Below are 57,365 nucleotides of genomic sequence, written 5' to 3' on the forward strand. Positions count from 1 at the left end.
GGTGCCAGAAGCGGGAGTAGAGCAGGTGACCGGTGGCGTGCTCTGCGCCACCCAGGTACAGGTCTACATTTTGCCAGTACTGCTCGGGCTCCTGGCCTACGAAACGCTCCTGGTTTTCGGGGTCCATGTAGCGCAGGAAGTACCACGAAGAACCCGCCCAGCCGGGCATGGTGCTCAGTTCGTAATCATACTGGCCCTTGTACTTCCAGTCCTTGGCGCGGGCTAGGGGCGGCTCACCCGTTTCGGTGGGCTTGTACTCGTCAATTTCAGGTAGCACCAGTGGCAAGTCGGCCTCTGCTACACCGTAGGCTACGCCGTCCTTATAGTAAATCGGGATGGGCTCGCCCCAGTACCGCTGGCGGCCGAAGATGGCGTCGCGAATACGGAAGTTGACTTTGCCCTTACCGATACCCCGCTCTTCCAACTGCTGAATGAGGATTTGGGTAGCTTCCTTATAGCCCAAGCCAGTAATAAGGCCGTGCAGGTAGCTGCCTTCCTTAGTGGGGTCAGCCTGCTCCTCAATCTGCTGCTGATCAACAACCTGCACGATGGGCAGGTTGAAGTGCTTGGCAAATACGTAGTCGCGCTGGTCGCCGGAAGGTACGGCCATAACGGCGCCAGTACCGTAGCCCGCCAGGACGTAGTCAGCAATCCAGATTTGGATGGGTTCGTTGTTGAAAGGATTCAGGGCGTAAGCGCCCGTGAAAGCGCCCGACACCGTTTTGGTATCGGCCATCCGGTCGCGCTCTGAGCGGCGCTTGGTGGCGTCAATGTAGGCCTGTACGGCTTCCTGCTGCTCGGGCGTTGTCAGGGTTTTAACCAACTCATGCTCGGGAGCAAGCACGAGGAAGGTAGCCCCGTAGATGGTATCTACGCGGGTGGTATACACCTTGATTTGCGCCTGCTCGTGGCCTTGTACCGCAAAGGTCACCTCGGCGCCGATGCTCTTACCAATCCAGTTGCGCTGCATCTCCTTCACGGCCTCGGGCCAGTCAATGGTGTCGAGGCCTTGCAGGAGGCGGTCGGCGTAAGCCGTGATGCGTAGGTTCCACTGTGGCATCAACCGACGCTCCACGGGGAACCCTCCGCGCTCCGATACGCCGTCTTTCACTTCATCGTTGGAAAGCACCGTGCCCAAGCCAGCGCACCAGTTTACGTAGGTATCTGACTGATAAGCCAATCGGTAGGGGTGCACCGCTTGCAGCTTCTGCTTCTCACTCCACATCTGCCACTGGCCCGCCGTGAAATCATGACGCTCTTCGTCGTCCCCGGCGGCGCGTATGCCCTGGCTGCCATTCTCGGCAAACTTATCAAGCAGGGTCTTTAGCGGCTCGGCACGGTCGGTATCGAGGTTGTACCAGCTATTGAACAGCTTCAGGAAGATCCACTGAGTCCACTTGTAGTAATTGGGGTCGGAGGTGCGTACCTCGCGGCTCCAATCGTAGCTGAATCCCAGGGAGTTAAGCTGACGAATGTAGGTATCAATGTTTTGCTCCGTTGTGATGGCTGGGTGCTGCCCCGTTTGAATGGCGTACTGCTCGGCAGGAAGACCAAAGGAGTCGAAGCCCATGGGGTGCAGCACGTTAAAGCCCTGCAGGCGCTTGTAGCGCGACACAATATCGGAGGCAATGTAGCCAAGCGGGTGGCCTACGTGCAACCCAGCCCCGGAGGGGTAGGGGAACATATCTAGCACATAGTACTTGGGCTTCTCAGAAGCGTTGTCAGCCTTGAAGGTATTATGCTCTTTCCAGTGGGCTTGCCACTTCTTTTCAATTTCCTGGGGACTATAGCCGGGCATGGGCTTCCTATTAGGTGGTTACTTGCTGAACTGGCGAAATTAAGTGGAAATGCCGGGAAAGGATAATCATAGGCAAGATTAGGGTCCTAATGGGTAGGAGCATTCCGTGTTCTTGGCGAGGAGTTTTTTCCTGGGCGAATACCGGTTTTAGATAGTCAGGAGAGCACAACCACGAAACCCTACAAGCAAACATGCTACAGCCTAGGCTACCATGCACAGCCCCAGGCCGCTGCTATTGGCCCCAACACTCGGATTGGTAGCGCATGGTGCGGCTCGGCCGTGCACTTACGATGCCCAGCTGGATATCCGCTCCGACGCCAGTGGGCGGAAGCCGCGAGCCTCAGCCACTTAAGCCACGCCGATCTTTTACCAACGGATGCTTATCATCAAGCAGCATAAATCAGGTAAACAAGCTATGCAAAAAGAAGAGACAGGGTACGCGCTACCACGCTTAGAAGACGGTGCTAAGCAGTAGCGTTAACGTTGAGCTAGCTCCACCGTACGCATATAGTGAGTCTACCATGACAACAGCTCATTTTGAACTATCTCTCCGTTGTATTCCGGTTTCTGCGCCAGCGCTTCGACTTGCTTGATGACACCGCCGATCCGGCCGTGATTGAGGAAAGCGTAAAATCTAACACCTCCTTTCGGGGTACTAATTTATGGGTGCTCATCTTCGCCATTCTTATCGCCTCCGTGGGGCTGAATGTTAATTCCACAGCCGTCATCATCGGCGCCATGCTGATTTCACCCCTGATGGGCCCACTGGTGACCATGGGCTATAGCGCGGCCACGAATAACCCAGACTTGCTGCGACAAGCTTTGCGCAACTTAGCGCTGGCCATTGGTATCAGCCTGCTTACGTCCACCGTGTATTTCATGCTCACGCCCTTACGGGAGGCCCAGTCGGAACTGTTAGCGCGTACGGAGCCCACTATCTGGGACGTGCTGATAGCCTTATTTGGGGGGCTGGCTGGTGCCGTAGGGCTTACGCGCCGCGAGAAAAGCAATGTCATCCCCGGCGTGGCCATTGCCACTGCCCTTATGCCACCCTTGTGTACCGTCGGCTATGGTCTTGCCTCCGGGCAGTGGCACTATGCTCTGGGAGCGTTCTACCTGTTCGCAATCAACTGCGTATTCATCACGCTGGCTTCTTTCCTGGTAATGCGCTTTCTGCGTCTGCCCGCGCATGAGTTTCAGGATGAGAAGCATGCCAAGCGCGTACGCCGCCTGATGCTAGCGGCGGCCGTGGTAGTAGCAGGACCCAGCGTGTGGTTGGGTTACCGCATCGTGCAACGCTCCGTGTATGAGCACGCGGCTGAAGATTTTGTGAGAAAGGAGTTGGATTTTCCTGGCACCTACGTAGTTACCCGCCAGATTGACGCCCGAAAGCGACGCATCAATGTGTTGTTATTAGGGCCTACCATTGATGCGGCTCGCTTGGGTGCCGCCCGCCGTCAATTAATTGAATATCATTTGCTGCCTACCCAGCTTATTGTACGCCAGGGCTTACAGGCCTACGACTCGTTGGATGCAAAAGCCTTGAGCCAAAACTCAGCCGAGGATGTACGTGCCCGCCAGAACAAGTTGCCGGCCCGGCCCGAAGCGGAGCTAACGCAACTTCACCAGCTAGTGGCAGCCTCCCGCTCGTCGTTGCCGGCCCCTGGTGACTTGCTACGCGAGGTGCAGGTAGAACATCCCACGGTGCGCCGTTTGGCTCTAGCTCAACTGGTGCGTCCGGCCGTGTTACGCGACTCTCTTCCGGCGGACACTGTGCTACTAGCCAGCGTTGAAACCCAGGCCGATGTGCCAGAGCCAGAGCAACACCGGCTAGTGCAGTGGCTGCAAGCCCGTACCAACTATCAACGGGTGCAATTGGTGGTAGCAGCCGTGCCCTCCTCAGCAGTTGCCTTAGATTCCGTACCTCCGACTCCCGCCAACCCTCCGCGCAGAGCTACCCGATTAGACCAGAAGCGGGGGCGTTAAGTTAGAAATGGGGTCTTGGCCGTCCCAAGTGCCTTCCGTGCGTAGCACCTGAAATCGGGCAAACAGCTCTTCCCCGTACCACTTCTCCTGGCGAGTTAGCCTGATAACTTCTTTGTGCTTTTCACTGCGGTAGGCGTAGTCCTGCATGGCCTGGGCCGATTCCCAGAGGCTGAACGTGGCCTGGCGCACTACTGGCAATTCGCCGAGCCCAATGGCGGCCCGCACGCCGGGTGCCTGGGCTACGGTGGCGCTGGTAGGAGCCACATAACGCCAAAAGCGGGGTGTTTTCTGCCAGCGGATAGAAGCGCGGGTGAGTACGGCCACGGGGCCGCCGGGTGCTACGTCCGTCGGGTAGTCGAAGGGATTGACTCCGCTCCAAAGCCCGTGAGACTTCAGGGGGGCTAGCTCAGCCGTCCAGATTTCGGTGGTGCGCTGCCGGTACTCCCGCCACAGCGGATGCTCGGCAAAGAATGTTGCGGCGGCAGCGGCTGATTCCCACACGGCCATAAACCCATAGCGGTGCAAGTTAGGCAGGGCCCCAAACCCGCCGGCGCCGCTGCCCAGCAACTTCTGAAACGACAGGCCGGCTACCCGTTGCAGGGGCCGTTGGGCAGTGCCCATCTGCGCAAATGCCCACCGCTTTTGGTCGGGCTGCAGGGTGAGGATGGAAAGTGTAGTGAGCAAGGAAAGGCAGAGTAGGTACGGCAGACAGTTCGGTATGGGCTGCCAGCGAAATGCCTGGGCAGGAGGGCCAAAAGCGGGGTGGTACGCGAAACAACAAAAAAGGACCGGAAAAGCTTCCGGTCCTCTTCAAACTACTAGGGCTAACGTTAAAGCCTAGAGTGGGTTCACCTTGGTGTGTTCGTCGCCGGTGGGCTGGTACCGCTCGCCGGTAGCCACCGCTTTCACGTAGCCAAAGGCGCGTACAAGCACGTTGCTCGGCTGGTCCCAGTACTCACCCCGGTCAATGCTGATTTTTAGCAGGGCGATGTTGGGGTCCTCTGGGCCCTTGGGGAACCAGGCGCGCAAGCCTTCCGTCCACAGTTCTTTTACTTTCTGCTGATCGGTAAGTACCGTGGCAGTACCCGAAATTGAAACGTAGAGGTTGTCGTCGGGCTTGGAATAGCCCAGGTTTACGTGCTGGTCTTTGCGGACCTCGTAAATCTTGGCCGAATCTTTCTCAGTGAAAAACCATAGCGTACCATCTTCATCGGGCTTCTGGGTGTACATCGGCCGGCTATGAAGACCACCTTCCGCATCGGCAGAGGTCAGCATGGCAATCTTAATATCTTTAATTCTGTCAATCAGCTTGGTCACATCGTGACTTTCGGCAACTTGCTCAGCCATTATCTTCGGGTTTTGGTGGTGTAAGGATCGTAGCACAGGATACGATAGGGACGCTTGAAGGTTCAGCTGCCCGATTTTGCCGTACTTCCCCTTACTCATGAATTTCCTTGCGCACTTACTCCTTTCTGGCACGCCTACTGCCACGCCCCAGTATGCCGATATTGTTGTCGGTAATTTTGCGGCCGAGGCCGTGCGCGGCCGCGCGGGCTTACTGGCCTACCCCCACGCGGTGCAACAAGGCATCCGCCTACACCGCTTCATCGACTCCTTTACCGACACGCATCCCGTGGTGCGCCGTACTACCGCCCGCCTACGTCAGGCGGGGCTAGGCAAGTGGGCCGGGGTAGTGTCCGATGTGGGCTACGACCACCTGCTCGCCCGCAACTTTGCTGATTTCCATGTAGCTGCCGAGCCGCTACCCGCCTTTGCCCAGCGCCTGTACGCCCTTCTGCACCGCCGCCGCCAGGAGTTGCCTCCGCCGTTGCAACAGGTGCTGTACTACATGCGTCGTGACGATTGGCTTACCAACTATGCCCAGCCGGCGGGCCTGGAAAGGGCCTTGCTAGGCCTGAGCCGCCGCGTGCCTGCCGCCGCCGTACTCACGACGGGAGCCGCCGCCTTCCTGGCCGAGCTGCCCGCGTACCAAGCCGATTTCCGCGAGTTCTGGCCGGAGCTACGAGCTGCGGTGGAGGCGGAAGAATGGCGTGGGAACACGGCCTAGCAACGCACGCTCAACGCGTACGAGCAGCACGACTCGCTAAGGCTGATCTGTTACTTTTTCCAGCACGAAGGAGATGATGGTTCCGTCATAAAACCGATACTTCATTTCGGTAAAACCGTATTGGGGGTGGAAGTAAAAGTCTAGGTAGCTGGTGCCGAGTTTACTGTGTCTGCCCACTGCATGCACCAGCCAGCAGTCAGCCAGGGTTAGGTTGCCATACTGCCGGGGTACTTGCTTTTCTACCTCGTAGTGGCTCTTTACTGTTCCCTTGAAGGCTCCCCAGCCGGTCATAATCACGGTCATGCTGTTCCAGTTGCCCCCCACTTGCAACGAGGGGATCTTAATCTGGGGGAAAGGGGCTACCTCCGAATGCTCGTACTGGTTGTTTCGGATAGGATGAATCAGAATTTCCTTTCTATTCTCAATGGCCCCGGTAACTATCGACCTAGACCAGGTATACACCTCCGGCTTTTCCTTGGGCTTCGATTTAGGATTAGGGTAGGCCAGGAAAGTCAGCGAATCCTGCGGGGTATAATGGAACTGAAGCGAGAAGGCGGTTTGCTTGCTTGGTTGGCCAATCCAGGGTGTGCCACTGGGCGTTAAGGTGATGCTTTCTCTGGATAGCGTGTCGCCGGCCGGGCTGACAAACAGCGCCCGATAGTGGTAGTGGCGGCCGGCTTTAAAAATAACAAGGCTGTCGGTTGAGAGTGGTTGCTGCTGAAAAAGAGGCAAGCTGACCAGGCCTATTAAGGCGGCGAGAGATAAGGACATTCACCAAAGGATAAGGGATAGAAGCGGCGGCAAGTATACCATAAGATGCTGCCGTAAGAAGTCCGCAAACTAAAAACGGGGCCCAGAGGCCCCGTTTTTACTGCTACCTAGTGTAGGGAAAGCTTAGTGATGGTGGCCGCCCTCGCCGTGTACGTGGCCGTGGTCGAGCTCCTCGCGGGTAGCCTCGCGTACCTCGGCTACTTTGCCGTCGAAGTGCATAACCATGCCAGCAAGAGGGTGGTTGAAGTCCATTTTCACGGAGTCGTTGCCGATTTCAACCACTTTGCCTTGCATATGGTGGCCCTGGTTGTCGGCCATGGGGAGGAAGTTGCCCACTTGCAGCATTTCGCTGTCAATCTGGCCGTCGATTTCGAATACGTTTTTAGGAATGTCAACGACGGCCTGCTGGTCGTAGTCGCCGTAGGCTTGCTCCGGGGTGAGGGAGAAGCTGAACTCATCACCGGCTTGCTTACCATCGAGCTGGCGCTCAAACTCTTCGGGCAAGCCGCTTTGGCCAAATAAAAAGACCATGGGAGCATCTTCCTCGGCCGACTCGACGAGGACTTTCTCCTGGTTTTCGTCGGTAACGCTCAGGTCGTAGGTGATGGTTACGACTTTGTTTTCGCTGATTTGAGCCATGTGTTGGGGTGGACGCGAATGTCCGGTGCTGGAGGTGGAGGATTGGGTTTCATAAGCTAGTTACGGAAATACCCCGGATTTGTCGGTGCATTATCTATGGGTAGTGGGCGGAAGGAATCGGAAAAGGGCTTTGTAAAATTTTGGCATCAGCTAACTGCCCACCGGGCGTACCGTTAAGCTGCCTACGTGAACAGCTTTCTACCCTGGGCGTTGCGCCCCTATGCTGACCTATGAAATCTCCCCTTGCTTCGCTGCTGCTGGGCGGCACCCTGCTGGCTGGCTGCCAGTCCAATTCATCTCACCCCGAGCAGGCGGCCACCGCGCCGGGCACATCCCCTGATACGGCGGCTGCGCACGTGCCCCCCGCCGCCGACACGGTAGCCGCCATTGGGCGCCCCCAACTGCTCTACACGCTGGACGAGGCCCACAATACGCCCGATGGCCTGGCGCTGGCCCCCAATGGTAGCATCATTCTATCCGTGCCCAACTTGGCGGATAATACCTACCCGGCCGTGCTTATGGAGCTGACCGACGCGGGCCTTACACCCTACCTTACCAACTTGCCCGTGGAGCCTACCACCCAGAAGGCTGCCCCCATGGACCTGGCCTTTGGACCCGACGGCAACCTGTACTACGCCGAAAATCAGTACGAAAACAGCAAGGATTTCAAATCTCGCCTCATGCGCGTTCGGGTAGAAAATGGCAAGCCCGGCAAGGTGGAAACCGTAGTGGATAAGTTTGGACTGGCTAATGCGGTAGTGTGGAAAGGCAACACTATTTATGTAACCGACAGCCAGTGGGATATGCCTGGCAACGACAAGGGTAGCGCTATTTTGCATTTCACCCTTGCCGAACTCAACAAGGCGCCTATTCACCTCAAGCCCAAAACCAAGGACCCCCACGTACTGGCCATGTTTACGACAACCGTAAACGAAACTAATGTAGACAACGGCGCCGATGGATTAGATTACGATAGTCAGGGCCGCCTGTATACCGGCTCCTTCGGCGACGGTAAGCTCTACCGCGTGACGCTAAAGCCTGATGGCAGCCTAGCTCAGCAAGAAACCCTCACGCTCACGGGCAAGCAGATACCGTGCATCGACGGCCTGATAATCGACCGGAAAACCGACAAAGCTTACGTGTGCAACTCCCGCCAGAACGCCATCGAAGTCATCAACCTGAAGGATAATTCCGTCACGACCCTGGCCCAAAATGGCGACACCAATGGTGCGGGTGGTTTGCTAGACCAGCCCGCCGAGGTTCTGCTGAAAGGGAACCGCCTGTACGTGTCCGACTTCGACAAGCCCGAAAAGAACTTTGTCAATACGCGCTCGGATGCCCCGCATACAATGTCGGTGATTGACTTGAAGTAGGGCGGAGAACCGCAAAAGACCAACGTAGTAAACGGCCCGCAGCTTACCGGCCAGCTCTGATAGGGTGTTTATGCCTTTTTCGGAACCGGCCGGTAAGCTGCGGGCCATTTTGACGGTATTTCAACTGGCGAATGCGCGGGTCTGACCTAGTACCTACCGCCGCGTTGCTTTATCGGGAAGAAGCAAGCGGCTAGGTTACGGTAGTTCCTCGCGCCACACGGCCACGAAGGGTTGTTCGTCGCCGATGCGGTAGGCGCACCGCATGATGTTGGTGTTGCTCTCCACGGCTACGTTTCCATCTTTATCGATGGCAATGAAGCCTTTGTCGCCTTTCAGGTCTTCTGCGCGCAAGTGGAGGGCTTCGCGGCAGGCTTCGGACGCGGTTAGGCCTTTGTACTTCACCAAGGCATATACTTCATGGGCTAGGGCACCCCGTAGAATAACTTCCCCGTCGCCGGTGCACGATACGGCGCAGGCTTCATTGGCGGCGTAGGTGCCGCCGCCCAATACCGGGCTGTCGCCTACGCGGCCCTTCTGCTGGCCCTCAATGCCTCCGGTGCTGGTAGCTACGGCTAGGTTGCCCTCCTGGTCGAGGGCCACGGCTCCCACGGTATCGTGCTCCTGGGGCTGTTTTTCTTCTTCCTGAATGATTTCCAGCCACTCTTTACGAGCTTTTTCCGTCTCGAAGTAGTGCACAGCTTCCATCGTCAGGCCGTGCTGCAGGGCAAATTCGGTAGCTCCGTCGCCGGCTATGTACACGTGCTCAGACTTCTCCATCACCATCCGGGCCAGGCTGACGGGGTTCTTGACGTATCGGACGCTGTTTACGGCGCCGGCATTGAGGGTACGCCCGTCCATGATGGCGGCATCCATTTGTACTTCGCCCTGCATGTTGAGGCTACTGCCCCGGCCAGCATTGAAGTGCTCGTTGTTTTCCAGGCTTTGCACAGCCGCCTCCACCGCATCGAGGGCACTACCGCCCCGGTGTAAGATTTCCCAGCCTGCTTGCAGGGACTCTTGCAGCCCGTGGCGCTGCGCGGCTTCCTCTTCGGGACTGAGCTTGCTGGGGTCCATCGTGACGGCCCCGCCGTGGATGACAATGGCGTAAGTTTTCATAGGTAGTAAATCGGGGAGGTGGTAAGGCAGGTACGCACAAAAAAAGCCCTCGTTTTTAGCAACGGGGCTTTTCCGTGTTAGTACGGGCTTCTGTATTAATACGGAAGATGCGGTGGTAAACCAGGAGTAGGGCCTACCGTAGCAGGAATTCTCTGACTACTTCACTCAGCACTCGATAGTAGCAACACTACCTGCGCCTTGGTAGGCAGATGAGGATCATCTGCCTTTTTAACACAAGAGCCCGCACTAGCTAGTGCGGGCTCTTGTCTGGTGTTGGTTTCATCTTCTTGGAGCGGAAGCTACTGCATTTCCCAGGCCGTGCGGTAGGCCCCAATGCTTTCCACGTAGTCGAGAAATGCTTTGTAGAACGGGTGGGAGCCCAGCGTGCTAGAGTCGCCCACAATCAGCAGCTTGCGGCGGGCACGGGTCATGCCCACGTTCATGCGACGGATGTCGGAGAGGAAGCCAATTTCCCCCTGGGGGTTACTACGGGTGAGAGTAATGGCAATGATGTCGCGCTCTTGGCCTTGGAAGGAGTCAACGGTGCCAATGCTCAGCATGCGGTGCTCCATCAGGCCTACTAGCTCGTCGTTGTCTTCCACCGCGTCTTTAAGGTAGTTGATCTGGGCGCGGTAGGGAGCAATGACGCCAATAGTCAGCAGGTCCTCGGTGTGGTCAGCCTGGTCGTAGGGCTCCAGCAGCTGCGAAAGGCGCTTCAGAAGCAAATCGGCTTCCTCTGGGTTGGCAATGGAGCGACTTTCCTCAATGCCTAGCTCCTGGAAGCCAAAGCCAGCCGTATCCAAAAACTCAACCGGCATATCAGGGGCGAAGCGCAGGTCGTAGTCGGGTAGGTCGGCGTGGGCCACGCTGGGCGCTGCCTTAAGCCGACCGCCGTAGAACTGCTCCGAGCTAAATTCCATAATCTGCTCGTGCATACGGTACTGGGTTTCCAGCATGCGGGCCGTGTCGGGCTGGCGCTTAATGCACTTCTCAAATAAGGTTTCGCGCAAGCCCTCACTAGCGGCTTTTTCGCTCTTGACGGTAGGCGGCAGCTGCTGGTGGTCGCCAGCCAGCACCACACGGTTGGCCTTAGTAATCGGAATCCAGCACCCCGGCTCCAGGGCTTGCGCGGCCTCGTCAATGAACACTGTTTCGTAGGTGAGGTGACGAATGGCGCGGTTGCCGGCCCCCACCAAGGTGCACGTAATCACCTGCACCTGCTCCAGCAGATCCTCCGTGATGTAGCGCTCCAGCTGGTCTGATTCCTGCAGCAGCAAGTGAGCCTGCTCTTTTAAATGGCGGCGCTGCTCCCGCTCCTCCCAGCCAAAGTGACGCTTGAATTTGCCCGCTTGCTCGCGGTACTGCTCCGCCGTCTGGCGCATGCTTTTCAGCTCGGCGTAGCTCTTGTGGTTCATGATTTGCGCGTCCAGCGTATGCTGAAGCAGCAAATCCGACACCCGCGAGGGGTTGCCCATGCGAATGACGTTGACGCCGCGCTCGGCCAGCTTTTCGGTGAGCAAATCTACGGCCGTATTGCTGGGGGCGCACACCAATACCCGCCGTTCGCGCCGGATGGTTTCCAGAATGGCCTGCACCAGGGTAGTAGTTTTGCCGGTGCCGGGCGGGCCGTGAATGATGGCTACGTCCTGGGCGGCTAGCACGTGGCGCACCGCCGCCAGCTGAGAGTCGTTCAGGGGCGAGGGGTAGTACAGGGTGGCTTCGTTTTCGGGCTTGAAGCGGGCCGGCTTGGCCCCCAGCAGTACGTCGCGCAGCTCGGCCAGGCGGGAGTCGTAGGCGCCCATTACCTTACCCAGTGCATACTCCATCTCGCGGTAGCTCACCTCATCGAAGGTCAGGTCCACGCCCAGCTTGCCCTCGTCAATCCAATCGGGGAGGTCCTCCTTGGTCGTGGCTAGCAGGATCTTGTTGCGCTTTACGCTGGTGATGACACCGCTAAGTGTGGGGCGGTCGGAGCCCGAGCGGCCGGGTATATTGCCAAACAAGGCGGCATTCTTGCCCACCTGAAACAGGTGGAGCCCGCCCGCGCCTACCGGTCGTTCCAGCTCAATGACAAGCTTACCGCCGAAGCCAATGTCTTCCTTCGTGATTTTGACCGGGTACCAGGTCAGGCCCCGCTTTTGGCGCTCAGCAATGGTCGATTGGGCGCTCTTAATTTTGAATTGCTCCAGGTCCTCCTGCTGCTCGAGCTTCATGAGGGCCTGCACCTTGCGCAGCTCTTTTTCCAGGGCGTAAGGATCAGTATAGGTAGGTTGTTCAGCCAACAGATTTGGGTGTTTGGGATTCGTTGATAACAACGAAAACAGCAATAAGGTGGCCGAAGGTCGGGGAGAAATTTAACTTTGGCAGCTTACATCCTATTTGCCAGGAGCTACCTGAGAAAACATGCCTAATCCTCCAAAATCAGGCACTCTACTCAAGAAACTTATTTCGGCGTCTCGCTCAATTATCACCAATCAAGTAGGGTTGCCCTTGGGCATACTGCGTCTGCATACCAGTTTGTATTGGTTGAAACAGCACGGGATTAAGCCTCTGACAGCTGACGAGTTGGGGATAGTAGAAGCATATCACTCCCAAATCATGGACTTCCCGTTGGGAGAGGAGCGTCAGCAGTGGGAGGCCAGCGCTTTGCAGAAGGAGGATGAAGAGCTTGATGCCTTAACTGCAGCGTACCGCCCCCAACTGTTTCCTATTCTGCAAAGGATTCTGACTGAAGCTAGCAGGGGAGCCAGCAGCAAAGCAAAAATAAAAAACAGCTTCTATAAGCAACATACTACGCTGTCGGTGGCGGCAGGAAGGAACGTTACTACTGTTTATTGAACTCCCCGATGTGCCAGAGAATCCCGGAGGGGTCGTTCACGAAGCCTTCCTTGCCCCAGGCCTCCTGCCGGATAGGTAGCACCCGCACACCCTCGTACTGACCGGGTAAATCCAGCGCCGTCAGCGCCTGCCAGTACTGTTCCACATCCTCCACTTCCAGGAAGAGCATGGTGTTGTCAATCCAGTCCGGTACGTAGAAATCCTGCAGGTAAAAGCCCACGCCCTGCCGCACAAAATAACACATGGCCGGCGACAGCACGGTTTCCGTGAAGCCGAGGGTGCGGTAGAAGCTGCGCGACACGGCAAAATCTTTGGCCCCGATGAAAGGCCTCATGGAGCGGGGTTGCAGGGACATATGGTTGGAAGAGGGCTTGGCGGAAGATAAGAGGTAGTAGCGGAGGGCAATATGGCGGTTATCAGCCAAACCGGCTACCAACCAACCACACGAAAGCCCGACCGTATAGCCGGGCTTTCGGGCAGTGAAACACCCGATTATACTTTGAAAATTTCCTTTATTCCCTCCCGTAGTGGGGTAGGCGGGCGGCCCAGCCAGTCGGCCAGTTCGGCAGTGACGGTGGATTCCTGGTCGTTTTTGATGTCGGTGAGGAAGCCGGTGATGCGCTCTACGGCTACCGCCGGCAGACCCTGGGCACGTAGGCGGGACATAAACTCTTGCTCTTCAATGGGCGTGTACTCCACGGGCCGGCCGGACAGCTCGCTAAGGGCCTGGGCCACGTCGGTGAAGGAATACGTAGCGGCGCCGGTGAAGGTGAAAATGCGGTTCTGGCAGGAGTCGTCGGCGAGGACGTTGGCAATGGCCTCGCCCATGTCGCGGCGGAGGGCGAAGGCCACGCGGCCCTGGCCGGCCGGGAGCTGAATGCCCTTTTCAAACACCTGCGGGCCCACAAACTGCGGCAGTGTGTCCATGTACAAGATGTTGCGGAATAGCAGGTAGGAGAGGCCACTGGCTCGGATGTAGTCTTCCGTCTGGAAGTGGCGCACCATGAGCTGGTTGGTGAGGGTGGCCGGGTTCTGGAGGGCGCGACTGGTGTAGGCCAGGCACCGCACGCCGGCTTTTTTGGCGGCATCCACTACGTTGTAGTGCTGCTGCAGGCCGTCTTCATCGCCCCCGCCGGATACGAGCAGCACTTTGCTAATGCCCTGCATGGCCCGCTCCAGGGAGGCCGGGTCGCGGTAGTCGCCTACCCGGATGGTGATGCCCTGGGCTTGCAAATGAGCGGCTTTTATTTCGTCGCGCACCAGGGCGGCGAGCTGGTGGGCGGGGAGCTTGCGCAGAAGCTGCTCCAGAACAACGGAGCCGATGTGGCCGGTAGCGCCGGTTATCAGAATCATAGGAAACGAGAAAATGGGTTACGGATACACCACAAAGGTGCTCCGTGGGCAGGCCGCCAGAAAGAGCGAAAAGGCGGGAAGGTTGGGCTAAAAGGCGGAAAACGGGCGCCTCCTGAGCCCTAGACGCTTTATGTACAAGCTAGAAAGCTAGTTCCGCTCCTGCAATGATGTTGCGCATCAAGTAAGGAGGAGAACTAGCTCTCTAGCGATGATTTGCAGTGTATACTCACACTACTCAGCTAGCCTGCTTATACGCTGTGGGGGAGAGGCCGAGGCTGTTGCGGAAAAATCGGCTGAAGGCCGAATGATCGGCGAAGTGCAGCAGATCGGCTACCTGGGCGACGGTGAGCTGCCGATTTTGCAGCAGGGCCTTGGCTTCCAGCATTACAGCTTCCTCAATCCACTCACCGGCGGTTTTGCCGGTGGTTTGCTTTACGGTTTCGGTGAGGTGCTTGGGCGTGATGCACAAGTGGTCAGCGTAGAATTTCACGCTACGCTCGGCGGTGCTGTGGGCATTTACTAGGTGCTTGAACTCGGCCGTGAGCAGTTGGCTACGCGTTTGCGTGGTCTGGAGTGCCGCCTGCTGCTGATTGTAGAGGCCGACTACCTCAAAGAGTAGACTGTTAATCAGGCTTTTGATGACCTGGTTGCGGTAGGCGGCCGGGGCTTGAAACTTCTGCTGTAGCAGGCGCAACGACGCCGTAATGCTGGCGGCCTCAATGACCGTGAGCGGCAACACATGCCGGGTGGCATTCTCCAGAAACTGAAAATGGTCAATGGGAATGTGGTTGCGGGTGGTGATGAATTCCGGGGTAAAGAAAACCGACAGGCTGTCGTGGTCAGCGGAAAAAGATGTCCACTCTTTGATGATGTGGGGCGTAATCAGCATAAGGCTGCCGGGTCCGATGGCGTAGGTTTCCAGGTTGGCCTTCAGCTCCGCGGTGCCACGCAGGCAGATTCCAATCTTGTAGTAATTGCCCCGGTACGGCACCCCTAGGGGTGGGCCGCCGGTATGGGTGTGCTCATCAAGGAAAAACACGTCCGCCGTATCCTCGTCGGGGCGGGCGAAGTATTGCAGCCGGTAGGTCGGAATCAGGGTGCTCATCGGGCGGGTGAGGCGAAAGGAGGGGGGGTAGGAGCCCGACGCCGGGCGGGTAGCCGGACAAAAGGTCGGGAAAAGTTAGCATGGCCGGCGCAAAAACCGCGGACACCGTACGGAGTATATCTGGGTTCCTGCGTACTTGCTGCCCTAACACTATCTACTCCTTCCAACCATGCCCTACCAACCAAATCCTACCCGCTATACCGATATGGTCTACCGCCGCTGCGGCCGGAGTGGCTTAAAGCTCCCAGCCGTGTCGCTGGGGCTCTGGCACAACTTCGGCGACGTGGACGTACTCAGTAACTTCCGCGCTATCCTGCACCGGGCCTTCGACAGCGGCGTGACGCACTTCGACTTGGCCAACAACTACGGCCCGCCGCCCGGCTCGGCCGAAACTAACTTCGGGCGCATCCTGAAGGAGGATTTCCGCGGCTACCGCGACGAGCTTATCATCTCCACCAAAGCTGGCTACCATATGTGGGAAGGGCCCTACGGCGAGTGGGGCTCCCGCAAATATCTCATTTCCAGCCTCGACCAGAGCCTGAAGCGTATGAAGTTGGACTACGTGGACATCTTCTACTCCCACCGCCCCGACCCCGACACGCCCCTAGAAGAAACCATGAGTGCCCTCGACCAGGTAGTGCGGCAGGGCAAGGCCTTGTACGTGGGCATTAGCAACTACCAGCCCACCGAGGCCGCCGAAGCCCTGCGCATTCTGCGGGAGCTGGGCACACCTTGCCTTATTCACCAGCCCAAATACTCGATGTTTGAGCGGTGGGTGGAAGGCGGTTTGCTGGACTTGCTGGGCGAGGAAGGGGTAGGGTGCATACCCTTTTCGCCCCTGGCTCAGGGCCTCCTCACCAATAAATACCTGCACGGCATTCCTGAGGACTCCCGCGTGGCCAAAGGGGTAGGCTTCCTCACCGAAAACCAGCTTACGCCGGAGCGCCTTACCCAGGTGCAGCAACTCAACAGCCTGGCACAGGAGCGCGGCCAGAGCCTCGCCCAGATGGCCCTGTCCTGGATTCTGCGCGATGAGCGCATCACCTCTGTGCTCATCGGCGCCAGCAAGCCCGATCAGCTTTCGGATTCCTTGCGTTGTCTGGATAACCTGCACTTCGGCGAGGACGAGCTGAGCCAAATTGAACAAGTATTACAGGGTTAGCCAGCAGCTCATCTTGCCGCTACAATCACCTGTTTCACTATGCCTCGGCTTAGTTGAGCAGGTGGTTGTGGCGGTGAGATGAGCTGCCGGTCCTCCTTACAACAGCTACGCCGGGCAAGCTATACTACTCCAAGCTATATTACTCTAAGAGTCCGGTTTCATCCTTGAGCTTCACGCCCGACAGTTGTCGCCGTAGAGATTCCTGGATTAGTAGAAACAGCTTTTCGGCCGCGGCGGGGTAGGATAAGCCTTCCGGGCGGATGTTGGAAACGCAGTTGCGTGCATCATCGGTGAGGCCGGGCCGGGGACCATAGGTGAAGTAGGCACCCAGGCTGTCGGGAGAGCTGAGGCCGGGCCGCTCGCCAATCAGGATTAGGACTAGTTGGGCGTGCAGGGCAACGCCAATCTCATCGCTCAGCGCTACCCGAGCCTGCTCGGCTACCGTAAGCGGGGCCAGCTGAAAGCTCGCCTGCTGCAACCGGGGCACTAGCAGGCGCAGCAGGGGCAGGGCGTGCTGGTTGAGCGCCGTAGCCGACAACCCATCGGCCAAAACAAGGGCTACATCCGAGGAGGCGGGGGCACTGTCTTGCAGGGCGCGGCTAGAATCTTCGTGGAGTGTGCGGCCCAAATCGGGTCGTTGGAGGTACTGGGAGCGGTTTTCGGCCTGGCTGCGTACATGGTATATGGGAAGCTTGAACTCTTCTAGCTCTCCAAGTAGCCGTTCCGTTTCCAGCAGCGAGTACACTGCGTCTCGAGCGTGCGCGTGCGCCAGCCGGAACGCTAGCAACTCCCGTAGCGGCACGCTAGTGCCCGTGCGGCCCAAGGCAATGCGGGCAGCGGTGTACCTCCGCAGCCCTAACCAGGGGTCCGGCGCTGGGTTTTCGGGCAGTGGGGTTGGCGTATCTGACATATCGGACGGGTTAGGCCTTCTTGTGCTGTGCAAGTGGTTTTCTTACAGGGGCGTGCAGGGCGTTAGGTTAGCCGCTTACCTGGGTTAGCAACCGATGCTTTTCCGGCGCGGGTAATAGCTGACCGCCTTCGTTGAAGATACCCTGCTGCTGTAGCCAAGCCTCAAACTCTGGGGCGGGGCGCAGGCCAAGGGTGTGGCGCAGGTAGAGGGCATCGTGGAAGGAAGTAGACTGGTAGCCCAGCATGATGTCGTCGGCGCCGGGGATGCCCATGATGAACGTGCAGCCCGCCACGCCCAGCATTGTCAGCAGGGTATCCATGTCGTCTTGGTCGGCTTCGGCGTGGTTGGTGTAGCATACGTCTACGCCCATGGGTAGCCCCAGGAGTTTGCCGCAGAAGTGGTCTTCCAGCCCCGCCCGAACGATTTGCTTGCCGTCGTAGAGGTACTCCGGGCCGATGAAACCCACCACCGAATTAACCAGCAGGGGCTTGAAATGGCGGGCTACGGCGTAGGCGCGGGCCTCGCAGGTTTGCTGATCGAGGCCGTGGTGAGCCCCGGCCGAAAGGGCGCTGCCCTGGCCCGTTTCAAAGTACATAACGTTCTGGCCCAGGGTGCCGCGGTGCAGGCTCAGGGCCGCCTCATAGGCTTCCTGCAGAAGCCCTAGGTGCACGCCGAAGCTGGCGTTGGTAGCCTCCGTACCGCCAATGGACTGAAAGGCGAGGTCAACGGGGGCACCCTGCTCAATAAGTTGTAGGGTGGTGGTGACGTGGCTAAGCACGCAGGTTTGGGTAGGAATCTGGTACTGCTCGCGCACGGCGTCGAGCATCTCAAGCAGGTTGCGTACTACCCGTGGGTTGTCGGTGGCGGGGTTGATGCCCAGCACGGCGTCGCCGCTGCCGTAGAGCAGGCCATCTACTAAGCTGGCCGCAATGCCGCGGGCGTCGTCGGTGGGGTGGTTGGGCTGGAGGCGGGTAGCTAGGTGCCCACGCAGCCCCAAGGTGTTGCGGAACTGCGTCACTACCTCGCACTTGCGGGCCAGGGCAATCAGGTCTTGGTTGCGCAGGAGCTTGCTCACGGCCGCTACCATTTCAGGCGTTAGCCCGGGGGCTAGGCCTTGTAAAACGGCGGTGTCGGTAGCTTCGGCCAGCAGCCAGTCGCGTAGCTGCCCCACCGTGAAGTGGCTGATGGGGGCAAAAGCTGCGGCATCGTGGGTATCCATAATAAGGCGGGTGACTTCGTCCTGCTCGTAGGGAATGAGGGCTTCGTGGAGGAAGTTGCGCAGGGGCACGTCGGCCAGTGTGAGCTGGGCAGCCACGCGCTCCTCGTAAGTTTCGGCGGCCAGGCCCGCTAGTACGTCTCCTGAGCGCAGAGGGGAGGCTTTTGCCAGCAGCGTTTTCAGGTCAGGAAACTCGTATACCCGCTGGCGAATGGTGTGGCGGTAGGACATAGCGAAACAAAGCAAGAACAGAACCTGAGACGATAAAAAGCACTCTAAGCCAGTGCAACCAAACCGAGGTAGCAGGCAGCTATAGCAAATCGGCGGGGGTGAGCAGGGTATCTTCTGCTACCGGCTGCCGGTGGCGCCCCAACAGCAAGAATACGCCCAGCACCCCACCCAACCCGGCAAAAAACAGCACACTCAGCCACCAGTTGTAGTACACTATGGCGCCCAGGCTCAGCAGCGTGAGGGCTAGGGCGAGCAGTGGTACGTAGGGGTAGAAGGGCGCGGTGAAGGGGCGCTCCAGCCGAGGCTCCTTGCGGCGCAGCGCAAACAGGCTCAGCAAGCTCATGCCATACATCACCACGGCGCCCAGCACCGAAAGAATAATAACCTGCGCCGTGGTACCCGTGAGCAGGGCCCCCGCGCCTATCAGGCCCCCCGCCGCCAAGGCCCAGTGGGGCGTGCGAAACCGCGGGTTCACCTGGGCCAGAAAGCCCGGCAGGTAGCCACTGCGGGCCAGCGCAAATACCTGCCGCGAGTAGCCGATGATGGTGCCATGAAAGGAAGCAACTAACCCAAATAGGCCGATGCTGGCAAAAAACTGCGTCCAGCGGCTCTGCCGGCCTAGTACTACCCCCAGGGCCTCGGGCAAGGGATAGTCAATGGTGCTGAGGCGGCGCCAGTCCGTGACGCCTGCGGTGAGTATCATTACCCCCAGCGCCAGCACCACCAGCGTACCCAAGCCGTAGAGGTAGCCCTTAGGAATGGTGCGCCGCGGGTCTTGCACTTCTTCGGCTACCATGGCTACGCCTTCAATGGCCAGGTAGAACCAGATGGCAAAGGGCAAGGCCGCGAAGATGCCCGCCGCGCCCAGCGGCACTGGATGACTCAGGAAGTTGCTGGTCTTGAAGTGCGGTGCTACCAGTCCCATGTACACAACCAGTTCCGCTACGGCCAGCAGCGTAACCACCAGGGAAAACCGCGCCGACTCTTTGATGCCTAGCAGGTTGATGCCAATAAATACTACGTAGCAGCCCAGGGCGGTGGCTAGCACCGGCACCTGCGGATGCAAAAAGTGCCCGTAGCTGCCCAAGGCCAGGGCAATGGCCGGGGGTGCAAACAGAAATTCTACCAGTGTAGCGTACCCCGTCACCAGCCCGCCCAGGGGCCCAAAGGCGCGGTAGGAGTAAGCAAACGGGCCGCCCGCGTGCGGAATAGCCGTTGTAAGCTCGGTGAAGCTGAAGATGAACGTGACGTAGAGTACCGTAATCAGCAGGGTAGCTAGCAGAAAGCCCACGGGGCCGGCCACCGCCCAGCCGTAGTTCCACCCAAAGTACTCGCCTGAAATAACGAGCCCCACGGCAATGGCCCACAGATGCAGGGGGCGCAGCACTTTCTTTAGGGCTGGCGTGGCAGTAGCAGGAGGTGTCATAGGAGGCAACGCATAAGGAGGTCTGGTTGCCTAATGTAACTGATAAACGCTGAAGCAGAAGGCGGAAGCCTTGCTCAGCGGGCGTGTTGCCGAAGCCACGTTAGCGCCAGCAGCAGTTCGGCATCCTGCTCCTGAGTAAGCTGGGCCAGGGTAGGCGCCGCCCAAAGGTCGGGGGCAAGGCCGCTACCTTGGTAGGCGTCGCCCCGGGGGATTAGTTGCCGGCCCGTCCAGCTTAAGTGGTAGCTGCGCCCCACGGAAGCCATGTTCATTTCGCCGTTGGTACCGCCCGTCCGCTGCCCTACCAGCAGCCCCAGCCGATGGCGGCGCACGAGTTCCGCTAGGGTTTCGCCGTAGCTGTAGGTATCGGGTCCTACCAAAAAGATTGTCGGGGCCTGCAAATAAGGCTGTTGGGCCGGAATAGGGCGCCCCGTAGCACCCTGAAGAAACGCCTGCTGAAAGTTTGGCTGCCGCAACCGGGGCGTAGCTGTGCTGTCAGGTCGCAGGGCAGTAGCGGAAAAGTGGGGCAGTATCCGCAGCATGTCGTACGTAGGGCGCTGGCGCATATCTACCACCACGCCGCGGGCCTTTTGTAATCGGGACATAGCCCGCTGGAAATCCGAGTAGCGCAGGCGTGCCGCATCCAGATAGTACAGGCCGGGCTCTACCTCAAGCACAGCGGGCAGTTGATGATACAGGCTGCCGCGCACCTCGCGGAATGCCACAACCTGCTGCCGGATTGGCCCTTCCGTAGCTCGTACTGTGAACAGGCTCGTGGGAGCCCTAGCGGCTAGGTGGCGTACTAGAGCCTCAGCCGCCAGGTGCTGCGCTACCGCCCTCGAAGTAGCCGGAATAGTACTGGCGAGCTGGTGAATCAGTTGGCGTACCGGCTGGCCGTCTACGTGCGTAACAATAGTGCCCGGCGCCAACAAAGGCCGCAACGCAGCGGGCGACTGGCGCACGACGACCAGGCTATCAACCAGAGTGAAGCGTAGGGCCCAGGGCGGCGGCACAATGGAAAGGCCGGTGCGGGTTTTGGGGCTAATGCGCACGTGGCGGTCGGGAAGGCGGGCCAATAGCTGGCGGCAGGTCCGGAGCAAGTCGGCTTGGGTGCGGGCCCGGGCGGCTTGGTGCAGGGCGGCAGGTAGGGCATGGGCCGACCATCGGGCGCTGTCTAGCAGGGCGCGGTAGGGGTAAAAATGCTGGATGATGTTCCACGTGAGCATGATGGTGGCCAGGCGCTGGGCCATATGCTCGGGTTCCAGCCGGCGCACACGGGGCCCCGAGCGCCAGGGCAGACGCTGGCGGTGCTGAGCTGCCGAAAGCACCAAGGGAAAGCACAAGCTAATGGAATCCGTAAGCATAGCGCTGTACTGGCGCACAGACCCGGGGTAGCGCTGCTCGGCCTCCGCCGACGATACCTGGGGCATGCTGCTAGCATATGGCAGCCCGGCTAACCGAAACATAACGCGCACGATGGGCAAGCCGGCTTTGTCGAGCCCCAGGCCCTGGTGCTCCCAATGGTAGTAAGAACCCGCCACGAGGGGTTGAGCCACAACCGGCACTGGCCGTGCATTGGCTACTAGGCGCGTTTCGGGCGCTACTAGCCGCAACGCACTATCAAGAGTAGCGGCCAGGGCCGCATCGGTGCGGGCGCAGCGAACTACGGGAATACTGCGCACCAGCATGGTCTCCCAGCTCAGGCGTGCCGTATGACGATTGGGATAGAAGTACTTCACGGCGCCAGCTGCCTGGGCAAGAGCCGTAAGGTTGTGGGCTTCCCGCGGGGTTAGCGAATCAGGAGTAGCAGTGCTTGGTGCGGGAACCAGTCCACTGCACAGCAGCCAGAAATAGATAGTATGCATAGAGTAGTAGCAAGAGCCCGTAACGCACCGGGCTCGTTGCATGCGGCTACTCCAATCTTGCTACTATGGAGAAGTAGTAATCTGATTAGCAATTTGAAATGCTTAAAACCGTCCTAGCGCGATTCTAGTGCTATGGTGGCGGCGGGCAACGCTTGGCCCTGGGCTCGAAGAGTGATAGTGCCGGGCTGCCGAGTTGCTTTTACTACCACCAATGCCCGCCCCTGCCAGGTAGTGCGCTGGGGACTTTGGTAGCTTTCGGTGCTGGTTGGGTTGGCATTGCCAACACCGACTATTACGCCGGGGCCCGTGACCTCAAACGTGAGCGGGAACTGTGCTTTTGGATGGCGAGTGCCTTGCTCATCAACAAGTTCAACGGTAATGTAGCTGAGGTCCTGCCCATCGGCACGCAACTCGGTACGGTCGGCTTTGAGGGCGAGGCGAGTTGGTGGGGTAGCCGTGCGCAAGGTGGCGCTGCCTACCGACTGCCTGCCAGTCCGGCCAATGGCCTTGAGTTCACCCGCCTGATAGGGTACCGACCAGGTCGCCGTGTAATGGGTAGACCGATTGGTGGGCTTGATGCCTAGGCTCTGGTTATTAAGCACTAGCTCTACTTGCTCGCAAGACGAGTACACTTCCACAGTTAGGGGTTTGCCTTCCTGCCCGGGCCAGGTCCAGTCGGCTAGCACATCGTGCCATTCCCACTTGCTCCACTCTTCTTTCTTGGGGTTGGTAGGAAAGGAAAGCGTAGGGGCCTGCACAAACAAGGAAACCTGATTTTCCTTCCACAGCGCATCTCGGTAGTACGACTGGGGCCGTTTCCAGCCGCAAATGTCTATGTCCCCGCAAAAGGCAAGGTTCCAGGGGTAAAACTCGGGCTTTTGCATGTAGCCCAGCCACCCAATGCTGGCCTCCCCAATGTAGTCAAACGCTGTCCACACGAAGTCGCCCACTACGTACGGCTTGTCTCTGACGGCCATCCAGCTGCCGAAGGCTTCCAGCGGGTACGACTCCGACCCGTACATGATACGCTTGGGCAAGCGGGCATGGTCCTGCCCGTAAATGTCGGCCTGGTGATGGTCGCCGGCCGTGGCGTAGTTGTAGCCCGCCACATCCAGCACGGCAAAGTAGGGGTCCTTATCGGGGCCGAGGCCATTGACGGCGGCCGTAATGGGCCGGGTGGCGTCGAGCTTGCGCACGTAGGAAGCCAGCTCCTTAGCCGTTGCTACTCCCTCCGGCTTGCCGCGCTCCGGAATTTCATTGCCCAGGCTCCACAAAATAATGGAAGGGTGGTTTCGGTCGCGCAGGACCATGCTGGCCACGTCCCGCTGCCACCAGGCAGCAAAGTAACGGTGGTAGTCCTCGGGGTTTTTGGCTTCCCGCCACATGTCGAAGGCCTCGTCAATGACGAGCATCCCCAGCCGGTCGCAGGCATCCAGCAGAGCCGGGGAGGGCGGATTGTGCGAGCAGCGGATGGCATTGTAGCCACTGGCCTTCAGAAGTTCGATTTTACGCTCCTCTGCTCGGTCGTATGCTTTCGCTCCGAGGGGTCCATTATCGTGGTGAATGCAGCCTCCTTTGAGTTTGAGCGCCTGGCCGTTCAGGCGCAAACCCTGTTGGGGGTCGAACGAAACCGTGCGGATGCCGAAGGGCGTTTCTACCTGGTCTAGGAGCTGAGGGCCCCGAAACACCTGCGTGCGGGCAGTATAGAGCACGGGCGTATCTACCGACCATAAAGCCGGCGACGGCACGCTGAGGGTTTGCTGAACACGGGCGTTGCTGCCAGCCGTTAGCGTTTGCTTTGTTTCGAGGCGCGCTACTTGTTGGCCCGCCGGGCTGCGCAGGGACGTAACCACAGTGAGGGTAGCCGGCTGGGTTGCCTCGTTGCGCACCTGCGTTTCGGCCTTCACCTGGGCCGTGGCCGCCGTAACCGTGGGCGTGGTAAGGTAGGTGCCCCACGGTTCGATGTGTACGGGCGCCAGCACCCGCAGCCACACGTGCCGGTAGATGCCCGAGCCAGAGTACCAGCGGCTGTTTTGCCCTTCGTTGCGGACCTGCACAGCCAGCACGTTGTTGGCCCCGAACTGCACTTTGTCGGTAACATCGTACCAGAAGCTGGTGTAGCCATAGGGGTGGGCGCCCAGGCGCTGCCCGTTGAGCCACACCTCCGCGTTCATGTACACCCCGTCGAACTGAAGCTGAATGCGCTGCCCACGCTGAGACTCGGGAACTACAAACGTTTTGCGGTACCAGCCCGTGCCGCCCGTAGTGAAGCCTCCGCTAACTTGGCTGATGGCCTTGGCGCTGAATGGTGAGTTAGTGCCCGGCACGTCTTCACTGCTCCAATCGTGGGGGAGGTCGATGGCGCGCCAGCTGGCGTCGCGGTAGTTAGGAGCCTCGGCACCCTGGGCAGCACCCCGGTAAAAGCGCCATCCGAAATCAAACAGCGTAGTCACGCGCGATGCAGTTGGCGGTTGATTATCAGACTTCAACAACAAGGCATTAACCGTCAGGAGCAGAAAAACAAGACTCAGGATGCGTGTCATAGGCAACTGCTACGGTTCTTTCTAAGCTAGGTGGTTTCGGGCAAAAGCGGGGCGGCAGCCAGACGTGCGGGGCTATACCTGGAGCTTCTGCCCTTGAATGGCGGCGGCCATCAACGCCGGAAACTGGCCCGGCGTGCAGGCAAAGCTGGGAATACCTAGGGCGGCCAACTGTTCAGCCATGCGTCGGTCGAAGCTGGGGGCCCCGTCGTCGGAGAGGGCCAGCAGGGCCACCATGCTCACCCCAGCCGCTTTTAGGGTAGCGGCCCGTTTGAGCATCTCCCGCTCGTTGCCACCTTCGTACAAGTCACTTATAAGCACCAGGATGGTATCGGTGGGGCGCGTAATAAGTTGCTGGCAGTAGGTGAGGGCCAGGTTGATGTCGGTGCCCCCGCCAAGCTGCACTCCAAATAGCAGATCCACCGGGTCTTGGAGGTTCTCGCTCAGGTTTACCACGGCCGTATCAAAGACTACCATGTGCGTTTTCACGGCCTTGATGGACGCCAGCACGGCCCCAAATACGCCCGCGTAAACCACCGACGACGCCATGGAGCCGCTCTGGTCCACGCACAGCACAATCTCCTTGAGTGCCTGCCCGCGCCGCCCGTAGCCAATAAGCTTTTCCGGTACTACCGTTTTGTAGGCTGGCTGATAGTGCTTTAGGTTAGCCCGGATGGTAGCGGCCCAGTTAATTTCGGCGTAGCGGGGGCGGGGGTTGCGCACGGCCCGGCTTAGGGCCCCCTGCACGGCCTGGCGCAACGGGTTGGCCAGCTTCTGTTCCAACTCGCGCACCACTTTTAGTACTACCTCGCGGGCCGTGTGCTTGATCTTCTGCGGCATCACCCGGCTCAAGGACAGGAGGGTGCCTACCAAATGCACATCGGCCTGCACGGTGCGCAGAATTTCGGGTTCCAGCAGCAGCTGGTGCAGGCCCAGGCGGTCCATGGCATCCTGCTGCATCACGGCCACCACCGACGATGGGAAGTACGTGCGGATGTCGCCCAGCCAGCGGCTAACCTTAGGCGCGGAGCCGCCCAGGCCCGCCCGCCGCTCCCCGTCATTATCGTAGAGCTGGGTCAGTACCTCATCCATCTGCCCGTAGTCTGGCGACAGAGGAATTTCATTGGCCGCATCGGCGGGCGAGCCGAGCACTAATTTCCAGCGGGCAGCAGAGGAGGAAGACACAGGAAGTAAGGACATAAGAAGGGGAGGAGCATCCAAGTAACAGCATATTCCGCAAATGCTCGCAGTTCAGCGCCAGAAGCTAGAAAACTAGCTCTCTTACTCAGTTACCCGTGCTCACTTGCGTGGGGTTACCTGAGTAGGGGTGCCACTCGGTCAGCAGTGCGCTTTGCGAGCGTCCTGCGGAAAACTTTCCGCGTCTTTATGGTGCATAACGCGCTACCCTTTCTACCTTAAGCCGACCTCAACCTTTCCACTGCATGAAGAAAATTTACTGTTTACTAGTTGGCTCTCTGCTGCTCAGTTCCCATCTAACCTCGGCCCAAACCCTGGCTGAGAAAACCAAAGGCTTGCAGAAGTTTGCCGGCTTCTTCCCCTTTTACTGGGACGAGAAGGGTGGTCGTATTCTGCTGGAAATTGACAAGCTCGATCAGGAAATTCTCTACGTCAGTACGTTGCCCAATGGGGTGGGCTCCAATGATCTGGGCCTGGATCGCGGCCAGATTGGGCAGACGCGCATTGTGAAGTTTGTGAAAAGCGGCCCCAAAATTCTGCTGCTCCAACCCAACTACGACTTCCGCGCCGTGAGCCAGAATGCCGACGAGCGAAAGTCCGTGGAGCAAGCGTTTGCGCAGTCGGTTATCTGGGGGTTTAAGGCCGAAGCCCAGGAAGGCAACAAGGTACTAGTGGACCTGACGCCGTTTTTGCTGCGCGACTCCCACCAGATAGGCGACAAGCTGGAGGAACTGAAACAAGGGGCCTATAAGGCGGAGGAAACCCGCTCGGCCGTGTTTCTGCCCAACACCAAGTCGTTTCCGCAGAACTCCGAGTTTGAGGCCGTTATTACCCTCACTGGCAAGGCCAAGGGCCGTGAAATCCAGTCGGTGACGCCCGACCCCAACGCCGTGACGGTGCACATGCACCACTCCTTCATTCAGCTCCCCGATGCCCAGTACCAGCCCCGCGCCTTCGACCCGCGGGCTGGCTACTTTGCCAACGAGTACATGGACTACGCCACGCCCATCGACCAGCCCATTATGCAGCGGCAACTCGTGCGGCACCGGCTCCAGAAAAAAGACCCCACGGCTGCCGTCAGTGAAGCCGTGGAGCCCATTGTGTACTACCTCGACCGGGGCGCCCCCGAACCCGTGCGCTCGGCGCTCATGGAAGGTGCTGCGTGGTGGAACCAGGCGTTTGAAGCGGCGGGCTACAAGAATGCTTTTCAGGTGAAACTCCTGCCCGAGGACGCTGACCCCATGGACATTCGTTATAACCTGATTCAGTGGGTGCACCGCTCCACTCGGGGCTGGTCCTACGGCGCCAGCATTGTAGACCCCCGCACCGGCGAGATCATAAAGGGGCAGGTGTCGCTGGGCTCGTTGCGGGTGCGCCAAGATTTCCTGATTGCCGAGGGCCTGTTGCAACCCTACGAGGACGGCAAGCCTACCAGCCCGGAAATGCTGAAAATGGGCGTGGCCCGCCTGCGCCAGCTGGCCGCCCATGAGGTGGGCCACACCCTGGGCTTGTACCACAACTATTCGGCTAGCACCAAGGAACGGTCGTCGGTGATGGACTACCCCATGCCCCGCATCACCATGCGCCCCGATGGCAGCATCGACCTGAGCGAAGCCTACGGGGTAGGAATTGGTAGCTGGGACAAGCGCGCCATCCTCTACGGCTACCAGGATTTCGGTCCGAAAGCCGACGAGAAAGCGGGCCTGCAAGCCATTATGCGGCAGACCCTGGCCGATGGCTACGTGTTCATCTCCGATGCTGACGCCCGCGCCGCGGGTGGGGCCCACCCCACGGCCCACCTCTGGGATGATGGCCCCAACGCGGCTGATGAGCTAAACCGCCTCCTGGACATCCGGCAGAAGCTGCTGGCCCGCTTCTCCGAAAAAGCCTTGGCACCCGGCCAGCCCATGGCCATGCTGGAAGAGGTGCTGGTGCCCATGTACCTACTGCAGCGCTATCAGGTAGAAGCCGCTTCTAAGGAAATCGGGGGGCTGTATTATACCTACGCCGTGAAAGGCGACGGCCAAACCATCACCAAGTTTGTGGAGCCCGCCGAGCAGTGGAAGGCATTTGCTGCTCTGATGCGCACCATTTCGCCTCGGGAGCTGGCCCTCTCCGAAGAGCTACTAGCGAAAATTCCGCCCCGCCCCGTGAACTACGGCCGCTCCCGCGAAACCTTCCCCAGCCGCACCGGCCTCACCTTCGACCCCACCAGTGCGGCCGAATCGGCGGCGGCTACTACCCTGGAGTTCCTGCTGAACCCCCAGCGCGCCGCCCGTCTGGAAGAGTACCACGCTCGCCATCAAGACCAACCGGGCCTGGCCGCCGTGCTGGATAAACTCCTGGCCACTACCTGGCGCAGTAAGCCCGAAACCGGCTACGCCGGCGAGTTGCAGCGCCTGGTTAATGCCCTCACTCTGCACAAGATGCTGGCCCTGGCCGCCGCCCCCCAGACTCCTGTGAACGTGAAAGCGCTAGCCGCGCTGAAGGTGGAGGAGTTGAAAAAGCAGCTTGAAAAAGAGCAAAAATCGGCCAAGGACGAAGGCCGCCGGGCTACTGCCTTCGCCGCCCTCCGCACTATCCGCCAGTTCGAAGAAGCCCCCGAGAAGTTCCAGCCCGCCCCCGCACTCCCTATGCCCGACGGCGCCCCGATTGGGGATGATGGATGTAAGGAGTTTTAGCATGGAATGACGACATCCTTTGTTATCACAAGTGAAGTACTAGCTGATGTCCGCGTTTTTATTCTCCTGCCGAGCGCTGTACCTGAAGGGTATACAACCGCTTGATTTTGAAAAGTATGGAACACCTATGTATCAGGAGCATTTGGCGCTAGGACGGGAGCTACTATGCCATGAAGGATTACAACGTTTCTTAGGTCACGTAGTGGAAGGTCATTATTATGTGAGTTTATGGACCGCGCTTATCGCGTTAGAGTTTGGTCGCCCAGTTCGCAATGAAGTATTGCACGGACCGGGTAGAACGCCAGTGGTGGATATGTGCTTAGATATCATCCGGAGGCATTATGTGTCCCACTCACATAACCTCTCTGATAGTCAAAACGACCTTGTCGCCGACTGGCTAGCTAAAATCGACGCCCGTTATGAAATGGCTGCTTCCTCGTGCTCTAAACCTGTATCATAACCCTAAGCTCCGCTAGTGCACTTGGGTAATCTTTTTCCTACCACTGCTTTTAAAAGGCATCTAAGTAGCCCTTAGCGAAGGACTAAGGATTTGAACACGTCTGTCATGCTGAGCTTGTCGAAGCATTCCTACCTCTAACCTATACTGCTAGGTTAGTCAGAGGTCGGGATGCTTCGGCAAGCTCAGCATGACGCTTTCTGGGGGTAGCCCATATATGCCCTGTTCAAGGCTTTTTGTGAAAGTTGTCTAGATTAACCGCCTCGTCAAACTCGAAAATTAACTCGTCGTCTTTTACTGGGCTGAACAATGGAAACATATCATGGCTATTTCGGTCAATCAGGCTCCTATGCATCTTGACGTACTTGCCGTGAGTTCGAGCAGCTACGTAGTGACCCTGGCCACAGAGGTAGATGTCGAAACCAATAGTCCCCATCTTTAAGGAGGCTTCCGGAAGGTAGTGCATTACGCCAAGCGTATGTCGGAAGGCGCGTAGCTCGGCTGGGTTGAGCCGGTATACTCCGTTGTTATTGTGAATTGTGACCGAGTCGATTGCCTCAGTATCTACTAAGTCTTTGAGACGGTATTCCTTGGGCTGGCAGGATGACAAAGCCGCTACTATAAGTAGAGTACGGAGTGGTTTAGACATGCCCAGCTTGTGGTTGCTACTCAAAAAAGTCGCCGGGGTCGGCTTGACTGAGGTACTTGCTCAGGCTGCCTAGGTCGCCGAAGAAGGGGTGAACAAGGTGCAGGAATTGCTGGGCACTGGCGCGACTATCGGTGTAGGCGCGGAAGATTTCACCTTCACCGGCCAGCTCGATATGGTCGAGCAGCTCTGGGGCGTGTTCCTCTACGATTGTTTCAATGTGCTCAGCCCAGGAGGCGCCACTGCCGCTGAAGCCGTACCGCTCAAACACCGTGTAGTAATCGTCCATATCAGACAGATCCACCACAATGCGGTACTGGCGTTCTGGGGTGGCCTGCTCTTGCAGGTCGTAAACAACGAAGGGGTAATATATATTGGCCATTAACCCAAAGGTACAGGACGCAACTTGAAGCAGCTTGTACGCCCCAAACCGCACGTCATCCTGAGCTTGTAAACCTAAAGATGGCGGAGCTAAGGTCTTGTCACGTGAGCATGTAGCGCGCAGCCACTTGTTCAGCTTGGTAAGATCCTTTCTACGTCAAGATGACGTGTAGTAAGGCCTGGGACACCACAAATTCACCGCCTCACTATTTCACTTTTGCGCATACGGACTATCGTCGCGGTGCTGGCGCTCAAACTCCTCGCGGGAACAGAGCGACTTCACGTCTACCATGCGGTCAATGGACAAGATGCCGTCGAGGTGGTCAATTTCGTGCTGGAGCAGCTCGGCCAGGTCATCTTCGCGGCCGGCATGGGTTTCGTGCCACTGGCCTTGCTGGTCCTGATAGCGCACGGTTATCCACTCGTAGCGCTCTACCTGCATGAAAATGGAGAGAAAAGACAGGCAGGCGTCCCAGACCACCATCTTCTCAGGGCTATGGTCGATGATGGTGGGGTTGATAAGCGGCCACACCGGACGGCCCGGCAGGTGCAGCAGAATCACGCGCTGCAGTTCGCCAATCTGAGGCGCCGCAATAGCCCGGCCGTAGCCGGTAGTGGCGCGCCAATGGCCTACGGTATCCATCAGGTCAGTTACAAGGGTAGCCACGGCTGGCGCGGTGGGGTCAGGTACGGGCTGGGCTATCTGGCGCAGTACGGGGTGGCCTAGCTGAAGAATTTCACGAATAGGCATGGTGTGAGATGTAGGATGAGTTTTGCCGCTCGAAAGTTAGTGCTTCACCGCCAGCAGCATCCGGCGTAAATCGGCGGCGGTGTAGACTTGGCCGTGGGCAATTACTGTGTTGATCTGGCGAAGGCTGCGGATGTTGGCCAGTGGGTTCTGGTCCAGCAAAACCAAATCCGCGTCGTTGCCCGCCCGGACGGTACCCGCATGCTGGTCCGCTTTGAGGAAGCGGGCACCGTTGATGGTAGCAGCTTGCAGGGCCTGCACTGGCGAGAGGCCCGCCTGTACCAGGAGTTCCAACTCGCCCAGCAGGGAGGTGCCGGGGTACACGTAGGAGTTGGATGCCCCACTGTCGGACCCCGCCAGCAACACGACGCCAGCTTGCTGCATGGCCGGTACCAGAGCGGTAAACTTCGCCCCGAGTTGCTTATTGAAGGCGCGGGTAGCGGCCGACTGCGCCCGGGCTCCGGCCAGGCGGCGGGCGTAGGTAGCCTGGATTTTAGGGTCGATGTACGCCAGCAGCGTGTCGCGGGAGTGGTCGGTTTCTGGCAGCTCCGCCAGTAGCTTCTGAATGTAGAGGGTGGGCACCACGGCCGTTTTGTTTTTCACCAGGGTGCGGTAGATGCGCGCCGCCGCGGCCGGGTCGTAGGTGCGGTACACGGTGGGCAGTACCGCAAACAGGCCGAGGGGCTTCGCCGTGCGTAGGCTGTTTTGTACGGCCTGCGTGATGCTGTCTTCCTTAGCTGAGCAGGCCTTGAATACGTAGTACAAGTGCTCGGTAGCATCCAGGCCGCGGTCAGAGGCTTCGCCTAGCGTGGCCGAGTAGGGCATGTGCCCGGTGGTCGTGAGCCCGCGTTTTTCGGCCGCCGAAATGGTGTTCAGAAAAGCCTCGCGGGAAATGGTGCTCTCGTAGATCTTTACATAGTCTACCCGCAGGCGCTGCAAAGAATCCAGCGCCTGCTCTATCTGAGCCGGTGTTTCTACTTCCAGTGAGCCAGCCCAGAAGGCTTTCGGCCCGTCGATTTTGGGACCTGAGGTGTAAATGGTAGGGCCTGCCAGCCGCCCGGCCCTGATTTGTTCGCGCCAGGCGAAGAGGGCTGGGGTCAGGTCGCCGCCCGCGTCGCGTACCGTGGTGATGCCATGGGCTAAGTAAAGCGGCAGCAAGTTGCGGTTGGCCGTAGTCAGCGAATCGCCGCCCCGAAAATGCACGTGCATGTCCCAAAGCCCGGGAATCAGGTACTTACCCTGGGCATCAATAGTGCGCGTAGCGGCCAACGTCCGGCTCGTATTTTCCAGCCGCCGAATTTGTCCCGCCGTAATTGCCAGCGTTTGGTTGGGGCGCACCTGTCCGGTTTCCACGTCTACCACGTTGGCATACGTGATAACCAAGTCGTAGGGAGTTTGCGTCTGGTGGCTGGCGCAGCCCAGGGCTAGCAGGGGGCAGAAGCCGGTAAGTAGGCGGGAGAGAAGCTTCATGCTACTTCGTAATGGTAAGGAAAAGAGGCTCGAAACGGTTGGGGCAGGTTGGTTTCTACTCTTCAGCCGCTCTTATCGAAACAGCGTGGCCAGTTGCTCCACTAGTACGCTGCCGCTCATATAGGTCATAATCAGGACTACTAGCACCCCGAAGGCAGCCAGCGTGAACGGGTGCCGGTAGGTGCCTACCACGCTGGGACGGTAAGCGGCTATGAGTAGGGTGCCGAGGGTGATAGGCAGGATGAACCCGTTCAGCGCCCCGGCCCATACCAGCAGACTCACTGGCTTGCCGATGGTGATGAATACGAGGGTAGATAGGATAATGAAGCCAATAATCCAGCCGTTTTCGTGAGCGGCTACCTTGGGCAGCATCGACTTAAGGAAGGAAATGGACGTGTAGGCCGAGCCAATGATGGACGTAATGGCCGCCGCAAACATCACCACCCCAAACAGCTTGTAGCCCACCTGGCCGGCCGCTAGCTCAAATACCGAGGCCGTGGGGTTGCCAGCGTCGATAGCGGCGCCTTGGCTTACTACCCCCAGCGTGGCCAGAAAGAGAAGCACCCGAATCAGGGAAGCCACCGACACGCCCATAATGGCGCTTTGCGTAACCTGGGGCAGGGCCGCGGAGCCTTTCACGCCGGCGTCGAGTAGGCGGTGGCCGCCGGAAAACGTGATGTAGCCGCCCACCGTGCCGCCCACGAGCGTGATAATGGCCGTGAAGTCGACGGTGGTGGGGGCAATAGTGCGCAGGGCTGCTTCTGCCGCCGGCGGACTGGTAATAACGGCCACGTAAATAATGGCACCAATCATTACTAGGCCCATCAGCTGGGCAAAACGGTCCATGAGGGTTCCGGCCTCGCGTACCAGAAAGATGGCAATGGCCATTACCGCGGCCAGCCCAGCGCAGACCGTTACAGGCAGCCCCGTGAGTACCTCCAACCCCAGGCCAGCCCCGCCGACGTTACCAACGTTGAAGGCCAAGCCCCCCAGCACAATAAGGGTGGAGATGAAACCGCCCAGGCCTGGCAACACGCGGTTGGCAATGTCTGGGGCCCGCATTTCAGATACGGCAATAACCCGCCAGATATTCAGCTGCACCCCGATATCCATTAGAATAGAGGTGAGAATGACGAAGCCGAAGCTAGCCCCAAAGACTGGGTAAAAACGGTGGTTTGGGTTAGGAAACCAGGTCCCACGGCCGAGGTAGCCATCAGGAAGGCGGCGCCGAGTAGTACGCCCCAATTGCGCCCGGGCCTCACGCCGAAACAGGCTGATGGACCCGCACCATAATGCCTTCCTGCTGCAGGGTGGCCCTAATTTGCTGAGCAAACTCCAGGCCGTGCGCGCCGTCGCCGTGAATGCACACGGTTTCGGCTTGAATGGTTACGTCCTCGCCGGATTGGGCGCGTACCCGTCCTTCCCGTACCATGCGCACCACTTGGGCAATGGCCGCGGCGGGGTCGGTAAGGAGGGCATTGGGGTGGCGTCGGGGCGTGAGGGTGCCGTCGGCTTGGTACGTGCGGTCGGCAAAAACCTCCTGGGCGGTAGCGAGGCCCAGCTTCTGACCCGCACCAATGAGGGCGCTGCCGGCCAGTCCATAAAGGGCGGCCGTGGGCTGCACCCGGTACACGGCTTCGGCCAGGGCTTCCGCCAGCGCCGGGTTTACCGCCGCCATATTGTAGAGGGCGCCGTGGGGCTTTACATGATGTACGGTGCCACCTTCGGCGTGCGCAAAAGCGGCCAGCGCCCCCAGTTGGTATACCGTTATGTCGTACGCCTCTTCCGGAGAAATAGCCATGTCGCGGCGGCCGAAACCTACCAAATCGGGCAGGCCGGGGTGAGCCCCAATGGCTACGCCGTGGCGCAGGGCCAGGCGCACGGTGCGCTTCATCACAGCGGGGTCGCCGGCGTGGTAGCCACAGGCAATGTTGGCGGAGGTGACGAAGGGCAGAATAGCTTCGTCGTGGCCCAGGGAGTAGGCGCCGAAGCTTTCTCCCATGTCACAGTTCAGGTCAACGGCGTAGAGTTGGTTCATCGAGAGGAAAGCAGGGCGAGGCCCCGTTGGAGGTGCAGAAGAGTTTTTTCTTGGTGCAGATACCAGTAGTGAGCCTCGGCAAGGCTGACTTCCTGAAAGTGTAGGTGCCCGCCCGGCGGCACCTGGGCCAGCTTGCCAAAATCGGCGGTGATAACCTGCGCCAAGCGGGGGTAGCCCCCGGTGGTTTGGTGGTCGGCCAGCAGCACAATGGGGCTGCCCGCCGCCGGCACCTGCACCGTGCCGAAGGTAACGGCCGAGGAGAGAATTTCCAGGTCGGTATGGCGCCGTAGTGGTGGCCCCGCCAGCCGGTAGCCCATCCGGTCGGATTGGGGCGTGACAGTGAATTCCGCGCGCCAGAAGGCGGCCTGACTCTCCGGGGTGAACTGCCCATATTCAGGGCCCCACACCGCCCGCACGGTAGGCGAGGCAGTAGGCGCCGGGGTCAGCTGAGGGTCTGGAAACCAAGAAGCGGCGGCCCAAGCGCGGCCCAACTGCCTACTAAGCAGCTGCTGGTGCACGCGCCGCCCCGCGGGCGTGGGCCCGGTGGCTGGCACCCGGTCCCCGGCCCGCAGGGCGCGGCCCTCCAGGCCTCCTATACCGGCCCGTAAATACGTGGCTTGGCTGCCCAGCACCATTGGCACGGCCAGGCCGCCCGATACGGCTAGGTAGGCCCGGCACCCCGCCCGCGGCGGACCAAAAGCCAGCTCGCAGCCCCGGGTGACGGCAACGGCGCGGTGCAAGGGCAGGGGCTCCCCGTTGAGCGTAGCTGATAAGTCGGCTCCCGTTACGGCTAGTAGGTGGTCGGACTCAAACCGGATTTTGGGGCCGAGGAGCGTAATTTCAAGCCCGGCGGCGCTTGTAGGGTTGCCCACCAGGAGGTTGCCCACGCGCAGAGCCAGCGCATCCAGGGGGCCGCTGACAACAACGCCGGCCTGCTGGTAGCCCCGGCGGCCACCATCCTGAATGGTGGTGAGCAGGCCCGGATGCAGGATGCTACAACTCATGCTGCTGGCACTGAAATTCTTCCTCCGAAATAGCTACAAACCGCAGACGCTGGCCGGCGCGCAGGAGGCTGGGGGGTGTCGCTTCGGGCGTAAACAGCCGCCTTGGGGTGCGCCCAATCAGTTGCCAGCCGCCCGGCGTTGGGAGGGAGTATACGCCAGTCTGCCGGCCCGCAATACCCACGGAACCAGCCGGTACCAAGGGCCGTGGCTCGGTTTTGCGGGGCGTTGCCAGGTGCTCGGGCATGCCGCCCAGGTAGGGAAAGCCGGGGGCAAAGCCAATCATATACACTACGTATTCCGGGGTCGTATGCAAGGCAATTACCTCGCTGGGCGTCAGGCCGGTATGCTGGGCCACCGTCCCCAAATCGGGACCGAACGAACCGCCGTAGCACACCGGAATTTCTACTAGCTCCGTAACTGCTTCGGGCGCCGCCGCCTGTACTTGCCCGAGCAGGTGTTGCACTGCCGCCACCGCGCTTTGGTAGGGGTCGTGGCGGCCGGCCTGGCTGATTACCCACGGGTCGTAATACACGGTGAGGGTAGTGAAAGCCGGCACGTATTCTACTAACCCCGGAAAGGGGTGTTGGTCAAAGAGGCGCGCTACGGCCTGAATGTGGCGGTGCGTCGCCTCGCTGATAACGTCGTCGAATTGCAGTACGAGGGCCGCATCGCCCAGGGGGTAAAGCTGGACCGGGGGAGTAGCGGGGTTTGACTGCGGAAGATGATCCATCGGTGGGTTTGCTTTACCTTGGGTGTTCGACCTGATGGAATATCCTTTTGAATGAAGCTTCAATATAGTAACGGTGCGCGCACCAGCGCACTTCTTCTGTCCGTGGGCCTGTGGTCCTGCTCTCACCAAATGGTTCCAACGGCTACGACCCCGCCCGCCACGCCGATGCCCGTGGTGCCCGGCGTCAGCCAGGAGCTGGCCCAGGACCGCGCCCGCCGCATCTCGCGCCTGGCCTACGATCTGCACTTAACTATTCCGGCTCGGAAAGCCGAACCCATTGCCGCCACCGAAACGGTGCGCTTTCACCTCACGGCGGCCGACCAGCCGGTTCAACTCGACTTCAAGGAGCAAACGGCCAACCTGAAAAGCGTAACCGTGAACGGCCAGGCAGTTGCCATCGACCATCACGATGAGCACGTGGTACTACCCGCTGCTAGTTTGAAAACTGGCTCGAACGAGGTGCAAATTGCGTTTACGGCGGGCAACCAGAGCCTCAACCGCAACGAGGATTTTCTGTACACGCTACTCGTACCTGACCGTGCCCGCACTGTGTTTCCGGTCTTCGACCAGCCCAATCTTAAAGCCTCGTTTCGGCTTACCTTAAGCGTGCCGTCGGGCTGGGAGGCATTGGCTAATGCTCCTATAGACTCGACGGATGTAACACTAGATGGTCTATTGCCAGGATCTACTACTTACTATTTCGCGCCCTCTGATACCATCAGCACCTATCTGTTCTCGTTTGCAGCGGGCAAGTTTACGCGGCTCTCGCGCACGCTAGCCGGCCGGGAAATGCAGTTTCTGCATCGGGAAACGGATAAGGATAAGCTGCGCCTGAGCCTGGACCCCATCTTCCAGATTCACGCCGATGCGCTGAAGTTCCTGGAGGACTACACCGGCATTCCGTACCCGTTCAGCAAGTTCGATTTCGTGGCCCTGCCCGATTTCCAGTACGGCGGCATGGAGCACGTGGGTGCTATTGACTATAAGGCCAGTACCTTGTTTCTGGACGAAGGCGCCACCCAGGACCAGAAGATTAGCCGCTCCAACCTCATTGCCCACGAAACCGCCCACATGTGGTTCGGCGATTTGGTGACCATGCAGTGGTTTAACGACGTGTGGATGAAGGAGGTGTTTGCCAACTTCATGGCCGACAAAATCACCCAGGTAGCTGTAGCCAATTCCAACTACGACCTCAAGTTTGTCATTGACCACTACCCGGCGGCCTACGGCGTAGACCGTACTACCGGCGCCAACCCCATTCGGCAGGAGCTTGATAACCTGAAAGATGCCGGCTCGCTCTACGGCAACATCATCTACCACAAAGCGCCCATTATGATGCGCCAGCTGGAGCGCCTGATGGGAGAGGAGCCCTTCCGCCAGGGCTTGCAGGAGTACCTCAAGAAGTACCGCTTCGGCAATGCCACCTGGCCCGACCTCATCCAGATTCTGGACGCTCGCACCCCCGCCGACTTGCAGGCCTGGAACCAGGTATGGGTAAACCAGCCCGGCCGCCCCATCTTCGACTACAGTCTGAAAACCAGCAACGGCAAGATTACCAGCCTGCAACTCACCCAGCAAGCCGAGGACAAGTCAGAGCGGCTGTGGCCCCAGCTGTTTGAGGTATTGCTCGTGTACCCCAATGGCGGAGTGAAAGAGCTGACGGTAAACATGAACCAGCGTGAGGTGCGCGTGCCGACGGCGCAAGGCGAGGCCACTCCCGCATTCGTGTTGTTTAACTCTACCGGCCTGGGCTACGGCGTATTTCCCCTTGACAAGCAGCTAACCGCGGGCCTGACTACCCTGCAAAACCCGGTGGCCCGGGCGGCGGCCTACGTGAACTTATACGAGAACATGCTCAACGGCCGCACCATTGCCCCGCGCCAACTGCTGGAGATATACCGGCAGGCACTACCCAAGGAGCAGGAAGAGCTGAACATCAAGTTGCTGACCGGCCAGCTCACGGATATGTACTGGAAGCTGCTTAAGCCCACGGAGCGGGCAGCGCTGGCCCCGGCGTTGGAGAAGGAATTGTGGCGGGCCATGCAGCAAAACCCCGCGGCCAACTCCAGGAAGCTTTTGTTCAAAGCCTACCAGTCGGTGGCCCTAACCAAGGAGGCCCAAACGCGCCTTTACCAGGTCTGGGACAAGGAGCAGGCCCCCGCGGGCGTGAAGCTCACCGAGGACGATTACACCGCCCTGGCGCTGGCCCTGGCCGTGCGCGACTACCCCGCCGCCACGCCTATTTTGCCCAAGCAGCTTGCCCGCATCCAAAACCCCGACCGCAAAAAGCGCATGGAGTTTCTGCTGCCCGCCCTCTCGCCCAACGTGCCAACCCGCGACGCCTTCTTTGCCTCCCTGGCCGACGAGAAGAACCGGGAAAAGGAAGCCTGGGTGACAACGGCCCTGGCTTACCTGCACCACCCGCTCCGGGCCGCCACCTCCGAGAAATACCTGCCCCAAAGCCTGGCCCTACTCGAAGAAATTCAGCAAACCGGCGACATCTTTTTTCCCTATTCCTGGCTTCAAGCTACCCTGGGCTCTTACCAAACGGCCACCGCCGCCCGCACCGTGCGGGAGTTTCTGGCCGCGCACCCCACCTACAACCCCAAGCTGCGCGCTAAGCTGCTGCAGGCTGCCGATGACGTGTTTCGGGCCGAGAAGCTGGTGCTGTGAAGTGCCTAGCTTAACAGAAGCCTTTGCTAGGGTAGTTGTAACTTCGAGTCAGTAGAGACGCCGTAATCCACCCCACCGCCGTGCTAGATTCTTCCGAAAACTTTCGGGCAGCTTTCGAGGCTGTTCCAGGCAGTTGCCTTCTGCTACAGCCCGATGCCCCCGCGTACACAGTGGTGGCCATTACAGACGAACTGCTGGGGGTGCTGGGGCTGGAACGGCAGCACGTAGTAGGGAAGAGCATATTCACGGTTTTCCCCGAAAACCCGGCCTTGCCCCAGGCCACGGGCGCCGCCGAACTGCGCACTTCCCTGGAGTATGCCCGCCAGGAGAAAGCCCATCATCACATGCCCGTAGTGCGCTACGATATAGCCGCTGCCGCGGGCGTGTTTGAGGAACGGTACTGGTCGGCTAACAGCAAGCCGGTGGTAAGCCCGGCGGGCGAAGTTCTCTACATCATCCATGCTACGGCCGAAGTGACGGCCCAACTGCTGGCGGAAAAGAAAGCGCAGGCTTTGCGGCAAGTAGAGAAGACCTATAGCCTGTTCTTGCAGGCTCCCGTGGCGGTGTGCATTGTAACGGGGCCACAACACATTGTGGAGCTGGCTAACGACGAGATTCACCAGTTTCTGGGCACTACCCCAGCTATCATTGGGAAGCCCTTGTTTGAAGCGCTGCCGGCCGCGAAAGCACAGGGCTTTCCTAAGCTGCTGGACCAGATACGCACCACCGGGCAACCATTTTATGGTACGGAATACCCGGTTACGCTGACCCTTAATGGCCGGGAAGAGCTGCGCTACTACAACTTTGTTTACCAGCCCTACTACGAACAGCCCACCGACAAAGCCCCCGTGGGGGTGTTCAGCGTGGCGCACAACGTAACGGAGCAGGTGCTTTCCCGCCAACGGGCCGAAGAAAGTGAGCATCGGTACCGCACCTTGATTGAAGAAGCGCCCATTGCTACGGCCTTCTACACGGGGCCGGAAGTTCGGATTCAGTACGTGAATGCCATTATGCTCAGCTACTGGGGCAAAGACCGGACGGTTATCGGCAGCACGCTTCGGGAAGCCTTACCCGAACTGGCCGACCACTCCTTTCCCGCCTTGCTGGAACATGTGTACACCACCGGCGAGCCGTACGTGGGGGTGCGGGAGGCCACCACGTTGCTGGTCGATGGCAAATCCAAAATCTCCTACTTCAACTTCACCTACAAACCCTTGCGCAATGAGCACGGGGACGTGTACGGTATCCATCACACGGCCATTGACGTCACGGAGGAAGTGCTGGCTCAGCAGAAGATCGAGGAAAGTGAAGCCCGCTTCCGCAACTTGGTGGCGCAGGCTCCCGTGCCCATTGCCCTCACCATCGGCCCAAACATGGTGTTTGCAAACGTCAACGAACCGATGCAGCAGATGGTAGGGAGAAGGAGTGTGGCGTTCGTGGGTAAAACCATGCGTGAGATATTCCCCGAACTTGAAAACCAGGCTGCGGAACAGCTGGCGCGCCGGGCTCAAGAAAAAGGGGAGCCTTTTTACGGAACCGAGATGCCCGTAACCCTGCAAATTGGAAATGAAACGCGCCAGGGCTACTACGATTTATCGTACACTCCGCTGCGGGAGAAAGGCCAGATTACGGGCGTCATTCACGTAGCCGTTGAGGTAACCGAGCAGGTGCAAGCGCGGCGCAGACTGGAAGAAAGCCAGGAGGAGTTGAAGCGGTTCAAGTTTATGGCCGACCAAGCCCGTGACCCGTTTGTGCTCATGCGGGCCGATGGCACCTTCGCCTACCTCAACAAACAGGCGCTGGATTCCTGGGGCTACACGGCGGAAGAAGCCCGGCACCTGCACGTGCAAGACATAGACTCTTCGTACCCGTACCAGGCCTACGTGGAGGTATTTGGACGGGCTCAGAATGGCAGCTTCCCCCGTTTCAATAGCGTGCTTAAACGCAAAGATGGGCACACCTACCCCGTCAGCGTGAGTATGAGCGGACTAGTGCTGGGGGGCGAGCCGTACTTGTTTGCCATTCCGCGCGATAGTACGGAGCAGAAGAAGTTTACGGACACCTTGCAGGAAAGTGAGCAACGCTTCCGCATCATGGCCGACGCGGCGCCCAACCTGGTGTGGGCAATGCACCCCGATTCTGCAATCCGCTATGTGAACACTACCTTCCTGGAGTTTTTGGGCACTACCCTCGGCGCATTTGTGGCTACCAACTGGGAGACCTACGTGCATCCTGAGGATGCGGCAGCGGCCCAGCGCACAATCAGCAGCGCCATTGAGGAGCGCACGCGCTTCCGTATAGAGTACCGCATGCGCCGCCACGACGGGCAGTACCGGTGGCTGTTGTCGCAGGGGGCGCCCAGCTACTACCTCAGTGGGGAGTTGTACGGCTACGTAGGGTCCGCCATCGACATTACCGAGCTTAAGGAAGCCAACCAGCAACTTCTACGCACCAACAACGACCTGGACAACTTTGTGTACACCGCTTCCCACGACTTGAAGGCGCCCATTGCCAACATTGAGGGGTTGCTGCACGCCTTGCAGCGCACCCCACCCACCGAAACGCTGGCCTCGGAGCAGGTGCTGCGCCTAACGGAGATGATGCAGGAATCGGTGGAGCGCTTCAAAAAGACCATTGCCACCCTTACCGACGTTGCCAAGCTGCAAAAGGAACACGACGGCGAGTCGGTGCTGATAGACCTGGTCACGGTGGTTGAGGACGTGCGCCTGGACCTGACGCCCATGATTGCGTCGGTGGGGGCGCAGGTGGAGATAGACGTGGCGGCGTGTCCTACTATTCGTTTTTCGGAGAAAAACCTGCGTTCCGTCGTCTACAATCTCTTCTCCAATGCCCTCAAGTATCACTCGCCCGAGCGGACGCCGCACGTGCGTATCCGTTGCGAAAGTACCCCCGAGCATCAAGTGCTAGTGATACAGGACAACGGATTGGGCATGGAAGCTGGCCGCCAGCAGCAGCTTTTTACCATGTTTAAGCGCTTTCATGACCACGTAGAGGGTAGTGGTATTGGTCTCTACATGGTTAAAAAAATGGTGGACAACGCCGGCGGACGAATTGAAGTAGAAACGCAGGTTAAACAAGGCTCTACGTTCCGCGTATACTTCCGCCGCTAGTGCAGTCACTTATTAGAATAAATACGCGTAGTGTAATGGAAAAGCTTCCCAGCATCCTGTTAGTGGATGATGATAAGACGACGAATTTTCTTAACCGCCTACTGTTAGAAGACTTACAAGTAGCTCAGCAAGTACTCGTGGCCGAAAATGGGCAGGAGGCCTTGCACGTAATCGAGCAAGAGTGTCAAAAAACTAGCTGCCCTCCGCTCATTCTGCTCGACGTGAATATGCCGGTTATGAATGGGATAGAGTTTTTGGAGACCTATGCACCCATAAAACAAGCCGCTGAGCAGTCCATTGTGATTGTGATGCTGACTACCTCCCTGCACCCCAGGGACATGGCCCGGCTTGAAAGCCTCCCGATTCAGGGCTTTTTAAATAAGCCTTTGACTAAGCAAATGGTAGGCGAGATTCTGCAAAAGCACTTCAAGCAGGAACTGCCCACCTAGAACATGCGCGAGGCAGAGGCACCCTGCCTGTACTACCTCGCGCAAGGAGGTGCTTTCTATGGTTGTTCAGCCTGCCCCCAGGAGTTCTTGCAATAGGGGCAGCACCCGTAGTCCGCGCCCTAGGTCAATAGCGGTTTCCTGGGCCGCTGGTGCTGCCGCTCCTCCAGTAGCCAAAGCCAGCACCTGCTGGCGCTCGGGCCGGCTAAAGTCGGCGAAGGAGCGACGTAGCAGGGGTACAGTCTCTTGAAAAACAGCCTCTTCCAGGCCGGAAAGCCACTCGTCTAGTAAATCAAACAGCACCCGGTTGTGAATCAGGAGCAGGCCGCTCCCGCGCAAGAACCCTTCAATCCAGGCGGTGGCGTAGTCGGTGGGCTGGGCCGGGGCCAGGGCTAAGCCCAGAAGTGTGGCGGTAGCATCCGGGGCAAGCTGCTGGGTGTCGAAGAGCAGGCGGGTAGCTACGCCGGCTAGTAGGCCGCTGCTGGCGGGTTGCCGTGCAATGCTGTGCAGAGCTGCGTACCACTCGGCGTGCTGGGCTTCGTCGGGTAGCAACCGAATGGCCTGGTGGGCCGCCTCCATGCGTTCCAGTAGCTGACTGGCCGCGCTGCGGTCCAGGCCGGTGCAGGCCAGGGGGAGAGAAATGGACAGGCGTGGCACTAGGTGGTGGACTACCTGGGCCACCTGGGCAGTTTCGGTGCGGCGCACGTTGCCGTAGCGCAACACGTTCACCAACGGGGGGAGGGCCGTGAGCAGGTGGGCTACGTCGCGGGTGCCGGCACTTAGGGTTTCGAGGCGGGTTACCAGCACAGGCAGGGCCGGAGCGAGGTCGGCACGCAGGGCCTCTTCCAGCAACTGGCTAACTTGGCCCAAGTCGGTAGCTTCCTGGGCGCGGTGGCGGGCGGCCCCGCTGGCGGCGGTCAGAACGGTATTGCCCCACCGGCCCGCTTCCAGCACGCCCAGCACCATTTCGGGTCGCCATTGTAGCTCCCACACTTCATGGAAAGTGCCGCTTTTGCCTTGCACGCGCTGCGGCTGACCCCAGCGGATACTCAGCAGTTGGAGGCGGTGGAGCAAGTGGCTCCGGCCGAGGTCGAGGTCCTTGCGTAAGTCCAGGGCCAGCGTTTTAGGAGCGGCTTCGGGCTTGAGGCGCAAGCTCTTTTGCTGGAGTGCTAGGTCCTGCTGAAGGGGTGAGGCGGGCAACTCCTCGGGCACTTCGCCCAGCTTTACGCCAATTACTAGCTGCTGATGCACCAGCTCCAGGGCCTCGGCGTAGCCGCCCCCAAAGATGCTCACTGCCGCTTCTTCCAGCTCTTCAATGCCGGGTAGGGCTAGTCCGCGCACGGCGGCCAACGCCTCGGCCAGCCGCACGCCCTCAATGGCATGAGCCGAAGAGGCATCAATTTGCTGGGCTCGGAGCAGGTGGGCCGCCCGTACCATCCAGTGGGTCACTACCCGCTCGTGGGGCTCCTGAAACAGCAACTCGTACCAGGCCGGCGACAACACCCCCGCCCCGTAGCCCGATTGCCGGGCCAGGCGCTCGTAGGTCCAGGGCACCCAGGTGGCTTCAGTGGGCGCTTTCTTGAGGCCTTTAAGGCGAGCCTTATCGTCTTTGGCGTAGGTAGGCAGTTCTTCGGCCCGTAGCACCGGCGCGTGCCAGGCCCCGCACACCACGGCTACCCGCTGATACCCCTGCTTGAGGGTAGCGCGCAGGGTTTCGCGCATGTAGGCTTCCCGCAGCAAGGTTTCCTCCGATTCGGGCTGGGCCAGTTCCTCGCGCAGGGCCGTCATCATCTGCAGTACTACCTCAAAGGCATCGGCGTGGCCGGCCGAGTGCTCAATGCGGGCTTCCCACCACCGCTCCCCGTCGGTGTAGCCATCGAGGCGGGCCAGGTGGGCAATGGGGTCAAGGTGCAGCGGGGCTTCTTCGAGAGCCGACGCTTCAGTGGTTTCTGAATTTGTAGCAGGTATTTCCGCTTCCTCTGGCGCGGTATCTGAGGTAGGAGCGAGGGTTGTTTCGGCGGCTACTTCAGCAGGAGGCAGCGGCTCGTGCTCCACAGCATCCGGGAGGGCAAAACGCAGCGTCATCGGCAGGTCGAAGCAGCGCAGGTGGGCGCCGTGCTGCTGGCACCACTGCACAGCCTGCCACTCTGGGGAGAAGTGGGCAAAGGGTAGAAACGAAGCTTGGGCGTGCTGCTTGGGGTTGTAGATGAGCAGGGCCACCGGCGGCTTCAGCTCCGGGGTAGAAGCCAGCGTCAGGGCCTTTTCCCCGTCGGCGGGGCATTCCAGCAGTACCATGTCGGGCTGGTAGTCGTCCAAAGCTTTGAGCAGGGAAGCGGTGCTGCCGGGGCCGTGGTGGCGGATGCCGAAGAGGCGGAGTTTGGAAGGCATAAGGGGGTAGGACTACAGTAGGGGTAACTCAGGTTTCGGCAATGCCGCCCATTTCGGCCAGCTGGTTCGCCTCAAACCTGATTTCCAGGCCGTGTTCCGTATCGAGGCCGTAGCGAATAGACAGGCGGAGCGTTTGCCCTTCCGTAATGCGGAGGTAGGCCACGTCCTGCAAATAAGCAAAATGCTCTTCAGGCGTGCGCAGGTGCAGCGCCGGGGCCCCCAACTGGGCCGGGTCCTCATAGAAGGAAGCATACAGCTCCTGGTAGCGGGCAAAGGCCTGCTGCCGGAGCTCGGGGAGCAGGCGCGGAGCATCCGCAACGAAGGCCTGGAACGTAGCCGCATACGCGTCGAGCTGCGCTGGGGAAAGGTCGTATTCCTCGTCTTCCTCAAACAGCTCCTCGCCCAGAAATACCTCCACGGGCTGCTCAAAGCCCGGCAGCGCAAACTTCTTTTGCGGGGCCATGCCGGCCCAGCTTTCCTCCCCAATTCCCCAGAGCGGATGAGTTAGCATAAGTAGTACAGTTAGTTATAGGCCGTAGGAGGTAGCACGCTCTGCCACCGCGGCGCGTGGTGCCAGTTTACCACGTCAATGCTTTCCGTGGCGGCCAGAAACTCGTTGCCATCTTCCAGGGCATCAGGCTCTAAAAAGTAGCGCCCCTGCTCCAGGTCGTCGGCGAATTGGGCAAGCAAGGCCTCAGCGGATTCGGCTACCCGGAAAGCGGCTTGGTTTTCCTCATCCACGAAAATGACCTGACCATAGCGGCCCGCCGGCGCCGGGGTCAGGTCCACGCACAGCCACGTATGCGAGCCATCGAAGCCTAGCCGGAGCCAGGAGGGGTTCAGCAGGTTATCGGCTTTCACCGGGGCCTGCGTGCGCATCAGCGGGACCTGCTTGGAGTCGTGCAGGCGACTTTGCAAGTCGGCTGCTACCTCTGTCAGAGGCATAAAGCTCAGGCCATAGAACAGGCTGCCCAGGTTGCCAGACTCTTCATCCAGGCCGTTGCGCCAGCGGTACAGGGCTTTGTAGTCCGGGGGAAGCGGTTTCCCAACGGCGGCCTCTAGGCCACTCAACTCGCTTTCAGTAGCTCCCTCGTTCAGCGACTCGGTCAGGATGCGGGGTGCGTGGGCGGCCAGCCAGGTTTCTATTCGGCGGATGGAATCAGATTGGTTCATGAGGTAGGGAAGGAGTTGGCCGGGCTACCAGTTTTCGGTTCGGGAAATTGAATGGGGTAGGACACGACCATAGGCAACGACGCACCGGAGCAGTCTACCCCGCTTCAAATTCCTGCGGAAACCCTTTCGGATGCTCTGGTTCCAGTTCCTCCAAGTGCTCATCGGTCAGTAATGCAGATTCGGCGCCGGCTTGCTCGTAGGCCTGTACCACGGCCGCCAGCCAAGCGGTCAGGTTCGGGAACAGCACGGTGCGTTGTTCCCAGTCGTGCCAGTGCTCCATAATTTGCCCGGCCTGGCCGGTAAAGGTGCCGTGCAAATCCACGCAGACATGGTCGCCGCCACCGTTTTCCAGGAAGGGCACCCAGGCCGGATGCCACCAGTTCGTCACGAAGTCGCCATCGGCCAGCAGTTCGTTGTTGATGCGCATGCTTTCGGCCGCGCTGTCCAGCGACTGAAGGCAGTTGTTCTGGAAGAAGCTGTCGTAGCCTTCCTGCCCGTTGTGCCAGCTAAACCACTGCCGCAGCTCCGTCGGCAACACTAGGTTAAACTCCGCCTCAAAAGCGGCTAGCTCCGCCGCCGTAGCCGGTGGGCCCAGAGTGCCGTAGTACTCCGGCCGGTGCTGTTGGAGCAGGGTGTCGAGGCGGGTGAGTAGTTCGGGGAAAGTCATGCGTTAGCGGTTAGATACAGCAATTCCACGTTCCTGGAGCAACTGTTTCGCGGCTTCCAACGCGGCAGGCACTACGGCGCGCTTCTGCACCATGTCCTGCAAACTTTCATCTGATTTCTTGGCGAACGTTTCCTTGAACTTCGACACTTGCGCCCGCCAATTTTCCGCTTGCTTCTGGGGACTAGGCGACGGAATTATATAGGCTCGCAGGAAGCGGTGGGCGCTTTGTTTATTTAGGAAATAATAGATAATGATTAGCAGCAGCGAAAGAGGCTGAATGCCAATCGGGCCTATTCCAACACTTGTTTTATCGAGTGTGAAGTTGGCTAGGTTGAACAGCCCCATGGTTAAGGTCACAAGCAGGACAGGTTTGAACAAGCTTCTTTTCAGAAAGTAAACAAGCAGACTCAAAACGACTCCCACGAAACCTATATAGTGAGTGATGCTGAATGCTCTGTCATAATAAGCGCCCTCATAATACACTTTGTCAAAGAAGATTATGAGTAGGGTATAGATACATATCCCCGTTAGCGTGAGCAGTGGAATCAGGTTTTTATGAACTCTGAATAGATTCATTGGATATAAGAATATTGGCTTTTACTCTACTACCTCCCGGCAGGCGCGATACAAATCTTTCCAGCCGTCGCGCTCCTTTACTACGGTTTCTAGGTACTCCAGCCATACCACGCGGTCCTGCACGGGGTCTTTGATGACGGCGCCGGTGAGGCCGGCGGCGAGGTCGGCGGCTTGCAGGGTGCCGTCGCCGAAGTAGGCGGCCAGGGCCAGGCCACTGTTGAGCACGGAAATGGCCTCGCCGGTGCTGAGGGTGCCGCTGGGGCTCTTGAGCTTGGTTTTGCCGTTCTCCGTCACGCCCGAGCGCAGCTCCCGGAAGATGGTCACGAGGCGACTGATTTGCTCCAGGGCCGCCGTGGTCTCGGGCAGTTGTAGGGCGCGGCCGGTTTTTTCGACCCGGGAGTGCACAATCTGGACTTCCTCCGCTACGGACGTGGGCAGGGGTAGCACCACCGTGTTGAAGCGACGGCGCAGGGCGCTGCTTAGCTCGTTCACACCCTTATCCCGGTCGTTGGCGGTGGCAATGACGTTGAAGCCGCGGGTGGCTTGCACTTCGGTAGCTAGTTCGGGTATGGGCAGCACTTTTTCGGAGAGGACGGTAATGAGTGTGTCCTGCACATCGGAGGGGATGCGGGTGAGCTCTTCCACCCGCACTAGGGCGCCTTCCTGCATGCCTTTGAGCAAGGGGGAAGGCACCAGCGCCGCCGCGGAAGGCCCCTCGGCAATGAGGCGGGCGTAGTTCCAGGAGTAGCGAATGGCGTCTTCACTGGTGCCGGCCGTGCCTTGGATGAGCAGGTTGGAATGCCCGCTGATGGCGGCCGTCAGGTGCTCCGAAACCCAGCTTTTGGCGGTGCCCGGCACGCCCAGCAGCAGTAGGGCGCGGTCGGTAGCCAGGGTAGCCACGGCAATTTCCATCAGGCGCCGCTGCCCAATGTACTTAGGTTCAATCTCAAAGCCATTATCTAAGGTGCCGCCAAGCAGGTAAGTGACCACAGCCCAGGGGGAGAGTTGCCAATTTGGGGGCTTGGGCCGGTCATCAACGGCGGCCAGGGCGGCTAACTCCTCGGCGTATTGTACCTCTACGTGGGGGCGTAGAACTTCAGTGGGCTTATTAATCGACATAGTGGAGCTAAGCTAGACGTTTGAGATGAGGGATGGGGTAGGCGCAGATAGGGCCAGACATTGTACGTTGCTGCGCCAAGCAAAAAGCTGGCAGCAACTGATGTTGCCAATAATGAGTGAGTAGCAGACTTCCGCGACGCTTCTTTGCACTGAGCTGGGGTGCCAGGGGACAGCGTATTTGTAGAGCACTCGGGATTAGTAGGCAAAAGGACATCATGGCTGAGTGGAGCCGGTTCCTCTTTCCGCTGGCTAGGCCAATACATCGAGCAAGGGAGTGGTAGATGCCCCAACTATACTTGACTTGCACGTAACGAGCTAGCCGAGCGAGTGCCACTTTTAGCCTCCGCTGCCCATAGATTCTACGCCGGGGCCTCATGGAGGGCATCAGTGAGTTGCTGGCGGAAGTGAAGGGTGTTAAGCAGGCGGGCTAGGCTGTTGTGGAGGTAGGGCACATCTTGGAGCAGAGGCTGTAATGGCTGGGCGCAAAGCTCGTAGTGAGTGGCGGGCACCACGCGGGCCATGTGTTCCAACAGCTGACTAGCGGCGTAATGGATGCGGTGCAAGCGTTCCGGCTGGTTCAGGGCCTGGCGAAGCGCCTCTACCACGCGGCGGGTGAGGGGCTCCGACCACGGACCGGGTATGAGTTGCAGTAGCGGCAACCAGCGCACTTCGGGTCCAAACTCCGGAGCTGAATCGAGCAGAGGCAGGACGAGCTTAGTTAGTTGATCGGTAGAAAGCTGCTGCGCCAACCCGGCCAGCGGAAGGCTAAAAGGATGCTTGCGCGGTAGCTCCGCCCACCACGTCAACAAGGCCAGAGCCCACGTGGAAGCGTGGTGTAGAATGGTTGCCTCGGCCCACCCATTGAATAGCAGGGCACCCCACTCGGTAGCGGCGGCCGCATTCAGGATGGCAGCCGGGGGGAGTTGCCAGTAGTTGGCCCAGCGCTGGGGTGGCAGTAGCGCCAAGAGTTGCCCAAGCAGGGTGGCTCTGTCGCCCTGAAATCGGCTGTCGTGCTGCTCAACACCATCAGCAAGCCAGGACTTATCCCAGGCATCCGGCGGTAGCTCTACCACTAGTTTGGTGGCGGTAAGGGTCTTGCGCAGGCGTATCAGGGGCTCGGCGCGTTGCCATACTCGCCCTACCAAGGCACTATCTGGCAGGCAGGCCACCAACGGCTGCACGGTTTGGCGGACTTCCTTGCTTTTGGAGACAAGGTACCATTCCAGCAAAGGCGCATCGGCGGCGGAGAGGCCCTCCTGAAGCGACGCAAGCAGCGAAGCCTGGTTTTTGGCTGGCTCCTGCGGCAAGACGGCGGCTAGCTGCTCGCGGGCTTGCTCGGCGTTGGTACGGCGCAGTGCTTCTAGGTAGCGCACGCGCTGGCGCAGAGTACCCGTTTCCCAAGTGGCTGCGTGGGGTGCAGGGCCGGTGGTGGCTAGTACGGCTTGCCAATTGGGGTGCTGCGCTGCTAACCAGGCCCCGCGCTGCCCCAGCACGGCAGCAGCTAGCGGGTGGAGGGCCGGGCGGGAATGAACGTAGTCTAACAAACGCACCAGAAGCTGGCTGGGCACCCGGCGGCTGTGGTTGGCCAGGGTTGTCAGGAAGTCGGGCAGTAGGTCGGGGTATTGGCCTTCCAGCAGTAAGTGCAGTAGCCGCCCCCCACTTGGGCCAAGCGGCACCTGTGTTTCGGCGGGCAGTTGTTCAGGGGTAGCGCTAGGTGCCGGGGCAGGCTGGTACCCGGCCTTACGGATTAGCGACAACCCGCCCGCCGTCAGTAAAAGCTGTTTTTCACGGGCAGCGGCGTCGGTTTCGGGAGCAGTGGGTAAGCCCGGTACGGCCGGAACGGCATCGGGGCTTTGCTGGGTGCCCAGCAGGGCTACGCGCAGCAGCCGTTGCCAGTCGGCGGTCGGGTGCCAGGAGCTTTCTACTTGGTCGGGTGCATGTTCGGGTAGCATTAGGAAGCAAAATAGATTTCCGAGGGAGCCCCCCAGCAGGCGAGTGGGCGCAGCGCCTGCCCCGTCCACTCCCCAAACACGGTGACGGGTACTCCGCCGCTGCTAGCCCGCAGTTCCCAGCCTAACGTGTCACTGCACAAGAGCTGGAGGTCCGTACCAAGCAATGCCGACGGTAGTGAGGTCGGGTGCTCGTTGGAGTCGGGTACGGCGGGTAGGGCCGCAAACCGCAGTACCCAGTGGCCGGTAGCCGTGAGGGTAGGAATGCCACCCGTGAGTAGAACGGGCCACTCGCGCAGCCAGGGCAGCTGGGCTAAGGCCGTAGCATAGTCCTCCAATAGAGCAGGAAGTGAGCTAGCACTTGGGGGGGCGGCGGTGCCCAACCCAACGAATGCCAGCGGGCCGGGTACGGCCCGTAGCGGTAACAGGCCGGGGTAAAACGTTAGGGCGCCCGTGTAGCGACCATCCGCTACGAGAGAGGTAGCAAAGGCCTGTCCGCCAAAGGAAAACTCCACTACCAGCGCAAAGCGGCCAGTGTGGTGCCCATGCAGCCAGGAGCGACGCACGATCAGGCGCTCTTCCTCCGTTGTCGTTTGGGTTAGCACCCGCCACTCGTCGGTTATGGCGGGCTGGGTGCTCAGTACTTCTTCCTTTTTTACGGTTACGCCTACCTGCTGCAATACTTCCTGCCGAGCCTCAGCCGAAAGCGCGGGGAGGCGCTGAAATGCTTGTGCCAAAACATATAACTCGCCCAAGCGCGCAAGTAGGCGCTCCGGCCAATTGGTGCTTTGGTGGCGCAGGTCCGGCAGTTCCCGTATCACCGTAGCCAATCCTGGTAGTTGGTTGTCAACCAAACGTGCGGCCTGATTTTCCCAGAAGCTCAGCGGCCGACTTTCCGTAGCGGCCAGTCCCGCGCGCACCAAATCCACAAGCCAGGTTTCTAGCTCTTCAATGCCTTGCTGCATGCGACCTAGGCGCTGGGCTTCCCGCTTTTGCCGGGCTAGGTCATTGTCGGCAACGGCGGTAGTAGCCGTGGCAGGAGCATCGGTGGGGGCAAGCAAGGTTTCTCCGGGAGCCTGACTGGCCTTTTTGTTCTGGGTTTGCTGGCGTTTATCCAGCCATTCTTGCAGCCAAGGTGGTGGGGTGGGGTTGCTCAGAAGCTGGGACTGCCGGGCCAGGAGCAGGAGCAGGCCCGCACCGTGCTTGCAGGGAAAAACCCGGCTGGGGCAGGAGCATTTGAAAGCGGGCTCAGTGAGGTCGAGGCCGGTTTGGTAAGGCTTGCTGCCGCTGCCCTTGCACTCGCCCCAAGCGGCCGTATCGGTGCGGCCCAGGTTGCTCCACTTGGCGGGGGCAGCTAACTCCTGGCCCCGCTTGAGGGTGCCGGGGTCAGTAATGAGGGAGCGGGCCTGTTCTTCGGTCCAGGAGGTCAATAGTACACAACGTTACGCCCACCATAATGGCGAGCCAGATACCGGAGCAAAGTAGTAAGTCAGAGGGGAAATTCCGCGCCGCAGGTGCCACATTGGTGGAGGGTAGTGCCCGCATAGAGGAGACGTTTCCACCACGTCGGCCGCGCTACTGCTGTGGGGTTGGGGGTAGCGCAGCGGGGGCAGCGCGGAACCGCCAGCGTAGCCCGCTGCTCCGCATAAGCATCCAGGACGGGTTGCGCAGCGGGAATGTTGGCCTCTTCAATTAGCAGCTGGTAGTACATGCCGTCGCCGAAGGGAAATGTGGGCGGCCCACAGGTTTTTACCAGGGCATCTATTTCAGCTTCGTGCAGTCGGGAATACAGCGCTACCGCTTCGGCATACGTCAGGTACTGAGCCGCAGGAATGAGCATACTGGGTGACGGCCGTCACAATTTGGTAGGAAAAAGCCCTAGTCATTCATTTTCTACTTAGGCTGCCGGCCTTCTATGGCACCATAAGCACCAGTTGAACGACGCTGGTTGGCCGAAACAGTTGAGCCTACACGACGTCACAACTAGGGCCTAAGTTTCCTTTCCTGGTACTGCCGAATTGAGTCTATTTATAGGGAGTATCATCAGCTACTAACCCCGTCAGCGTGCTTAGCTGAGTGACTAATACGCTTATCGGGTGGGCTCTTTGCTGCAACAAGGGGCCCTGTAGCTGGGTGTGCTTGCGGAGGCCGAGCTAGGCGTACCGCCCTACTTCCGGCGCCGAACGGGAGTGGCTAGGCGGCTGCGCAGCTTCAGCACGTAAAACAGCAAGCCCGCGCACAATATGGCCAAACCGGCTACCAGCATTTCGCGGCTGGTGCGGGCCTGGGTGGCTTCGTCGGCAGTTGCTTGCAGATCCAGGAGCTTCTTTTCGCGCTGCTTGTCGCGGAGCTGCAGGTTCTGGATTTGGTTTTCCAGATCGTAGAAACGCTGGCGGGTGCTGCTCTGGTCGGCTTGGGCTACCGTGACTTGCTGCTTGGCTTGCTGATTTTCGGCTACTACGGCAGCGGTGCGGCGCAGAGTAGCGGCCTGCACAGCCCGCACAATTTCGGTGTCTTTGCGAATGATGCCCTTTAAGGCATCTACCACTTCCTGTAAGTCTTTCTTGCTGGGCTTATCAGCCAGAAACGCATTGCGCTGGGCATTGGCGGCCTCATAGTTCTGCACCAGTTGCTGGCGCTCCTGAATCAGGCGCGGCAGCGGGTCGTCGGGTGGAGTAGTAGCCGGGGCTTGGGCCAGCAGCAAGGTGGGGAGGAATAAGAGAGGGGCAAGGAACGAGCGGTGCTTCATAGATGCAAAGAAACGACGAAGTTTGGCCCAGGGATATATCCCGGGCCGAACTTGGCGTGCCAAGCTGCTTGAAGTGGGCCGCTACATTCTGCTGGTGCGGCCCCATAGCATAACGGTGGCCGCCGTGTTGGCCGTGAGAAAGCGCACCTCGGCGGGGAGGTTGTTACGTAGCCAAATGCGCGGCTGGGGCATCTGAAAATCAACAAAGCCGATGGGTTGCTGCTCTAGCACTATCTCGTAGCCAATGGGCATGGGCACGGGTAAGGCAACCTCCTGATTGGTTTTGGGATGGCGTATGGTGTGGCGCACCACGGCGCGCACCTGCAGCAGTACCGAGTCGCCGCGGCCGACTACCCCCACCACGGGGGAAGGATCGGTGCGGTAGTCGGGCATATCGGAGGAGGCCAGCAGCACGTTCCACACCTTCACTGCGTCTACCTCCGGGCCAATGATAAACCCGCTAAATGTATTCTTCCAGTCCCTGGTAATACGCAGCGGCCCACCCAACAGCGGAGTAATGCTAGACAGCTCGCGGCTGGTTACGCGGTCAACGCAGTACACATCGGCCCGGCGTGGGCCGGCTTGCAGGCTGAATTGCAGCTTGCTGCTGGAATTGCGGAAGACTTCGGCCGCCGGAAACGTGAGCACATCCAACACCTCCGAGCCGGTGGCCCCTGGCCCTGCTACGCCAGCCGGGTAGTAGCGCGTTGACGTCCAGCCCCGCTGCACTTTGCCCAGCTGAAATTCCCCAAACGAAATTCGCTGCCCTGGTACCAAGGGCGTCATGCCTAGTACGGGTAGGGCGGTACCGCCTGCCGCAAATTGAGGCGGCGTAACTGGCTCCAAAAGCCCCACCGCGCAGGAAGACAGCAGCCCTAGCGCCGCTAGGAAAAGCACAGAAACGGGACGTAGCATAGCAATGATAGTAGCATGAAATGGTAGAATGACGAATAGCAGTGCCGGCCCAGGGAAATATGGTGTCGTTGCTACTCACCGGGTAGGATGCGGAACAGCGCAAACCATGCGTTTGCAGCTGACGGGGCTGCCAGGAAGCTAGCGAAAAAAGTTGATAGCAGGAACCAGTACGGTAAATTACAATTTTTCAGTATCTCGCAGCTATGAAACGTTATCTATACCTACTTCAACTATCTGCCGGCCTTGCCCTGGCCGCTTGCGCCACTTCTAAAACGGCCAGTCGCTCCACTGGTACCGATGCCGCGCCTGCTATTACCGGTTCCAACAATGTGCCCCAGAGCTACTACGACAATGCCCGCCGCACCGTGGAGCCCTTCTTCGTGGTAGGAATCAGTACCGACGCTACCTACGGGGTAACCCAGAAGAACCCGGTGTGCGTGGGTGGCACTACCTCCAACGGGGTCCGCAACCAGCAGCGCTACCTCAATGCCTTACGTGGCCCCAAGGGCGAGGAAATCAGCTACCATCGCCGCGGCAGTTGCTGCCCCTTCAAAACGCCCAAGGGCCTGCTTGAGGGAATGGGCATGCTGGATGCCTACGAAATTACCTGGGCTGGTAATGACAAGCCCATGCTGCTGTACATCAACTTATACGACGAAGGCCCGCTGCGGGCACCCGTTGGCCTTACAGTAATGCAGCCATAGGATAACCGGTTGCCAGACCCTAAAACGAAACGCCCCCCAGGCTGCGGGAGTGCAGCCTGGGGGCGTTTAATCCGGTTGCTGGTATCTGGCCCCCAGGGCTAGCCCCCCAGAGCGGGCACGGGCTGGCGGATCTCTTTGGGCTTGTGGCGGTAGAACGCCAGGATGAGAATGGGTAGCAACGTCAGCTCGGCCACTACCCCGAAGAGCAGGGTCAGGCCAATGAGCAAGCCCACATAGAACGTGCCGTCGAAGGAAGAGAAAATTAGGGTAGAGAACCCCCCCACCAAAATCAGGGAAGTAACAATAACTGCTTTCCCGGCCATCAGGTAGGTTTTGCGCACCGCCTTAAACAGGCTAGGCTCGTTGAGTAGCACCAGCTTGAGCTTACTGATAAAGTGAATAGTATCATCGACGGCAATGCCGAAGGCAATGGTGAAGATGATGCTGGTGCTCACCTTCATGCTCACGCCCGCGGCCCCCATCACGCCGGCCACAATCAGGATGGGCACCAGGTTAGGCACCAGCACTACCAGCGTCATGCGCACCGAGCGGAACAGGAGCAGCACAATGAGCGTGACCATCACAATGTCGATACTCATCCCCGTAATCATATTCAGGGTGAGGTTTTCATTGTTTTTGTCGATGAGGTTGGCCGAGCCGGTGAGGCGAGTTTGCAGCACGGTACTATCAACCTGGGTGCGCAGGAAGCGGTGCAGGCCCGCGTTGAGCTGGCCTGCCCGGATGCTTCCTACATCGGGCATGCGGCCGGTAAGGCGACCTTCCGAGCCATCGGGCAGGGCCAGGGCCCGAAACTCTGCCTTCTTCCGGAACAGCTTCACCTTGCGCGTCAGGCGCGCCAGCTCCGCCTCCGAGTCGGGCAGGCGGTATTCTGCCAGCAGCCCCCCATTTAGGGCCTTGCGCAGCGACTTAATAATAGTGACGGGCGAGGCCACGAAGTTCAAACCATATTCCTTTTGCAAGTAGCCTTCTATTTGCTCCGTTTCGCGCAGCACTGCTAAGTCGTATATACTGCCGCCGGGGGCGGGCTTCAGGTTCAGCTCGAAGGGGCGTACGCCAGCAAACTGCCGTTCGAAGAACTTGAAATCTAGCTTTACTGGGTCGTTCTGCGAGAGGTCGTCAAGCAGCGCCGAGTTGATACGAATGCGCGAAGCCGAGGCCACCGACAGCACCAGTACTAAGGCGCTGATGGCTACTACCCAGTGGCGCCGGCCCAGTACCGTGCGAAATAGGCGCCCTAGCACGCCGTCCCAGCTGTGGCCCTCCGCGCGCGGCACCCGCAGCTGCGGCTTTCGCAGCAGTACCAGCATGGCCGGCAGCAGCGTAAACGACAGCACAAAGGTGAGCAGCACCGCAATGCCCGTAAACAGCCCGAAGTTATAAATCGGCCGAATGGTGCTGGTCATTAAAGTAAAGAAGCCGATGCTGGTTGTAAGGGCCGAAAGCCCCGAGCCAAAGCCGGATTCCTTAAGCGCAATCAGCAGAGAATCCTTCTTGCTGGCCCCGTAGCCCAACTCTGTGACGTAGCGCGTGATGATGTGAATGGTATCTGACATGCCCACCACGAACAGCATCACCGGCAGCAGGGCCGTCATCAAATCTATACTGACGCCAAAAGCCGACATCACGCCCAGGCCCCACAGGATGGAGCCTAGCACTACCACCAGCGGCAGCACTACTCCCCACCACGTTCGGAAGGTAAGCCATAGGAGCCCCGTTACCAGTACCACCGAGAGGCTCATAAACACCATCAATTCCATCTGTAGCCGATCCACGAACACTGACTGGGCCACCATTTTGCCGGCCATATGGTATTCGCTCTCGGGAAAATTTTGGCGTTGCAGCTCCCCACGCACGGCGGCCAGTAGGGAGTCGCCGGGGGGCTTGCTCAGGTTGGGCGAAGTCTGGAACAGGATCGTAATGGCCCGCGCATCCCGGGAAATCAGGTTGCCCACGAGGCCCGGCGTGCGGAATACCAGCGCCGAGTCCTGGGCGCGTCGAGCAGGCTCTTGCGGGTGCAGGTAGGGTACATTGAATACGCCTAGTCCTTCCACTACCGGGTTGGTCGCGTTGGTTGGCGACGTGACGTGCACCACGTGGCGGCGCCGCTGAATAAAGCGCGTGAGCGAATCAACCCGCGTGAGAAACTGGGGCTCGAAGACCGTCTGGCCGGCCGGAGCTTCCAGGCCCAGCAGCACGTAGTCGTTGTCGTTGCCGAAGCGGCCGGAATACTGCTGGTAGTAATCCAAGTCGGGGTCCCCGGCGGGATAGAAATCGTTGAAGTTGTAATTGAAACGTAACTGCGCCACAAAAAATATGGCTAACCCCGTCAGAATACCAAGGGCGAGGAGGATAAGATGAGCGAGTTTGCGAAGAGGCATAGAGCGGAACGGACGCTGCTAACAGAAACGGGGCCTGCCGTGCAAGGCGGCCTGGGTAGGACCGACGCCAGCAGGGCGGAGGAGTTGGTAGTGGGAAAGGCAAGTTGGTGCTTCGCGCCGGAAATAGTAGCTTAGAACCAGCGGCTACCTAGCAGGCACGTACTGCCAAGCCAACCGTCATTTTCTCACTTTTGTTTCTTTCCTCCCTCACTTGTACTTATCGTATGAAAAACGCTTTGCTTGCCCTCGCCCTGTTCGCCTTCGTTGGTAGTGCCGCTGCTCACGGCGACAAAGACACCAAGAAGAGCAAAAAAGGAACGGCCAAAATGGAATGCTCTGAGGCACAGAAAACAGCCATGGGTAGCTCCTGCTGCATGAAGAAAGGCGCCAAAACGGCTGCCGTTACGCCAGCCCCAGCCAAGGAACCCGTAAAGTCACTGTAAGACGGCGCTACCTTGTGTGCTATCAAGAGGCCTCAACTTCTGAAAGTTGGGGCCTCTTGATAGTAAGGACATAAATATGCCTTGAAGAATTGTATACTACTTGATTAGTGACATGGAGCTTATCGATCAACTTACCAATCTTGCCTCTAGGGCGCAAAAGCAAATCACTCATATTCAAACAGAAGAGGCAACTAAGAATGCATTAGTTATGCCCTTCATTAATGCACTAGGATACAACGTATTCGACCCAACCGAGGTAGTGCCAGAGTTTATTTGTGACATTGGTA

General features: G+C 59.3%; 48 protein-coding genes (2 of these 48 cut by a window edge). 12 read left to right on the top strand and 36 right to left on the bottom strand.

Annotation, left to right across the window (positions count from 1 at the left end; all coding sequences use genetic code 11):
- On the bottom strand, positions 1-1,798 hold the 5' portion of the coding sequence (leuS, locus tag CHB83_RS00255; protein WP_089331272.1) for a leucine--tRNA ligase. It extends 980 nt beyond the left edge of the window; the window shows 1,798 of its 2,778 coding nt (coding positions 1-1,798); it begins with the start codon at positions 1,796-1,798; the stop codon falls past the left edge of the window.
- 537 nt (positions 1,799-2,335) lie between these two features.
- On the opposite strand from leuS, the gene CHB83_RS00260 reads away from it, so the two are divergent.
- On the top strand, positions 2,336-3,784 hold the full coding sequence (locus tag CHB83_RS00260; RefSeq protein WP_245855242.1) for a DUF389 domain-containing protein: 1,449 nt from the start codon (positions 2,336-2,338) through the stop codon (positions 3,782-3,784).
- Here the strand turns inward: CHB83_RS00260 and CHB83_RS00265 are convergent.
- A complete protein-coding gene (locus CHB83_RS00265; protein ID WP_245855243.1) occupies positions 3,761-4,468 on the bottom strand; it encodes a spheroidene monooxygenase in 708 nt (235 codons plus the stop codon). The genes CHB83_RS00260 and CHB83_RS00265 overlap by 24 nt on opposite strands.
- A 153-nt stretch (positions 4,469-4,621) precedes the next feature.
- Entirely contained in the window at positions 4,622-5,131 is a 510-nt protein-coding gene (locus CHB83_RS00270; protein ID WP_045689484.1) for a pyridoxamine 5'-phosphate oxidase family protein, read from the bottom strand.
- Positions 5,132-5,228: 97 nt separating this feature from the next.
- On the opposite strand from CHB83_RS00270, the gene CHB83_RS00275 reads away from it, so the two are divergent.
- Complete coding sequence (locus tag CHB83_RS00275) at positions 5,229-5,852, top strand: acyl carrier protein phosphodiesterase (protein WP_089331274.1); 624 nt, start codon at positions 5,229-5,231, stop codon at positions 5,850-5,852.
- A gap of 36 nt (positions 5,853-5,888) precedes the next feature.
- Here CHB83_RS00275 and CHB83_RS00280 read toward each other — a convergent pair whose 3' ends face one another.
- Together CHB83_RS00280 and CHB83_RS00285 are read right to left on the bottom strand one after the other, a co-directional pair.
- Positions 5,889-6,623 (bottom strand): hypothetical protein, encoded by a 735-nt coding sequence (locus CHB83_RS00280; RefSeq protein ID WP_089331275.1) that lies wholly within the window; start codon positions 6,621-6,623, stop codon positions 5,889-5,891.
- Between the two features lie 123 nt (positions 6,624-6,746).
- The gene (locus CHB83_RS00285) at positions 6,747-7,262 is read right to left on the bottom strand and encodes an FKBP-type peptidyl-prolyl cis-trans isomerase (protein WP_045689486.1); all 516 of its coding nucleotides are present in this window, start codon (positions 7,260-7,262) and stop codon (positions 6,747-6,749) included.
- Between the two features lie 230 nt (positions 7,263-7,492).
- Between CHB83_RS00285 and CHB83_RS00290 the strand changes: the two genes are divergently transcribed.
- Positions 7,493-8,635, top strand: a complete 1,143-nt coding sequence (locus CHB83_RS00290) for an SMP-30/gluconolactonase/LRE family protein (protein WP_089331276.1) — start codon at positions 7,493-7,495, stop codon at positions 8,633-8,635.
- Positions 8,636-8,830: 195 nt separating this feature from the next.
- Here CHB83_RS00290 and CHB83_RS00295 read toward each other — a convergent pair whose 3' ends face one another.
- Positions 8,831-9,751 carry an isoaspartyl peptidase/L-asparaginase family protein gene (locus tag CHB83_RS00295; protein WP_089331277.1) on the bottom strand — a complete coding sequence of 307 codons (921 nt, stop codon included), beginning with the start codon at positions 9,749-9,751 and terminating at the stop codon, positions 8,831-8,833.
- A 299-nt stretch (positions 9,752-10,050) separates the two neighbouring features.
- Complete coding sequence (locus CHB83_RS00300; RefSeq protein WP_089331278.1) at positions 10,051-12,033, bottom strand: AAA domain-containing protein; 1,983 nt, start codon at positions 12,031-12,033, stop codon at positions 10,051-10,053.
- 121 nt (positions 12,034-12,154) lie between these two features.
- On the opposite strand from CHB83_RS00300, the gene CHB83_RS00305 reads away from it, so the two are divergent.
- On the top strand, positions 12,155-12,589 hold the full coding sequence (locus CHB83_RS00305) for a hypothetical protein (protein ID WP_089331279.1): 435 nt from the start codon (positions 12,155-12,157) through the stop codon (positions 12,587-12,589).
- Here the strand turns inward: CHB83_RS00305 and CHB83_RS00310 are convergent.
- The 3 genes from CHB83_RS00310 to CHB83_RS00320 all read right to left on the bottom strand — a co-directional run bounded on the left by CHB83_RS00310 (position 12,576) and on the right by CHB83_RS00320 (position 15,047).
- Positions 12,576-12,944 (bottom strand): VOC family protein, encoded by a 369-nt coding sequence (locus tag CHB83_RS00310; protein ID WP_089331729.1) that lies wholly within the window; start codon positions 12,942-12,944, stop codon positions 12,576-12,578. The genes CHB83_RS00305 and CHB83_RS00310 overlap by 14 nt on opposite strands.
- A gap of 137 nt (positions 12,945-13,081) precedes the next feature.
- On the bottom strand, positions 13,082-13,942 hold the full coding sequence (locus CHB83_RS00315; RefSeq protein ID WP_089331280.1) for an SDR family oxidoreductase: 861 nt from the start codon (positions 13,940-13,942) through the stop codon (positions 13,082-13,084).
- Positions 13,943-14,177: 235 nt separating this feature from the next.
- The gene (locus CHB83_RS00320) at positions 14,178-15,047 is read right to left on the bottom strand and encodes a helix-turn-helix domain-containing protein (RefSeq protein WP_089331281.1); all 870 of its coding nucleotides are present in this window, start codon (positions 15,045-15,047) and stop codon (positions 14,178-14,180) included.
- A 169-nt stretch (positions 15,048-15,216) separates the two neighbouring features.
- On the opposite strand from CHB83_RS00320, the gene mgrA reads away from it, so the two are divergent.
- Complete coding sequence (mgrA, locus tag CHB83_RS00325; protein ID WP_089331282.1) at positions 15,217-16,209, top strand: L-glyceraldehyde 3-phosphate reductase; 993 nt, start codon at positions 15,217-15,219, stop codon at positions 16,207-16,209.
- Positions 16,210-16,348: 139 nt separating this feature from the next.
- Here mgrA and eutC read toward each other — a convergent pair whose 3' ends face one another.
- From eutC to CHB83_RS00355, 6 genes are all read right to left on the bottom strand, one after another.
- Positions 16,349-17,119 (bottom strand): ethanolamine ammonia-lyase subunit EutC, encoded by a 771-nt coding sequence (gene eutC, locus CHB83_RS00330; protein WP_089331283.1) that lies wholly within the window; start codon positions 17,117-17,119, stop codon positions 16,349-16,351.
- Positions 17,120-17,186: 67 nt separating this feature from the next.
- Positions 17,187-18,566 (bottom strand): ethanolamine ammonia-lyase subunit EutB, encoded by a 1,380-nt coding sequence (locus tag CHB83_RS00335; protein WP_089331284.1) that lies wholly within the window; start codon positions 18,564-18,566, stop codon positions 17,187-17,189.
- A gap of 79 nt (positions 18,567-18,645) precedes the next feature.
- Positions 18,646-19,992, bottom strand: a complete 1,347-nt coding sequence (eat, locus tag CHB83_RS00340) for an ethanolamine permease (RefSeq protein ID WP_089331285.1) — start codon at positions 19,990-19,992, stop codon at positions 18,646-18,648.
- Positions 19,993-20,066: 74 nt separating this feature from the next.
- The gene (locus CHB83_RS00345; protein WP_179225416.1) at positions 20,067-21,854 is read right to left on the bottom strand and encodes a S41 family peptidase; all 1,788 of its coding nucleotides are present in this window, start codon (positions 21,852-21,854) and stop codon (positions 20,067-20,069) included.
- Between the two features lie 113 nt (positions 21,855-21,967).
- The gene (locus CHB83_RS00350) at positions 21,968-24,397 is read right to left on the bottom strand and encodes a glycoside hydrolase family 2 TIM barrel-domain containing protein (protein WP_089331287.1); all 2,430 of its coding nucleotides are present in this window, start codon (positions 24,395-24,397) and stop codon (positions 21,968-21,970) included.
- Between the two features lie 72 nt (positions 24,398-24,469).
- Entirely contained in the window at positions 24,470-25,594 is a 1,125-nt protein-coding gene (locus CHB83_RS00355; RefSeq protein ID WP_089331288.1) for a VWA domain-containing protein, read from the bottom strand.
- Between the two features lie 242 nt (positions 25,595-25,836).
- Here CHB83_RS00355 and CHB83_RS00360 point away from each other — a divergent pair, with 242 nt between their 5' ends.
- A complete protein-coding gene (locus tag CHB83_RS00360) occupies positions 25,837-28,272 on the top strand; it encodes a zinc-dependent metalloprotease (RefSeq protein WP_089331289.1) in 2,436 nt (811 codons plus the stop codon).
- Positions 28,273-28,955: 683 nt separating this feature from the next.
- Here the strand turns inward: CHB83_RS00360 and CHB83_RS00365 are convergent.
- The 8 genes from CHB83_RS00365 to pxpB all read right to left on the bottom strand — a co-directional run bounded on the left by CHB83_RS00365 (position 28,956) and on the right by pxpB (position 35,746).
- Complete coding sequence (locus CHB83_RS00365) at positions 28,956-29,378, bottom strand: hypothetical protein (RefSeq protein ID WP_089331290.1); 423 nt, start codon at positions 29,376-29,378, stop codon at positions 28,956-28,958.
- Between the two features lie 16 nt (positions 29,379-29,394).
- Positions 29,395-29,757, bottom strand: a complete 363-nt coding sequence (locus CHB83_RS00370) for an Imm51 family immunity protein (protein ID WP_089331291.1) — start codon at positions 29,755-29,757, stop codon at positions 29,395-29,397.
- 210 nt (positions 29,758-29,967) lie between these two features.
- Complete coding sequence (locus tag CHB83_RS00375; RefSeq protein ID WP_089331292.1) at positions 29,968-30,507, bottom strand: peptide deformylase; 540 nt, start codon at positions 30,505-30,507, stop codon at positions 29,968-29,970.
- A 36-nt stretch (positions 30,508-30,543) separates the two neighbouring features.
- Entirely contained in the window at positions 30,544-31,974 is a 1,431-nt protein-coding gene (locus tag CHB83_RS00380; protein WP_089331293.1) for an amidohydrolase family protein, read from the bottom strand.
- Between the two features lie 72 nt (positions 31,975-32,046).
- The gene (locus tag CHB83_RS00385) at positions 32,047-33,087 is read right to left on the bottom strand and encodes an NRAMP family divalent metal transporter (RefSeq protein ID WP_317044760.1); all 1,041 of its coding nucleotides are present in this window, start codon (positions 33,085-33,087) and stop codon (positions 32,047-32,049) included.
- A gap of 145 nt (positions 33,088-33,232) precedes the next feature.
- Entirely contained in the window at positions 33,233-34,012 is a 780-nt protein-coding gene (locus CHB83_RS00390) for a LamB/YcsF family protein (RefSeq protein ID WP_089331294.1), read from the bottom strand.
- Positions 34,009-35,016, bottom strand: coding sequence for a 5-oxoprolinase subunit C family protein (locus CHB83_RS00395; protein ID WP_089331295.1), 1,008 nt, complete (start codon positions 35,014-35,016; stop codon positions 34,009-34,011). Before CHB83_RS00395 ends, CHB83_RS00390 begins: the two co-directional genes overlap by 4 nt.
- Positions 35,006-35,746 (bottom strand): 5-oxoprolinase subunit PxpB, encoded by a 741-nt coding sequence (gene pxpB, locus CHB83_RS00400; RefSeq protein WP_089331296.1) that lies wholly within the window; start codon positions 35,744-35,746, stop codon positions 35,006-35,008. Before pxpB ends, CHB83_RS00395 begins: the two co-directional genes overlap by 11 nt.
- A gap of 129 nt (positions 35,747-35,875) precedes the next feature.
- On the opposite strand from pxpB, the gene CHB83_RS00405 reads away from it, so the two are divergent.
- From CHB83_RS00405 to CHB83_RS00415, 3 genes are all read left to right on the top strand, one after another.
- A complete protein-coding gene (locus CHB83_RS00405) occupies positions 35,876-38,419 on the top strand; it encodes a M1 family metallopeptidase (protein WP_245855244.1) in 2,544 nt (847 codons plus the stop codon).
- A gap of 80 nt (positions 38,420-38,499) precedes the next feature.
- Positions 38,500-41,550 (top strand): PAS domain-containing sensor histidine kinase, encoded by a 3,051-nt coding sequence (locus CHB83_RS00410; RefSeq protein ID WP_143436945.1) that lies wholly within the window; start codon positions 38,500-38,502, stop codon positions 41,548-41,550.
- A gap of 35 nt (positions 41,551-41,585) precedes the next feature.
- Positions 41,586-41,999, top strand: coding sequence for a response regulator (locus CHB83_RS00415; RefSeq protein ID WP_089331299.1), 414 nt, complete (start codon positions 41,586-41,588; stop codon positions 41,997-41,999).
- Between the two features lie 66 nt (positions 42,000-42,065).
- Here CHB83_RS00415 and CHB83_RS00420 read toward each other — a convergent pair whose 3' ends face one another.
- The 11 genes from CHB83_RS00420 to CHB83_RS00470 all read right to left on the bottom strand — a co-directional run bounded on the left by CHB83_RS00420 (position 42,066) and on the right by CHB83_RS00470 (position 53,532).
- Positions 42,066-44,384, bottom strand: a complete 2,319-nt coding sequence (locus tag CHB83_RS00420) for a DUF5682 family protein (RefSeq protein WP_089331300.1) — start codon at positions 44,382-44,384, stop codon at positions 42,066-42,068.
- Positions 44,385-44,412: 28 nt separating this feature from the next.
- The gene (locus tag CHB83_RS00425) at positions 44,413-44,895 is read right to left on the bottom strand and encodes a DUF6985 domain-containing protein (RefSeq protein WP_089331301.1); all 483 of its coding nucleotides are present in this window, start codon (positions 44,893-44,895) and stop codon (positions 44,413-44,415) included.
- Positions 44,896-44,906: 11 nt separating this feature from the next.
- The gene (locus CHB83_RS00430) at positions 44,907-45,557 is read right to left on the bottom strand and encodes an SMI1/KNR4 family protein (RefSeq protein ID WP_089331302.1); all 651 of its coding nucleotides are present in this window, start codon (positions 45,555-45,557) and stop codon (positions 44,907-44,909) included.
- Between the two features lie 94 nt (positions 45,558-45,651).
- On the bottom strand, positions 45,652-46,224 hold the full coding sequence (locus CHB83_RS00435; protein ID WP_089331303.1) for an SMI1/KNR4 family protein: 573 nt from the start codon (positions 46,222-46,224) through the stop codon (positions 45,652-45,654).
- A gap of 3 nt (positions 46,225-46,227) precedes the next feature.
- Positions 46,228-46,800, bottom strand: a complete 573-nt coding sequence (locus CHB83_RS00440; RefSeq protein WP_089331304.1) for a transient-receptor-potential channel family protein — start codon at positions 46,798-46,800, stop codon at positions 46,228-46,230.
- Positions 46,801-46,821: 21 nt separating this feature from the next.
- Entirely contained in the window at positions 46,822-47,919 is a 1,098-nt protein-coding gene (locus CHB83_RS00445) for an ATP-binding protein (protein ID WP_045688113.1), read from the bottom strand.
- A 359-nt stretch (positions 47,920-48,278) separates the two neighbouring features.
- Positions 48,279-49,871, bottom strand: coding sequence for a DUF5691 domain-containing protein (locus CHB83_RS00450; protein WP_089331305.1), 1,593 nt, complete (start codon positions 49,869-49,871; stop codon positions 48,279-48,281).
- Positions 49,871-51,298 carry a hypothetical protein gene (locus tag CHB83_RS00455; RefSeq protein WP_089331306.1) on the bottom strand — a complete coding sequence of 476 codons (1,428 nt, stop codon included), beginning with the start codon at positions 51,296-51,298 and terminating at the stop codon, positions 49,871-49,873. Before CHB83_RS00455 ends, CHB83_RS00450 begins: the two co-directional genes overlap by 1 nt.
- A gap of 59 nt (positions 51,299-51,357) precedes the next feature.
- Positions 51,358-51,708 carry a hypothetical protein gene (locus CHB83_RS00460; RefSeq protein ID WP_045688115.1) on the bottom strand — a complete coding sequence of 117 codons (351 nt, stop codon included), beginning with the start codon at positions 51,706-51,708 and terminating at the stop codon, positions 51,358-51,360.
- A 327-nt stretch (positions 51,709-52,035) separates the two neighbouring features.
- Entirely contained in the window at positions 52,036-52,617 is a 582-nt protein-coding gene (locus CHB83_RS00465; protein WP_089331307.1) for a hypothetical protein, read from the bottom strand.
- Between the two features lie 81 nt (positions 52,618-52,698).
- Positions 52,699-53,532: a hypothetical protein gene (locus tag CHB83_RS00470; RefSeq protein WP_045688117.1), complete on the bottom strand. Its 834-nt coding sequence runs from the start codon at positions 53,530-53,532 to the stop codon at positions 52,699-52,701.
- A gap of 203 nt (positions 53,533-53,735) precedes the next feature.
- On the opposite strand from CHB83_RS00470, the gene CHB83_RS00475 reads away from it, so the two are divergent.
- On the top strand, positions 53,736-54,236 hold the full coding sequence (locus CHB83_RS00475) for a hypothetical protein (RefSeq protein ID WP_089331308.1): 501 nt from the start codon (positions 53,736-53,738) through the stop codon (positions 54,234-54,236).
- A gap of 98 nt (positions 54,237-54,334) precedes the next feature.
- Here the strand turns inward: CHB83_RS00475 and CHB83_RS00480 are convergent, their stop codons facing one another.
- Positions 54,335-56,635, bottom strand: a complete 2,301-nt coding sequence (locus CHB83_RS00480) for an efflux RND transporter permease subunit (protein ID WP_089331309.1) — start codon at positions 56,633-56,635, stop codon at positions 54,335-54,337.
- Between the two features lie 224 nt (positions 56,636-56,859).
- On the opposite strand from CHB83_RS00480, the gene CHB83_RS00485 reads away from it, so the two are divergent.
- Together CHB83_RS00485 and CHB83_RS00490 are read left to right on the top strand one after the other, a co-directional pair.
- A complete protein-coding gene (locus CHB83_RS00485) occupies positions 56,860-57,078 on the top strand; it encodes a hypothetical protein (RefSeq protein ID WP_045688118.1) in 219 nt (72 codons plus the stop codon).
- A 112-nt stretch (positions 57,079-57,190) separates the two neighbouring features.
- Positions 57,191-57,365, top strand: the 5' portion of a protein-coding gene (locus CHB83_RS00490; RefSeq protein ID WP_089331310.1) for a type I restriction endonuclease. 944 nt of this gene lie beyond the right edge of the window; the window shows 175 of its 1,119 coding nt (coding positions 1-175); it begins with the start codon at positions 57,191-57,193; the stop codon falls past the right edge of the window.

Origin of the sequence: Hymenobacter mucosus, assembly GCF_900188255.1 — a bacterium.
GTDB classification, from domain to species: Bacteria; Bacteroidota; Bacteroidia; order Cytophagales; family Hymenobacteraceae; genus Hymenobacter; species Hymenobacter mucosus.

Bases quoted from the DNA above. Each gene is read 5' to 3' on its own strand.
- CHB83_RS00270 (WP_045689484.1), bottom strand. From the start codon at position 5,131: ATGGCTGAGCAAGTTGCCGAAAGTCACGATGTGACCAAGCTGATTGAC.
- CHB83_RS00275 (WP_089331274.1), top strand. From the start codon at position 5,229: ATGAATTTCCTTGCGCACTTACTCCTTTCTGGCACGCCTACTGCCACG.
- CHB83_RS00280 (WP_089331275.1), bottom strand. From the start codon at position 6,623: ATGTCCTTATCTCTCGCCGCCTTAATAGGCCTGGTCAGCTTGCCTCTT.
- CHB83_RS00285 (WP_045689486.1), bottom strand. From the start codon at position 7,262: ATGGCTCAAATCAGCGAAAACAAAGTCGTAACCATCACCTACGACCTG.
- CHB83_RS00290 (WP_089331276.1), top strand. From the start codon at position 7,493: ATGAAATCTCCCCTTGCTTCGCTGCTGCTGGGCGGCACCCTGCTGGCT.
- CHB83_RS00295 (WP_089331277.1), bottom strand. From the start codon at position 9,751: ATGAAAACTTACGCCATTGTCATCCACGGCGGGGCCGTCACGATGGAC.
- CHB83_RS00305 (WP_089331279.1), top strand. From the start codon at position 12,155: ATGCCTAATCCTCCAAAATCAGGCACTCTACTCAAGAAACTTATTTCG.
- CHB83_RS00310 (WP_089331729.1), bottom strand. From the start codon at position 12,944: ATGTCCCTGCAACCCCGCTCCATGAGGCCTTTCATCGGGGCCAAAGAT.
- CHB83_RS00315 (WP_089331280.1), bottom strand. From the start codon at position 13,942: ATGATTCTGATAACCGGCGCTACCGGCCACATCGGCTCCGTTGTTCTG.
- CHB83_RS00320 (WP_089331281.1), bottom strand. From the start codon at position 15,047: ATGAGCACCCTGATTCCGACCTACCGGCTGCAATACTTCGCCCGCCCC.
- mgrA (WP_089331282.1), top strand. From the start codon at position 15,217: ATGCCCTACCAACCAAATCCTACCCGCTATACCGATATGGTCTACCGC.
- eutC (WP_089331283.1), bottom strand. From the start codon at position 17,119: ATGTCAGATACGCCAACCCCACTGCCCGAAAACCCAGCGCCGGACCCC.
- CHB83_RS00335 (WP_089331284.1), bottom strand. From the start codon at position 18,566: ATGTCCTACCGCCACACCATTCGCCAGCGGGTATACGAGTTTCCTGAC.
- eat (WP_089331285.1), bottom strand. From the start codon at position 19,992: ATGACACCTCCTGCTACTGCCACGCCAGCCCTAAAGAAAGTGCTGCGC.
- CHB83_RS00345 (WP_179225416.1), bottom strand. From the start codon at position 21,854: ATGCATACTATCTATTTCTGGCTGCTGTGCAGTGGACTGGTTCCCGCA.
- CHB83_RS00350 (WP_089331287.1), bottom strand. From the start codon at position 24,397: ATGACACGCATCCTGAGTCTTGTTTTTCTGCTCCTGACGGTTAATGCC.
- CHB83_RS00355 (WP_089331288.1), bottom strand. From the start codon at position 25,594: ATGTCCTTACTTCCTGTGTCTTCCTCCTCTGCTGCCCGCTGGAAATTA.
- CHB83_RS00360 (WP_089331289.1), top strand. From the start codon at position 25,837: ATGAAGAAAATTTACTGTTTACTAGTTGGCTCTCTGCTGCTCAGTTCC.
- CHB83_RS00365 (WP_089331290.1), bottom strand. From the start codon at position 29,378: ATGTCTAAACCACTCCGTACTCTACTTATAGTAGCGGCTTTGTCATCC.
- CHB83_RS00370 (WP_089331291.1), bottom strand. From the start codon at position 29,757: ATGGCCAATATATATTACCCCTTCGTTGTTTACGACCTGCAAGAGCAG.
- CHB83_RS00375 (WP_089331292.1), bottom strand. From the start codon at position 30,507: ATGCCTATTCGTGAAATTCTTCAGCTAGGCCACCCCGTACTGCGCCAG.
- CHB83_RS00380 (WP_089331293.1), bottom strand. From the start codon at position 31,974: ATGAAGCTTCTCTCCCGCCTACTTACCGGCTTCTGCCCCCTGCTAGCC.
- CHB83_RS00385 (WP_317044760.1), bottom strand. From the start codon at position 33,087: ATGGATATCGGGGTGCAGCTGAATATCTGGCGGGTTATTGCCGTATCT.
- CHB83_RS00390 (WP_089331294.1), bottom strand. From the start codon at position 34,012: ATGAACCAACTCTACGCCGTTGACCTGAACTGTGACATGGGAGAAAGC.
- CHB83_RS00395 (WP_089331295.1), bottom strand. From the start codon at position 35,016: ATGAGTTGTAGCATCCTGCATCCGGGCCTGCTCACCACCATTCAGGAT.
- pxpB (WP_089331296.1), bottom strand. From the start codon at position 35,746: ATGGATCATCTTCCGCAGTCAAACCCCGCTACTCCCCCGGTCCAGCTT.
- CHB83_RS00405 (WP_245855244.1), top strand. From the start codon at position 35,876: ATGGTTCCAACGGCTACGACCCCGCCCGCCACGCCGATGCCCGTGGTG.
- CHB83_RS00415 (WP_089331299.1), top strand. From the start codon at position 41,586: ATGGAAAAGCTTCCCAGCATCCTGTTAGTGGATGATGATAAGACGACG.
- CHB83_RS00420 (WP_089331300.1), bottom strand. From the start codon at position 44,384: ATGCCTTCCAAACTCCGCCTCTTCGGCATCCGCCACCACGGCCCCGGC.
- CHB83_RS00425 (WP_089331301.1), bottom strand. From the start codon at position 44,895: ATGCTAACTCATCCGCTCTGGGGAATTGGGGAGGAAAGCTGGGCCGGC.
- CHB83_RS00430 (WP_089331302.1), bottom strand. From the start codon at position 45,557: ATGAACCAATCTGATTCCATCCGCCGAATAGAAACCTGGCTGGCCGCC.
- CHB83_RS00435 (WP_089331303.1), bottom strand. From the start codon at position 46,224: ATGACTTTCCCCGAACTACTCACCCGCCTCGACACCCTGCTCCAACAG.
- CHB83_RS00440 (WP_089331304.1), bottom strand. From the start codon at position 46,800: ATGAATCTATTCAGAGTTCATAAAAACCTGATTCCACTGCTCACGCTA.
- CHB83_RS00445 (WP_045688113.1), bottom strand. From the start codon at position 47,919: ATGTCGATTAATAAGCCCACTGAAGTTCTACGCCCCCACGTAGAGGTA.
- CHB83_RS00450 (WP_089331305.1), bottom strand. From the start codon at position 49,871: ATGCTACCCGAACATGCACCCGACCAAGTAGAAAGCTCCTGGCACCCG.
- CHB83_RS00460 (WP_045688115.1), bottom strand. From the start codon at position 51,708: ATGCTCATTCCTGCGGCTCAGTACCTGACGTATGCCGAAGCGGTAGCG.
- CHB83_RS00465 (WP_089331307.1), bottom strand. From the start codon at position 52,617: ATGAAGCACCGCTCGTTCCTTGCCCCTCTCTTATTCCTCCCCACCTTG.
- CHB83_RS00470 (WP_045688117.1), bottom strand. From the start codon at position 53,532: ATGCTACGTCCCGTTTCTGTGCTTTTCCTAGCGGCGCTAGGGCTGCTG.
- CHB83_RS00475 (WP_089331308.1), top strand. From the start codon at position 53,736: ATGAAACGTTATCTATACCTACTTCAACTATCTGCCGGCCTTGCCCTG.
- CHB83_RS00480 (WP_089331309.1), bottom strand. From the start codon at position 56,635: ATGCCTCTTCGCAAACTCGCTCATCTTATCCTCCTCGCCCTTGGTATT.
- CHB83_RS00485 (WP_045688118.1), top strand. From the start codon at position 56,860: ATGAAAAACGCTTTGCTTGCCCTCGCCCTGTTCGCCTTCGTTGGTAGT.